The following is a 57,671-nucleotide window of genomic DNA, read 5'->3' on the forward strand; positions in this document are numbered from 1 at the left end:
AATAACTTTACTATTGACATAGAGTTACTATTTAAACTTCGCCTGGTCGTTGCTCGTTTTGGTGAGATGGATCTAGCGAAGTGGTGGAATACCAAGGGCCAGCTTGGACGTCTCGGATCAATGACCCTCCGCCGAGGTTTTCCACGTACCCATCACTTTGCACAGGCTAGATCCGTTTTTGCCGTTGCATCACACCGCTGTAATGAGGTCTTTAATCCTCCCGGTTGTGCTACTCTATGGAACTTACCTGAAGATATTGAGGAAGAGTTTAATACTAGCTGGGAACGGTGGCTTGATAGAGCCAGTGATTGGCAACCGTTCTTTGAGAAAGTTGAGTCCATACAAGGTAATGAGCTGCTCAAAACACTCCAAAACTTTGAACTCGTCACTAACAGCGATGTTCAAAATCTTTCTAGGCTAAAACGGTCTGGTGAAGGACCTTCAGCTCAATTATCAGGATTGTTTTCTGGACAAGATGAGGACATTGTTCAACTTGCTATGGGCTTTGCACTTGGACAAGTTGGTAATCTTGTCGTACCTTATAAGAGGTGTCCATAATGGCTAGAGAAAACAATATATGTCAACGATTGGTACGTAAGGGAGCAATGACAACAGATACCTATGCGTTGTTTTCAAAATGGAATGATGATCTGTCATTTGAAGAAAATTTACTCCATGGTCTTAGCGGGATGTATCAAACTGCTTCCTGGGAAAAAGAAGTACTTACAACGATACGTCGAAGATTTCGTGGTAAGGAAGATGCACAACAACTTATCAAGCTTGCGCAAGCAGGTCTTCCCTTCGAAGAATGGTGCTCATGTCTGCTCTTGTGGATTAGTATTCATGAGGAGTTATATCTTTCATTCGCTGTAGATTGGCTATTTCCTGAGTTCATTGACGGCCGTTTTGTGATTAGAGGAGAAGATGTAAGCCCATTTGTTTTCGAAAACTGGCCACGGTTGAATCCTGGAGTGAAAAGTCTTAGTGACTATGGCGTAAAGAGGACTGCCTTAGACTTAATACGGATGGCAACTGATCTTGGTATTTTGAGTGGAACAAGGTTAAAACGTAACTTTGCTACTTTCCACTTATCTGATCGCTGTTTTATTTATTGGGCTCAGAGAATAGCTGAATATGAAGGAAGCACCTCGAAGGTGATTACGAGCCCCATCTGGAGAACAGCGTTAATGCGCCCAGCTGATGTTGAGCGGGAACTGCTTCGCCTTCACCAGTTCCGTAAACTTGATTATCAGGCAGCTGGGAGCCTAGTTGAATTAACACTGCCATGTTCCAGCGCCAGCCATTATGCAGAGGTGATGATAAAATGAGTGACCTTGAGCAAAGAATTAAGCAAGTTCTCGAGCCAGTTCTTGAAATTCGTGATCCTCGCGAACGTATTAGTGCCTACCATGATATGCCGTATGTAATCTTTCACTATAACCCAGACGAAGAGTTTCAACTGCGAAAACAGGTTACATTGCTTGAGACCCGCCTTACTCAAAAGGGAAAGCGTATTAAAAGGATTTCACTTGCTGAGTGTCTCGACGAAGCAATGTGTTCCCAGCGTCCTATTGAGGACTGGTTTGCTGCAGAACGCGACCAAGGAGTTGAAAGTATAATAGAGACCGTGCACGCCGTATTGTCGGAGTACGAGCCTCTTGTGAATTTAGTAGCTGCACGAATGCCAGAGAATCCAGATCCATTACGGGACATTGTGTTTATAACCCGAACCGGGGCGCTTTTCCCAGTATATCGTACTTTTTCACTTCTAGAGCAGCTAAAAGGGCACGTGTATGTGCCAACCGTCCTTTTTTATCCCGGCAATATGGACGGTGCATCAGGACTTCGTTTTATGGGCGTACTTGATGCGGAGCACAATTATCGTCCGAAAATATTCTAATGGGGGTTAGCCAACGATGACAACCCAACGTATAAAAGGGCTTTATGCTAATAACATTACTCGTCGTATCGAGGAAGTTATCAAGGTTGACCAAAATGACGAAGAAATTATACTCGATGAGATCAAAGAGTATATTGTAACCAAAGCTATCGGAGCCTACTATACCAATATATTTGAAGCATATAGTGAAACTCCAAATAAGCCTCACGAGGGAATTGCAATTTGGGTATCAGGTTTTTTTGGCTCTGGTAAATCTAGTTTCGCTAAGATGCTAGGGCTATCCATTTCTAATCGGTCAATAACTGGCGAATCGGCCGCAGAAAAGTTCGCGTATCAGACCGAAGACGGGAAGCTACAGGTTTTACTCAAGTCGATCAATGAACATATTCCGACTCATGCGGTAATATTTGATGTTTCAACAGACCGTGGTATTCGGAGTGGCAACCAAACCCTGACGGAGATTATGTACGGTCTATTTCTACAAAGTCTTGGTTACGCAAAGGACCTTGACCTAGCTGAGTTGGAGATTGCTCTAGAGGAGAAGGGGGAACTCAGTCGGTTCGAAGAGGAGTATAAAATCCTCTATAAGAAAGACTGGAACGTCGAAAAAGGTAAAGTCGCTTTTGCTCTTAGCGAGGCTAGTCGCGTAATTCATAGAATGGATGAAGATACATACCCAATGGCAGATTCGTGGGTAAAGGCCGTCAAGAACAAAGCCGACATCACACCAGGAAAACTTGCAGAGAGGGCCAATGAACTCATGGGGCGGCGCCGTCCAGGGCACAGTTTGATGTTTGTCATTGATGAAGTTGGACAGTTTGTTGCTCGCGATGTTCAAAAGATGCTTGACCTTCAGGCAGTGGTTCAGAGCCTAGGCGTTAAAGGACGTGGTAAGCTTTGGATTGTGGTTACCTCACAAGAAAAGCTTGGCGAACTGGTTAGTGGACTGGATGATAAGAAGATCGAACTTGCTCGGCTTATGGATAGGTTTCCGCAACAGGTTCATTTAGAACCATCAGACATCTCTGAGGTAACAAGTCGCAGAGTTTTAGCTAAGAATGCTCCTGCGCAGGCGATGCTTGGAAAGCTCTTTGACGAACATCGGGGGCGACTTAGCGAGAGTACACGATTGACTGCCGATATTAGGTTACCTGAGTTAACCCGCGCCAGTTTTATAGATCTTTACCCGCTCCTCCCATATCAAATTGACCTTATTATCCAGGTGGTCTCTGGTCTCCGAACTCAGGGTGGGGTTAGTAGGCATGTAGGTGGTGCAAATAGAACTATTATTAAGCTAGCTCAGCAACTCTTGATTAACCCCGCTGTGAATCTTGCCGAACATAACGTTGGGTCGTTAGCTCGCCTAGATCAGGTGTACGATCTAGTTGAAGGAAATATCAGTTCTGACGTTCGTGCTAAGATCATTGGAATAGGGAAAGAAGTTGACCATCCCCTTGCCCAATCAGTGGCGAAGGTGATTTGCCTTTTACAATATGTTAAAAGTGTCCACAGAACTGCTGAAAATATTGCCTCAGCACTTCATCCAAGTATGACAGCCGATTCCCAACTCGCTTCGGTGAGGGAAGCCCTTCGCCTACTTGAAGCGGCTCATAAAGTTCGACACAGTGATGATGGTTATCGGATTCCAACCCCGGCCGAAGATGATTGGGAGCGTTTGCGAAATGGAAGTAATCCTGAGCATGGTGATACTCACCGTTTGTATTCTGAAGCTCTGACAAGTTTTTGGCAGCCGCAACCTTTTCATACTCTGTTTGAAGCAAAGACCTTTAGGGCTGGGCTGGCAATACAAGGTAAGGGTGCCGTGGATGGAGATATGGTTTTCCATGTCTACATGGGCGAAAGTGGCAAGGAGTATAAGGATTTAACTATAGAGTTGCGTGAGCGGAGTCAGCTCGAGAGAAAGAATGTATATTGGACTGTTCCATTAAATGATACCCTTGATAAGGAGATCGTCGAGGCGTTCCGTTCCAAAGCAATTCTTTCTCATAAGGAACGTGAGGCCAAAACTGCTGATGAGACAGCACTTGTCACTGATGAGAAAATTCGCTTACGTAGGCATCAAGACGAACTGCGTCGTTTACTTAAGGTTGCATGTCTAGCTGGGAATGTTTACTTTCGTGGGAATGATCGAAGCCCAGGAGACAGAGCGGTAGATATAGGTAAAAGCGTGGCCGAGATCCTCGGATACGTGCTACCTGAGGTTTTCGATCGTTTTAAAGAAGCCGCTGTTCGATCAAGCGATGCAAAGAAGAGTGTGGAAACATTATTTTCCGCAGAGAACTTACAAGGGCTACCCATGGTGTTCAGTAACCTCGGACTTCTACGCGATGAAAAGGGGAAAGCTGTTTTCAACATTGAGAGTGGTCCTTTAGCTGAAGTTTATAGTCGTATCGTGGAGCGTACCAATTATGGGGATAATGCGAGTGGACGATATTTAACTGATGAGTTTGTTAATGAACCTTTCGGCTGGGAATTTGAGGTTGTTCGTTTATTCGTAATTAGTCTACTGCGTGCTGGTCAGATTGAAGCGACAAGTAAAGGTCAAGTAATCGATACTGTGACTACTATTGAGGCCAAGGAGACCTTCTCGAATAACAATATGTTCCGTCAATCATCATTCCGTCCTAAGAAGGGAATGGAGTTTCAGGAATTGGTTAAAGCATCTGAGGCATTTAGGGACACTTTCGGTAGTGAGGTCCGAGAACTTAATTCGAGTTCTATTGCTACAGAACTTCGACGCGAAATTGCTCGTCACGAAGATATAATTTCTGGCGCATTGAGTCATTTAGCTACAAATCGATTCCCAGGGGTTTATTTACTTGAAGATGCTTTTGGTCAAATGAAGGCAATCATGCGTGGGACCGACGAGAATGCTATAACCATATTTAATTCGTCCCATCGTTCGATAAAGGAGGCCATCAAGCGAGGTTCAGAACTTGAGCAAGCGTTTACGGAGCAAGGTCTTCGAAATCTTAGTCGTGCTAAAGTAGCTCTCAGAGTAGCGTGGCCGTTTTTGAAAGAAGAAAGTGACGTATCATGTGACCTAAGGACAAAAGCAGAGGTACTCGAAGATATCCTAGCACGCGAAACATTTTTCCGTGAGTTACAGCTAATTGAACAATATACCAAAGCAATCGAATCCGAGTACGATAGGCGTTACGAGGAAGTCATTCTGGCACGTATTAATGTATATTCCAATGGTTTAGATCAGCTCATTAAAACTGAGGGATGGGCACAAGTTAGTGAGGAACAGCAACAACGTATTTCTGCGCCTTTAGCACGAGGGATGTCTAAGGATGATGATAAAAGACTGCCGATTAACCAACTGCGCTCAGAGTATGACGCGTGTGAATCACGTATTAAGGCCGCGATTGCCCAGGTACATCGGATAATAGAAGGCGATCGATTAGTGACCCTCAGTCTGGGAAGTTACTTTTCTGGTGGAATCGAAACTGTCGAGCAACTCGAAGCTGCACTGTCGGGAATCCGCGAGGAATGCGCCCACATAATTGGCGCAGGGAAAAAGGTAATCGTACTATAGGGGGCGCAGAATGGATAAGGAAACCCGTAATTCAATAGAGAGAGCCACACAACGTGCTCGTATACTGTTAGAGGATGACTTTGCCTCTATTCTTGAGGGCACATACGATATTCTGAAGTCCGGTAGTTTCTCCCCTCTTGGGGGAGCACATCTATCTTCTCGTCAGAAATTGCTCCGGAATAAGATGGTTGCTGTCATTGAGCACAAACGAGCCGGAGGTATGAATTCAGCCGATGCCATTCTCCACTATATTCGTGAAACAGCTTTTACGTTTCTTAATAGAATATTTGCTCTTAAGATGCTCGAATCACGTGAACTTGTGCAAGAGTGCATATCCAAGGGAGAGCAATCAATCGGCTATAGAGAGTTCTGTGGTCTTGCGCAAGGAATTGCCCTACTGCCCGACCATACTGGATATCGTCTTTATTTAGAAAACATCTTTGACGAGCTCTCTACTGAGGTAAAGGTGCTATTTGACCGTCGCGACCCAGCATCTGTACTGTGGCCGAAGCGACAGACATTCGAAGATCTGCTTAACATTTTGAATGGTCCCGAGCTTTCCGGTGTATGGAGTGAAGACGAAACACTCGGCTGGATGTACCAGTTTTTCAACTCGGGTGAAGAACGTCGTGCTATGCGTGAAGAGTCTCAGGCACCGCGTAATAGCCGTGAGCTTGCCGTACGCAACCAGTTCTTCACACCTCGCTATGTTGTTCAGTTTCTAACAGATAACACTCTTGGGTGTATCTGGTATGAAATGCGGCAGGGAAAAACACAACTTGTGAAGACGTGTCAGTACCTTGTAAATAATCAAGAGGAATTACGCCCGACACGGGAAAAGAAAGACCCTCGCGACTTGCGCATACTGGACCCCGCATGTGGTTCAGGTCACTTCCTTCTTTATGCCTTCGAATTATTGCTAGTAATTTACGAAGAAGCATGGAATGACATTGAGTCCCCAGCAAGCATTATCACTGGGCACACATTGAGGGAGGACTACCGTGTTCTGGACGATTTGCGTCTTGCAATTCCCTCATTGGTTCTTAGGTGTAATTTGCATGGTGTTGATATCGATCCTCGATGTGCTCAAATAGCCCAGCTTGCACTTTGGATGAGAGCACAGAGTGCTTATCAAGGTTTTGGAATTGTTCGTTCAGTGAGGCCATTGGTTCGCCGTACCAATATCGTAATTGCTGAGCCAATGCCGGGTGAGGTAGAGATGGTGCATGAATTTGCTAAGAGTTTGCGAGATGAAATGCTTCAAGCACTTTTTGTTAAACTCATTGACACTTTGAAACTTGCTGGGGAATTGGGGATGCTGCTACGTCTCGAGTACCTGTTACAGGAGCATAGGCAACTACAATTGTTTATACCATCTGAAGAGAAACTTCGAAATACCCTAGAACGTTTTCTTGAAGAGGCCAATGCAGAAGGGCGAACACGGCGGCGATTGTTCACCGATGATGCTGCCCAAGGTATAGGTCTATTAGAACTATCAGAAAAGAAATATGATGTGGTACTAATGAATCCACCTTTTGGTGCAGGGAGTATAGTTGCTAAGAAGGAGTTCGAGAAAGCATATCCAAAAACAAAAAACGATATATACGCAGCGTTTGTAGAACGAGGAATAGAGCTTTTATACCCAAACGCACGGTTAGGTGCTATTACGTCGCGCACAGGGTTTTTCCTGTCAAGCTTTCAGAAGTGGCGCGAAGAGATCTTGCTTGCCAAGGCACCACCTGTAATATTCGTAGACTTGGGACATGGTGTACTAGATAGTGCAATGGTAGAGACTGCCGCGTATTGTCTGGAGGTGAAAGCATGACCTTATTTATTCGTCTTTTAGAGGTAGAGGATAAAGCGGCGGCACTTCTTAGGAGCATCAAAGAACCGGATCAAGCTCTAAATTTTAAGGTTCAACCTCATAGATTTAATGAAGTACCGGGTAGTCCGTTTGCCTATTGGGTTAGTGATCGAGTACGCGCTACTTTCAAACGGTTAGAACCTTTTGAGGCAGGCGGACGCGCAATAAGGCAGGGACTTGCCACCGCAGACGATTTTCGTTTTGTAAGAACTTGGTGGGAAATATCTGAAACGGATATTGGTAGCAAATGGTTTGATTTTGCTAAAGGTGGTGTGTTTTCGCCATTCTACGCTGATATACACCTAGTAGTGAATTGGGCGGATAACGGTGCAGAAATCTGCAACTTTAAAGATCCTATTACTGGTAAAATATGCTCACGGCCCCAAAATACAGATTTCTACTTTCGCCCAGGACTAACGTGGAGTGATAGAACCACAAAACGCTTTTCAGCACGGATATGGCCTTCTGGAGGGGTATTTTCTGTTAAAGGTTCAGCAGGCTTCTTTGCCGGAGAGGAGTTTTTCGCTTTAGCTCTAATGAATTCAGCGCCATTTAACGGACTTATAAGTCTTCTCGTGGGTGCTGGGGACGCGGCTGCACGCTCATATCAAGTAGGGGTTATTGGAGTCGTCCCATATGCACCTTATTCAAAACAAGTTGCTGAACTTGCTTATCGTGCATGGTCACTAAAACGTCTTCTCGATACGGTCAATGAAACTTCGCATGCTTTTGTCCTACCAACGGTGTTACGGAAGCGTGTTGATACCTTTGACTCGGTGGTTATCAAACAAGAGTTATCGGACATTCAGGATAAGATTGATGAAATAGTTTTTCATTTATACGGATTGGAAGGCGAGGACCGTTCTGTAATCGAAAGCCTCTTGAATCATGAACCGGGAGAGATCTGTAATGATCCAAAGGACGATGATCTAGACGAGGTCCAATCAAATGCTGTTCAAAACGACCGTTCCGGACTTCTTTCTTGGTGTGTCGGCGTTGCTTTTGGTCGTTTTGACCTTCGTCTGGCTACAGGAGAACGCTCTATACCATTTGAGCCAGAGCCGTTTGATCATTTACCAGTTAGGAGTCCCGGAATGGTCCCAAGTGGCACTGAACCGCTTCTTCCTGTTAAGGTAATTCTTGTTGACGATCTTGGTCATGGCAGTGACATTGGAACAATTCTTATGGACATTCTTGAAAGGTGTGCAATTAGTGAAGGGGACTTGTCTGCCGATGATTGTCGTACATGGTTGGCCAAGGAGTTTTTCTCTCTTCACATTAAGACGTATTCCAAAAGCCGTCGCAAGTCACCAATTTACTGGCAACTGGCAACACCGTCAGCTAGTTATTCTGTTTGGATATATGCACATGCGTTTACAAAAGATACATTCTATAAGGTCCAGAACGATTATGTTGCTCCAAAGCTTGCCCACGAAGAGGGTAAACTTGAAGGAATGCGCCAAGAGTTTGGATCTACGCCGGGAGCGAGTGAACGGAAGCAACTGATGGCACAGGAAACTTTTGTGGGGGAGCTCCGTGCATTTTTGCAGGAGGTAAAAGATTTGGCTCCTCTTTGGAATCCCAATATCAACGACGGTGTGATAATCAACTTTGCCCCTCTGTGGCGCTTAGTCCCGCATTGTAAAACATTGCAAAAAGAACTTAAAACAACTTGGGATGCGTTATGTGCCGGAAAGTATGATTGGTCGCATTTGGCCATGAATTTATGGCCCGAGCGAGTTATTCCTAAGTGTTCTATTAGTATTAGCCTCGCTCTAAATCACGGACTAGTAGACTTCTTTTGTGTGCAGGGAAATAACGGTAAGTTGGTACAGCGTAAAATACCCACACGCCCGATAGTTGAGATGGTACGTGAGAGAACCTCACCAGCAACAAAGGCAGCGTTAGAAAGGCTTCTTGGAACTTCTGTTGCCTCGATCAATGGGCGGAGTCGTGGGACTGTCGTCTCCTCAAAAGGAGGTAATAAGTAATGCATCCACTCCACGATTACATAGTAAAGCAACTTGCTAAGAAGGTGAAGGACCGCCAAGTCATTGTCTGGTACGATCCCCAAGAGGAGTATACTTTATTTATTAATGAACTTGTAGGAGAACAGAAAACTCACGGTTCGACGACCTCGCTTATTGTCGATGAAATTCAAGTTCATTTCGTAGAGTACTATGGCTCTTATTTCGAGGTGCGAAAAATTGTTGAGCCCCTAGTTTGCGGTGATGTGCCTGAATTGGTTGTCATCTATGTCCCTGCTAAGGAACGGGACCGCCACGGGTCTGTGTTAATGGAACTTGAAAAAGCTGGTGAATGCTACGAGCCAGAGTTAAAGAGACAGGCCCGTAACGTTCTCAGGCAACGCTATACTGATGGAATCATCGATGAGATGCTTGCTTCAGAACTAATAACTTATTATGACCTGGCAAGAGCATCATCAGAAGATGCATTGGCAGAGCGGCCTTCAATCCTCAAGTCTATCTTTCACGGAGTTTCTGGAAACAGTGATATTTTAGCCGAATGGATTGCCCGAAACAATCGAGATGAAGAAATAGAAAAGAAGGAGGCTACACGCGAACTTGTAAAGCTGGTAGACTCTCAGCTAGGTTTAAAGCTATCTGAGGAGGCGGCGATAGCGAAAATACGCGCTATTACAGTGCGTTACGTTCTAGCAAACGAGTTTCGGGCTGACCTTCAATGTACTGCTCCAAGTAGCCTTGATAGCGTACCATTACCCAAGACTAAAGACCAAGAAGATTATATTAAAACATTTGCATGTAAGCTTCGTTCGGCATACTCAAACGAATATACAGTTCTTGCAGACCAGGTAGAGAGAGAACTGGGGCTTCAAGATGCAAACATTTCCGCCGCTGCACTTGGATCCATCGATACCTTTAGATTTGAAGAGAAAGAAATGTTGGAATATTGTAGTAGCCTTATTGCATCACATCGCTTTGAAGAAGCACTATCTCTTGTGGGTGGGAGAGAAAACAACTTTTGGCTTGACTCAGACGTTGGAAGGAAAGCCCAGTGGGAAGCCTGCCGCCGGATGGCTAATCTAGGAGAAATAGCGATACAGGTTCAAATAGCGATCTCTAGTGCTGATAATAACCCCAACTGGTGGGTTAACGAATATACCACTAAGGAAGGTTGGTATCGCCTTGATCAGGCCCAGCGTAGGCTTGAAACCTTAGTTGGGACACTAGAAGAAGAGCCTGATGAACAACCACTTTTCGTTGTACGGCGCTTATACGAAGATGTATGCCAGGGCATGGCTGAGGGATTTACTCGGGCTATGGTTAAGGCAAATTGGACAGGATTATCTTCGATGGGTCAAACACGGATTTTCCCCGAGACTATCGATAATAAACCAAAGCCAATAGCTTACTTTCTTGTTGACGCTTTGCGATTTGAGATGGGCCTTGAGTTAGCTCAGCGTCTCCCAACAGTAGCTGAAGTTGAAGTGCGCCACGCATTTGGAGCCATACCAACTATAACTCCAATCGGAATGGGGGCACTCTTACCAGGTGCATCAAGTAGTTTCTCGGTGGTCGAGCAGAACGGTAAGCTTGGAGTACGTATTGAGGACGCATTTATGCCTGATCTTCCAGCCCGTAAGAAGTTCATATCATCGCGTGTTCCCGGTCTCGTTGACATAACACTTAATGATCTTTTGGGACTGGGAGCGTCCAAACTAATTAAGAGGCTCGAGGGTGGACAAGTAATAATCATTAGGTCTCAGGAAATTGATCATGCCGGTGAAACAGGCTCAACTTTCCAAGCACGTCAGGTAATGGACACTGTTATCGACAATCTTGCACGAGCTATTAAAAAGCTGTCATTAGTGGGAGTAGAGTATTCGGTGGTAACAGCTGACCACGGCCATCTTTTCTTTGCGACTGACCGGGATGAGTCAATGCGCACTGATTCGCCGGGAGGTAACCAAATCGAATTGCACCGCCGATGTTGGATTGGCCATGGAGGGCAAACACCTATTGGCTGCGTACGTGTTGCCGCTAGTTCTCTTGGCTACGATTCTGACCTCGACTTTGTATTCCCTACTGGAAGTGGTGTCTTTAAGTCGGGTGGAGATCTTGCGTATCATCATGGAGGATTATCACTTCAAGAATTAGTAATTCCAATTCTTTCGGTACGATTAAAAGGCCGTCTCACGACTCAACCATTTGTAAGTCTCGTCCAAGCTACCGGCATACCAGACGCTATCACAAATAGGATCTTCAGTGTCACGCTACAGTTTGGAGGACCTAACTTGTCACTATTCCCAGAAACTATGATTATTCGTCCATTGTTAATGGCGGAGGGAAGGCAAGTTGGGGCGGTTGGTATGGCCATCGACGCTGAACTTGATAGAAATACTGGTTGCGTAAAGCTTCCGTCAGAAAAGCTAGTAACGGTAGCATTTTTACTGAGCGACGAAACTGTATCATCGTTACGCGTCGTAATACAAGATCCAACCACAGATGCCGAACTGTATCGGTCTCCTAAAAATATTCCAGTTAGACTTGGAGTGTAAAATATGAGCTACAATCAAATTCCAACAAGAGATGCATTGGATGATAAAGCCAATCAAGTGTTTGCAGGTAAAGTTGTTCGAAAGGACCTAGTCCGAAAGGTCAAAGTAGGTGCCAATGTGCCTGTATTTGTGTTGGAGTTCCTCCTGGGGAAATACTGTGCATCAGTTGACGAAGTGGCAATTCAAATGGGGCTTCAGGTCGTTAATGATACATTAGCCAACAATTATATACGCCCTGATGAATCAGTAAAGGCTCAGAGTAAGGTCAAAGAAAACCATAAGTATACTTTTATCGACAAGGTCAAGGTGCGACTTGTTGACTCAGATTATTGGGCAGAAGCAAATAACTTCGGACATAAGTTCCTACATGTACCTACACAGTACGTTCGTGATTATGAACGGTTGCTGACCGGTGGTGTATGGGCACAACTGGATATGCGCTTTCAGTATGACGAAGACGGAAAAGGCAAGTATCCGTTCTGGATTGATAAGCTCACACCCATCCAAATTGCAACATTTGATCTTGAGCTGTACCGTGCTGGCCGGCGTAATTTTACGACTGACGAGTGGATTGATTTAATGCTTCGAAGTATGGGATATGAGCCAGCCGAGATGTCTCGTAGGCTAAAGTTGTTATTCCTAATCAGACTTATCCCGCTGGCTGAGCGGAATTATAACCTTGTAGAGCTTGGCCCCCGTGGTACTGGTAAGAGTTATGTTGTGCAAGAGATTTCACCCTACTCAGCGTTGATTACGGGTGGGACTACCGTTGCTAACTTGTTCGGTCACATGAGTGGTAGACAGAAGGGTATGGTACAAATATGGGATGTAGTAGGATTTGACGAGGTTGCTGATCTTCAGAAAATGCCCAAAGAAGTAATAACCACAATGAAGACCTACTGCGAATCTGGTACCTTCCAGCGTGGTCAAGAGGCTACCACCGGTGATGCAAGTATAGCGATGTTTGGAAATACGAACCAGCCTGTGGAAGTAATGGTACAGTCGAGTCATCTGTTTGCACCAATGCCCGATATTATCCGCGACGACATGGCTTTCATTGACCGTCTCCATTTCTACCTCCCTGGCTGGGAAATACCGAAGATGCAAAATGATCTATTTACAAATCACTACGGGTTTGTGGTTGATTATTTGGCTGAGGCGCTCCGTGAAATGCGGAAACATAATTTTACTGAGGCATTCGATCACTATTTCTCACTTGGCTCGCATCTAAATGCCCGTGACAGGAAAGCAGTTCGCAAGACGGTCTCGGGCCTAATGAAAATTATCTATCCGCACGGTGAGGCAACGAATGATGAGCTGGCCGAGATTTTGGAGCTTGCCTTGGAGGGACGTCGTCGGGTTAAGGAACAACTGAAAAAAATGGGCTCCTTTGAGTATTATCAGACTTCCTTCAGTTACACTTTTCAGGAAACCGGGGAGGAGCGCTTTGTTGGAGTACCTGAACAAGGAGGGCGTGATCTTATTTCAGTGGACCCACTTGCCCCAGGTACAGCTTATGGCGGAGGTATAACCGCTGATGGAACTGTTGGGCTTTATCGCATTGAGGTTTCTGTCTCTAGTGGGACAGGAAAGTTAAAGACAGCAGGTGGAGTATCGGGAGTAATAAAGGAATCTATTCAAAGAGCGTTCAGCTTTGTTCAAACTAAGAAGGGTGAGTTGGGAATTGCCCGTGACCTTGATACCTCGGATCTTCATATTGAGGTGATAGACCTTTTAGGAAACCGAGTGGAGTCTGAGATTGGCGTTGCATTCTTTATTGCCTGTTATTCCGCACTAAGGAGGGTGCCTGTTAGTCCCGCCCTTTTATTACTTGGAGACATGAGTGTTCAAGGTAACATTAAGCCGTTACGCTCTCTGGTTGAGCCACTCCAAGTAGCAATGGACAATGGTGCTAAGCGAGCTCTAATTCCGATCGAGAACAAGCGGAGTTTTCTAGATGTCAATGCGGACGTTATTGAGCACGTTGATCCGATTTTCTATGGTGATCCTAAGACTGCAGCATTAAAGGTCCTGGGGTCAATGTAAGACTGAGCTAACTAAGTGAATGAGTACTCGGCGGAACAGGCTTTTAAGCAGTCATTTATTGATGTTCCGCGTCGGCCAGGTACCTATGCGGAACGACAAGTTCCGCATAGTATAAAGCTCTGCTTTCATGAGGGCAAGTCTCTACTTCGTCTGACAAAGTGCTTGGTGGGATGTATCCCATCCCATCTTTTGGAATGACCAAAGGCCAACATCATAATATTTTGAGAGAGGTAAATGCTCATTAATAGGGGGCAAAATGTGACTAATAAAAATGCAAAGTCCAAGAGTAAGAGAAAAGCAGAAAAGAAAAGAAGTAAGCAAATTGGCATCATGAAGAAAGCTAAGCGAAAAATGTGGAAGCGAAGGAAAATGAATAGATTGAATGTTTTTAAAGGAAAATCGAATAAACAAGTTATACAGTATCAATTCTATTCAAAAAGCAGGTCTTTCTCTGCTATTTTCTCAAATGTCACATTTAAGCATGTTAATTTTAAAGGTTCAATAATGACAAGTTGTAGTTTCAAGAATTCAGAGTTTATTGGTGTGGAATTTTGGGGAGCTAATTTTAGGAATTCTAATTTTACAGGAGCTAGGTTTAAACACTGTGTATTTGTAGGTTCGTTATTGAAAGATACAAACTTTAGGAACGCAACATTTGAGAACTGTATTTTCGTGAATACTAACCTAGAGAACATAAAGAATTTTAATCCAGCACGAACGGGCATAGAAATATTAGTAAGTTATCCAGATTTGGATTTGTCAGAAAATCTTATAACTACCGTTGAAAAATTACGTGTCAATGAACATATTTTAAAATACAAAATTTTACACCTAACCACTAAAAAATTGAACAAGCTAAATCTGTATCTGCTGTTAAAAAAATTTAATGAAGAAACATTGATCAAAGGCCTTGAATACACAGTAATAAATCTGAAAAAGGATATGCCGACAATAAGTTGTTTGTTTAACTATTTATTGAAAGAAAGAGATGAATATGTTATTGTTTGATTGTCCCGCCTCATCCAATCGAGAGATTGGAAAACTAATGTTTGTTGGGGATTTAATGTAATAGTTGGCATTCGGGAGGTGGTAAGTATGACGTCAAACATTGCTACGGTTATTGGATTCAGTTCACTAATTTGTATGTGGATTATAGACAAAGTATTTATTCACTCTCGATTGTTTGAGGTTAATATTGCCCCGAACAATTCGACTGTAATTCTGACAATTGAGCATGAGTAGTCTTTCGTATCGCGAAGGGCTTTTTTTATTTTTGATAAAGTTATTAGACAAGTAATTATAACAAAACGAAAGTTTCAATGACATTAGTAATAACAAAAGCACCCGTTTGCCTGTCCGCATTCGAGTGCATTTCTGTAGCCTGCCCAGCTATACTTTAAGCATATAGAACAAAATTTCTGATTATAAGTATTTTGTTTAATTCTTCTTAACCCTTAAAGAAACTTATGATACCCCCAAACTTACTGAAGGTAATCCCAAAAAACTCCGAAGCTTTACTTAAATCCATAACAATCCATTCTCCAGATTTATGAGCTTCCAAATCCTCAGGAAGTTCTTTTAATATTCGGTCGGCTTCCCACGTTTGGCCAGCGTTGAATCTCATCCTTGACAGTGCCTCAGGAACAGCAAGGGTTTGTGGGTGCAAGTTTGCACTACACATTATTTTAGCCCCGCTGATGGCGGAGCAAAATAATGAATGTGAGTATTAATTTTGATACATTGATTAGTCTAAATGAATGATTTTAGCGGGCAATGGAATCCCAACGAAAGAAAGCATTTGCTGGGCCATTGTCGTTGGAGGTGGTACACTGAGAAATTTTTTGTCCAAAAACTCGCCCTTCAAAACATTCCACCGTGATAATTCTTTGACGATGCTTTCCCCAGTGAACCAACGATCCTTTAATTCCAATTGTTTCTTAGTCCGATCGGCTTCTTCCGAAATTTTGAGAGCCTTATCGGATTCAGTTTGCCAATGCCTACGGTACAATACCTGAAGTTCTTGTTCAAACAGATAGGCTAACACACAGATGAAAATATGACCCTCAACTCGTTTGGAATTCCAGTGATACAAGGGTCCGACTTCAAGAAAGTTTTTAATTTCTCGAAACGCACGCTCGACATTCATCAAGGTCTTATAGGAAAGCACAACCTCCGCTGCTGGCAACTTAGTGTTCGTCTTGACGAGAAACTTACCGTCAAGCAAAGCTTCTTTCTCCAAGGCAGGTTCATAGCGACTATAGGTCAAATGTTGACCATCGTAGTCTACCTCAAAGAACGCTTTTACTCCCTTTTTTGTTAGAATTTCCGCAACCTTAACCATGGTGCTTTTCGGATCCGGTTTCCTTCCCCGCTTAGGCTTGGTTAATCGTTGTTGTAGTTCCGAAAGGGCATTTTCAGCTTCGTCCATGGCAGCCATTCGAAATGCCTTGTCATGAACTGCTTTTACCGGGTTGTAGCACAAGATATACCTTGTGTGAGCCTCTTTGTTATCATCCTCTACCTGGACTGTCGGTACCTCTAAGTAAGATAGGTTATCCTTCAACTTTGCGTAGGACTGGACGTCCGTATACGTTTGCAACAAAGTATCACTGACAATCCGGCCCCGTTTATGATACCCCACAATATAGGGATACCCAGCTTGAGCTAACACGAGGATATTTTTGTCCGTCACCATCCCACGATCACCCACAAAGACACATTGCTTTACTGCGAATTCCTCTTTCAAACGTTTCAGGATCATCGGCACGGTATTTTTATCAGGTGTTTCGCCAGAGAACACTTCATGAGTGATCGGAAGACCTTCCGGTGTCACCAACAATCCGAGTTCCACCTGTTCGAGATCGGGGCGATGGGTGCGAGTATGACCATGCTTGGCAATAGGGCAATGATGCCCTGTGACATGGGTACTCGTTAAATCGTAAAGAACCAAAGATAATTGCAGGTTGAATAAATCTGTGAGCCGATGATACAAGAATTTTTCAAGCTGCGGCTTGATATCCATGAGATGATCGAGGGTCCGATAGAAATGTTGGAGTTGCCATTTATGTGAAACATCTGGCAGATAAAGATCCTCGATCGTGTCAAATAAATGCATCTTGCTGGAAGGGTCGATCAGTCGGTTGATAACCATGGCTTGTATGTAACCGGACACATCAAACGTTACCTCACGGTCTTTTAGGGCATCACGAATCGCCTTGGTTAAACCGAATTGATCCCACAAAAATTGCACCACGTAGGGGACCCCAAAATGTAAGGTTGCTTTAGGATCAAGGTCATTGAGCGAACCCAAGACCCTGTTTTGTAGGAGCGAATTCAGTTTAAGAATGATCTGCTCGATTTCCTTTTCAGAATACTCATCAATGTTACCCAAGCTGGCAATACGGCGTTTTTTCACGCTTTTACCGTCCCTGTAGGACTCAACGATATGGAGATACCTGTAGGTCTTACCATCGGCCTTTTTTGTGGATACAATTTGAGGAAACAATAAGCTCACCACCGCTCACTTTATTACCCACAATTATATCAGTAAATCCCTTAGAGATAAAGAATTAATTTGATAAAAATAACTGGAAAGTTTGACCTACAGTTTTAGAGAAACAATCAGCTTTGAGTTGAGAAAACCCGCTATTCATGCGGGTTAAGGTCTTCAAATATTCAAGTTAGAGGCGTTTTGCTGTCAAGGATGAGTTGAATCGAAGCTGATTATGTTTTCTGCTAATATCAAAGGCCTTGCGATTGATTTGCCAGGCGGTCTTGATTTTCTTAATCGCCTGGGAACCGGTTACCTTTTCGGAAAAATAATCATCTAGGGTCAGAATGCGTACATAGTTTGGAACCTCAGTGGAGTGTTCCGAGATAATCTCATATAAGATTTTTGAAGATACTTCCAAAATATCTGGAGCTTCTTGATCTTCATCATTCTTTAGGACATCTAACAACTCGGGAATTTTCGCAATCATTCGCCTTAAATACTCTCTGTAAAAGGCTGTTCCGATATTTCTTTGAACACGTCTCACAGTACTTGTTCTCATGAGCTCGGTATTTTTAAGTCCGGCCTGAACGTGACAAATGACTGTTCTCCGTACAACCTCAGCTGCAACAGCTTTTACATCTTCGTTGGCGCTGATTACCACGGCTGGATATGTAGTTATATTATCGACCACTCCGAAATCATCGTTTTTTATCGTCTCAATTGCGTGTTGTGAGAATCGTGCCTGTGTGAGGTCATCTACAATGATCGGAGCACCCTGAACATTTCTCTTTAACCCATCAATCGTTGATCGTGTAAAATCAGGAGCTGAGATTTTGGTCTTCTGTCCAATCATCATTTTTAATAGTGTTTCTAAAAAAGTTGTTTTCCCAGCTTTACTCTGACCATACACTAAACCAAAAACAGGGTAGGGCAGGAGGTTCTGGTTATATTTCACTGCCATATCCCGCATAATGGCCATAAATGGCGTTGTGAAAAACCAGTTGGCGAAAGCATAGTATTTAGATTGCATCCCTTCGGTATCACCATGAAATTTTTGATAGCCGGCCATATAGTCAAGAAACAAATCCACATCATTTCGGATTTCCTTTGTGGTCGGGCTTAAATCTAATTTAGTATCATTAAGAGTAACCTGCATGAGTGGAATATCTATGAACAGTTGCGGATGTTGGCTCCGTAATTCCTTTTCCTGCACAGCAGCGCCAATCAGTCTACGCCTGGTTTGAACGACAATCTCAGGAGACAAGATCTGTTTTCCTTTTTTATCGGGTTTAGGCATAAATGGAGTGAATTTGTTGGCTAAGTTTTTCACATCAAGAACGAATCTGACATCGTCTTTATACTCTGTGTCAGGTTCGATGACCAAGGCCTTTTTCAATTGGATTGTTTTCATAATCGGAATCTCGTCGACCTTCTCCGAATCATCTGCCACTGTTAGGGCAGGAATTGAGATATTATCAGAACTCATTTCCTTTAATTCATTAAAACTATTTTTATACCAGTCAAAGGCTTTATCTCCATCGATATAGCTAATGTTTTCCCTTTGCTTTCCAGAGAAAGCGGAATAGGACATATTGGCAGAGCCGGTAATGACACGCTTTTTCCCATCAGTAGATTCGAGCAGATAGATTTTTTCGTGGGATAATTTTTTTCGAGCTACAAACATTTTCAAAGAACCGTTATCTATTTTGGCAACCAAATCGATCTTCGATTTGCTCGAAGTTGATCTCAATCGTTCGATTGTTTTCAATTGGTGAGCCATGATTTCCTGTAAACTATAGGTCATAACATCCTCAAACCCAAAGATAACTTCGGCATATTGGAAAGTCTCCAATAAATCACAGATAAACTTCATCCCAGAGGAATAGGTGATGGCATACATTTTATCAAAACCTTTGAATAAATCCTGCCACTGCACACTTTTTGCTTCGACAAACTCCATCTGTACGACATCAATTCGATTACCAGATCGCGAAGGCTCACTAAAAAGGTTTATTTCAGTATTTTGTTCCAAAGGATCGAAAAGGCTTGCGCTCATCATTCATCTTCCTTTCGGTTTTATCGTAAACCAAGAAAATTCTTCGAATTTAGGACAATATGTAAAATTTTTCTAAAAAAGATATCCCTCTCAAGAAAGAGCGCCCCCCAAAAAACTGGTATAAAGGCTTGGGTGAAGTCACGGGGATTTTGTTAACTAACGAAGGGGATTGAATATGATTTATGGTGTTTTGGTTAGATGGCACAATATTCATACTTTATGGACTAATTGTATCACAATGAAAAGACATTAAAATGAGCAATGACCCAGAATTCATGTTCTCTTCAATAATTTGTCAAACTGAGGTGGTATAATCAAGTTAAGGTGGTGGTGGTCGAAATGGCAAATGAGAACTACCAGAAATTATTGTAATACATAAGCTATTTCGAGGATGAGAGACTTGATGATCTATTTTCGTTTATACAATGTAATATGGAAATGATGGGAGGGGTAACTGTGGTCACATTTGATTCTCTGAAGCAAATGAGTTTTGCACCAGAACTTGGCAAAGCCTATTATCGACCGTTTATCTGCAAGGGTGATTTATCAAAGGTAGACATATTCTTTGTCGGTATTAACCCAGCTACTCCAATATTCCCAAAGGACATGGAAATAGATAAGTACGTTGACCTTCTTCTAAACTACCAAGATTTTATGGATTTTTACAAAGCGAGTAGAATTAGCCAGGATAAGGATGAAGTTTCTCGTACCCGAATCGGTATGAATTCATTTTTTTCTTGGCTCTCTAACTATACAGACGCATCGATTCTTGAAACGGATGTTATTCCATACCCGACTGCCAATCTAAAGGCACTTAAAAAGGAACCTAAGTTTGTGATAGAGAAAGGTAAGGATATATTTTGTAGTCTGGTCACGGAATTTAAGCCAAGCTTGATAATTCTACATGGCAAGAAAACGGTGGATCAGGCTATAGATAATTTTGTTAGTCGAGGATTGATTTCTCCTAACACAATTGATATTGAACAGTCAATAGAAGAAATGGAACAACATGCTCCGTTGCTGGAATTCAACTATTCTAACGGTAAAACGGGAGTAATCATGGCTTGTCGCCACTTCATGTACTACGGAAGTAAAGGAGTTTCTTTTGAACCCTTTAGACAAAAGGTATTGGGAATTATTAAAAGCGACCTTTTTCGTTAACTTAAGTAACCAGCAATTCGTGTAGAAAGAGTAGAGAAGAGAAGAAGGAGTGGAAGAATGCAGAACAGGTACGTCGGTGATATTGGGGATTTTGGCAAGTACCATCTACTTAAAGCATTGTGCATGGGAAATAACAACGAATTGGACCTATCCTTGGGAGTCGTCTGGTATCTTTTACCCGATGAGAATCACAACGATGATGGAAAACACATTCGTTATTTGGAACAGACAACGTCGAATCTAGAGCGTTTTAGAAGCGGTGATCCAGCTCTTTATGATTCATTATCTGAGATCATTAAGGCAGGTAAAAGAGATGTTTCGATAATTAAAGAGTTCAATGTGCTACCAACAAAGACTGTTTTTTATGAGACGCCCCTCAGTTATGAGGGCATGCCTAACAATAGTCCTGCTGCACGAAACGAACGGATTACTTACAGGAACAGTTGGTGTAGCAAAGCACTTGAAGCGACGTTGGGCTGCGACGTGATTTTTGTCGATCCTGATAACGGGTTGGAGGTAAAGTCAGTTAAATCCCATCAAAAGACCGGGCCTAAATATACATTCTTTGAAGAATTGGTTCCCTTCGTAAAGCGCGGACAAAGTTTGGTTATCTATCATCATTTATGCCGAAGCGGCCCAGCTGAAGTTCAGGTGAAAGAACGGTTAGATCAATTAAAGGAAAAACTCGGTGTTGATAGCATATACGCGCTGTTTTACAAACGAGGAACCTTGAGGTCGTTCTTCATTGTTCCTTCATCAGAACATATTGGACTATTAAAGTCTAGGGGAATTCGTTTAACTGAGACTTTGCCTTGGAACGAACATTTTTCGTTTTTTTGCTAATGCTTCCCTGATATGAACTTGGTTAAGGCGTTTGGAAATTTTGTTAGGCTGAATAAACGGTAAGGTCTAAACTATCGGGGGAAAATCAGAACGGACAGAAGAAGGTGTGATATTGTCAAGAATAGCGTTAATATCATGTACAAGCCTAAAAGAAGACTACGATTGTTCTGCTGTTGAGCTATATTCCAAAAGCCCGACGTTTCGAATTGACTATGCTTATGCGGAAATTGTTGCAGACGATATTTACATACTTTCTGCAAAATATGGACTTGTATCGAAAGATAAGGTCTTAGCGCCCTACAATGATACACTCTTAGATAAATCTGAGGATGAAAAGAAAGACTGGAGCAAGAACGTTTTAGCACAGCTAAAAGACAAGGTATCTCTAGAAAAGGATGAGTTTGTTATTCTGGCAGGCAATAATTATTGCAAATATTTATTACCCAGTATCACAAACTATTGCCTGCCTCTAGAAGGCAAACGGCAAGGGGAAAGGCAACCTGCACTTCGACGTTTAATAGACTTTGAGCGTGAAACAAATCTGTGCAAAGCGGTACACCTGTTATTTAATAGGATGCCCAGAATGGATTATCAAATGATTGCTAAGATTCCCTTTGAAGATGGAATCTACATAATGTTCGAGACGGGTCAAAAACACGGGGAACTCGATAGGATTGTAAGAGTGGGGACTCACACGGCTGAGGGCCGCTTAAAGGCACGATTAAAAGACCATTTTATCAGTCAAAATAAAGACGGAAGCATTTTCAGGAAAAATGTCGGCAAAGCTTTGCTCAGTAAGAGTAATGATCCATATCTCGATCTTTGGACACTGGATATGTCCAACAAAAAGAACACAGCCACCACCATCGACAAAGCAAAAGAGGCGGAAATTGAAAACGCCGTTAGTGATTACTTGCACAATAATATATCCTTTGTATGCTTTCCCATTAACAATAAAGAAGCTAGACTGCGGATTGAAGAAGCATTGATTTCACTCCTGAACTGTTCAGATAATTTTCATCCGGATGATAACTGGCTCGGCAAATATAGCCCTGTGGATAGAATTAGCCGGAGTGGTTTGTGGTTAACCCAGGGACTCGATGCGGAACCTTTGACAATCGAGGAGTTAGGATTTATTAAGGATAGTCTTAGATTTAGGCAGATGTTGCAATCGAAGCATTTAACGACGATTAAGAAAAAGGCTACTTCAGTTTTGCCCAAAATGGAGAAGCCCTTAGCTTCAAATATGTCAGTCTCGGAAGTAAGGCGCTATATAGACAATCTTTTGCAGCAAAAGAAGGCAGCAGGAGAAAGGACTTATATTTTACGAGCGGGAGATTTACAAAAGGAGTTGGGTCTTGTAAATGCGACTCCAACGGTTTGCGATGCAATGACTAAGAAACTTAACTATGAGTATGATATTATTTTTGCGCCACCCAAAGGGAAATCGACAAGACTGACAGTAAAGTACTATTTATGGTTGTAGATAATAGGGCTATCCAGAAATGAACTACTTTGAGCGTGATATCGTATATTTAAGATTTTTAACAAATTCCCTAAGAGGTATTGAAAGGGAAAGAGGTGGCGTAATGTCAGTACTGGATTTCAAAGCAGCTCAGAAATGGGCAAAGCTACCCCGAACTATACAGGAACTTATAGAAAACAATGTATTCTGTTCAGCTAAATTTTTAACTTAATATTTCAAAGATGTTAGAACATATCACGGCAGGAAACTTGAAGCTGAATTCGAAGCTGTGAGCCTGAGTGTAACAACAATTTGTCTTCGCCTTTTGGTATAGTGGTGATGAGGGAGGGGTTGATTTATGCGACCCAGATATTTGACCAAATCTCGATATAAATTGGGATTGGAATGTCCAACAAAACTTTATTATACGGGGAAATCCGAATACGCTAACCAAAACCTAGAGGATACGTTTCTGCTCGCTTTGGCTGATGGAGGATTTCAAGTCGGAGAACTGGCCAAGTGCTATTTTCCAGGCGGTCATGATATTAAGACCTTGGATTATGACGAGGCACTACGTCAGACAAATGATTTGCTGAAGAAAGATCAGGTTATCATCTATGAAGCGGCTGTTCGCTTTGAAACGCTTTTCATCCGAGTTGATATTCTAATCAAGAATAAGAACCACCTCGAGTTAGTAGAGGTCAAAGCGAAATCGGTTGACACGGATTCGGAAGAAGCCTTTTTGAATAAAAGCAGATCAATTACCTCATCGTGGAAACCCTATCTAGAAGATGTTGCTTTTCAGAAACATGTCATCCGATGTGCCTTTCCGGAGTATACAGTTTCTGCATATCTGATGATGGCCAATAAAAATGCCCTATGTCCAACGGACGGGCTTAATCAGAAATTTAAAATCACCAACGATAGAAACGGGAGAAAAAGTGTCTCTGTATCTCAAACGCTATCGGAGGAAGATCTCACCGAACAGATTCTTGTCAAGGTCAAGGTCGATGCCAGCTGTGACTTAATCTATTCAGAAGAGATCAGTGTTGGTCTGAACCCAATGAGTTTCGCTGAACATGTGAATTTATTGGCAAACTATTATGTCAGAGACGAAAAAATAGTTTCACTGCCTTCTACTGGTTGCTCTCATTGCGAATTCAAAGCGACGGACCAAGAGAGGGAGGTCGGCCTAAAATGCGGTTTTCATGAGTGCTGGAAGGAAAGTCTAAACTGGACAGACGAGGATTTTAAGGATTCGACCATCTTCGAAATCTGGAACTTCCAAAAGAAGAATAAGGTTCAATTAATCAATGAAGGACGTATCAAACTATCGGACATTTGCCAAGAGGATATTTCGCCAAAAGATGATGACAATCTGGGTATATCATCTAGTGCAAGGCAATGGTTGCAAGTAACAAAAGCTCAAAGCCATGACGCGACCCATTGGATCGATTCCGAAAATCTATATCGTGAGATGAGTGCGTGGGTTTATCCGTTGCATTTTATAGATTTTGAAACCTCCATGGTTGCGATTCCCTTCAATAAAGGCAGACGCCCTTATGAAGGCATTGCCTTTCAGTTTTCCCACCATGTCGTGCACAAAGACGGGCAGATTGAACATCGCGGCCAATATCTTAACACGGCACCCGGAGTATTCCCCAACTACGATTTTCTCAGAAATCTGAAAAACGAATTAGACCAGGATCAAGGGAGCATTTTCCGGTATGCTGCGCATGAAAACACTTACTTAAACATGATTTATCGACAACTGAGGGAAGACCAAGAGGATATTCCCGATAGAGAGGAGCTCTGTAGCTTTATTCGCACCATTACAACACCAGTAAAAAAGAGTAAAGAGTGGGTGGCAGGGCCCCGCAATATGATCGATATGTGCGAACTTGTTAAGCACTATTATTATGATCCAGCCACGAAGGGCTCGAATTCCATTAAGCAGGTTTTGCCAGCAATTTTGAATAGTTCACGATTCCTACAAGAAAAATACGCCAACCCTATTTATGGCGCCGATGGCGGTATTCCTAGTTTGAATTATAGGAACTGGAAATGGATTGAGTACGTCGAAGACAGGGTCCTTGATCCCTATAAATTATTGCCTAATATGTTTCAGGATATTTCGGAAAAGGACTTCGCAGTGTTGAGCGATAGTGATGAGTTGCGTGATGGAGGGGCTGCGTTAACAGCGTATGCTCGAATGCAATTCGAAGAGATGTCGGACTATGAACGTACGGAAATAGAGAAAGCATTGTTGAAGTATTGTGAGTTGGATACCTTAGCCATGGTTATGATTTACGAGGGCTGGAAGGATTTAGTTTACCCGAAATGAAGGTCAATAGGGATTTCGGTCTATAGTAATCGATTTACTAAACTAGGGCTTATCTTAACTGAATAAATCCTTTTAGTATAAAGATTCCGTTTCTGATTGTCGGACGGGAAATTCGGGAAGACAGGGGGACAGGGACTTGTCTGGGAGTTGAAGATTTGATATAAATTTACTGAGCTTACATGAAATGTCAAGGAAAGCGCGAGAGAAGACAAATCCTTGTCCTCCTGTCTGTTCTCCCCTTGTCTGCTTTCTGACAGTCTAGCCATGCTCTTATAATTTGGAGTGATGGTTTATAATGAAAAGAAAAGCTATGATACTTTAGAAAACTAAAGGGGAGTTGGTTGAAATGCATTATACAGGTACGATCTATAGACCACCTGCTGAGTCTAAAACCGTACTATTACAAGTTACAGCGGGATGTTCACATGACAGTTGTACATTTTGCAGTATGTATAAGGAAGTACCATTTCGCATCGAGCCAATAGAGCAAATAGAGGTGGATTTGAGAGAGGTTCGTGACCTGCGCCCTGATGCGAATAGGGTCTACCTTGTCGGTGGTGATCCTTTTGTTTTAAGCTTTGTACAACTAAAGAGAATCGCCGAAAAAACCAAAGAATACCTGCCGAACTGTGAAACAATTTCCATGTATGCCCGGATAACCAATATCCAAACAAAGACACCAGAAGAACTCAAGGCACTGCGTTCTTTGGGGATTAATCAATTGTATATCGGGATTGAAACCGGTCATGATGAGACGTTAACTCGAATCCTTAAAGGAAATACCGCCGACGAAGCGGTTTTACAATGTAAACGATTAGAGGAAGCTGGAATCGCCTATCATGCAATTTATTTGAATGGCTTAGCTGGTCATGGTAAAGGAGAAATTAGTGCCCTTGAAACGGCCAAATTTTTTAATCAATTAAAACCAAAAAGTATAGGGATAACTTCCTTAACCCTAATACCTGGTACAGTGTTATATGAACAAAAACTCAAGGGCGAATTTCTCGAAGCCACCGAATTCGAACGAGTTCAAGAATTAACATACTTCATTGAACATCTGGAAACAAACACCAAAGTCTTTGCTAATCATGTATCAATGGCAACTCCCGTGGTCGGTAAAATCCCCGAAGACAGACCTAAGATGCTTAAAGTGCTGAAGGATACTATGGATGATTTTGATGAAGGCGAATTAAGGCAATATCGAGAGCAGTTAAGGCAGTTGTAATAGAGGGGAAAAACGATTATTATGAGCATCGAATCTGTTATTTTTGTTCAATCATATGATCAACTTAAACAGCTCATGGCAGAAGAAAAACTGTTTATTCTTTATTTCAGCTCCCGAGACTGTAATGTTTGCCATGCTGTTTTCCCAAAACTGCTGAATCTAGTTGATGGTCATCCGATCAAGGTTGTAAAAATAGATATCGATGAGCATATGGAAATCGCAGGGCAATTGTTGATTTTTATAGTACCGACGATTCTGATGATACATGAAGGCCGAGAGATATTTAGAGAAAGCAGATTTATAGATTTTCAGAAAGTTGAAAGAACCTTAAACCTTTTTGAGGATGAGTTTAGATAATAAGGCTTTTCAGGTACGATCAAACATAACGAAAATCACTTGGAATGGTATACATGCAAACCAAGTAGCACAGCAGAACGGATTTTGTATTCGACCTAGTAATCCTTGAAAGGAGAACCCCCACTTATGCCAATGGAAATAATCCGAAACGATATAACAAAGATATCCGTTGATGCAATTGTCAACGCCGCAAATACAGCCCTGAAAATGGGCGGTGGGGTATGTGGAGCAATTTTCTCTGCCGCCGGGGCTGAAAAGCTCCAAGCGGAATGCGACAGCATCGGAACGTGCCAAGTTGGCGAGGCAGTTATGACAAGTGGCTATAGCCTGCCTGCCCAGCACATTATCCATACAGTCGGACCGATTTGGCGTGGTGGCAGTTCAGGAGAAGCACAGCTGTTACATAACTGCTATACCAACTCACTAACCCTGGCCTTGCAGCAGGGGTGCGAATCCATCGCCTTTCCCCTGATATCTTCCGGGATCTATGGGTACCCGAAAGACCAGGCGCTACAGATTGCCATTTCTGCAATCAGCGAATTCCTCTTAAACCATGAGATGAACGTTCATTTGGTGGTCTATGATAAGAAAGCCTTTAGGCTGAGCACCAAGCTTTTTTCGGCCATAGAACGATACATTGACGATAACTACGTGGAAGAACACCAGCATCGAGCCAGAGACAGAGTGATCGAGGCTTATGAATATCAGCAACTTGAAGAACTACAAACGATTTGCGAGCCAAGTGTTTATTGCCCCTCCGCCCCAGCCCTGCCGCAAGGGAAAAGGCGTTTAGAGGATGTGCTAGAACAATTGGAGGAGTCGTTTCCTCAAAGGCTGCTGCGGCTCATTGATGAAAAGGGCCTGACCGATGTAGAAACCTATAAGCGAGCCAATATTGACCGTAAGCTGTTTTCCAAAATCCGCAGTGGAAAGGGGTATAATCCCAGCAGGGTTACAGCCATAGCTTTTGCCATTGCTCTCGAGCTGAATTTGGACGAAACCCATGATCTACTGGGAAAGGCCGGCTACACTTTGTCGCGTAGCAACAAGTTTGATCTCATCATCGAGTACTTCATCGACGAAGGCAATTACAACATATTTGAGGTCAACGAAGCCTTGTTTGCTTTTGACCAAGTTTTGATCGGAGGTTAGGCACATTCAAAAAAATAACCAGTCAGTCTGCAAGTCTATTTTACGTAATACTGCGTCGGCATGTTCACCTAATAGCCCGCTATGAGGTAAACACACCTCCTTGTCTGACGCAAAATATCCATTGCATCTTTGACTTGTTATTTTCTTTCATATGCCTTTATTGTCGTTCTTAAAGCGACCTATTAGCCTTCTCACTTTGTTATCCTTTAATCATCAATGAAGAAAAGGGGATAACAAAATGACAACAAACATAACTGAATTGGTCTTTATCCTGGATAAGAGCGGTTCTATGTCAGGGCTAGAGAGCGACACCATCGGTGGCTACAATGCTATGCTTAGTAGACAGCAGAAAGAGCCTGGGGAAGCCATTGTCACGACGGTACTGTTCGATGACAACTACGAACTTCTCCATGATCGAATTAACATTAAGGGCATCCGCCCGATTACAGAGAAAGAATACTATGTTGGCGGTAGCACGGCACTACTCGATGCTATCGGAAAGACCATTCATAAGATTGGCAATGTACAGAAGCATACCAGCGAGGACCAACGAGCGGATAAGGTAATATTGGTGATCACAACCGATGGAATGGAAAATGCCAGTCGTGAGTACACCCCTGGAGCGATCAAGAAAATGGTTGGACGCCAGAAAGAAAAATACGGCTGGGAAGTCATTTTCTTGGGAGCCAATATTGATGCCATCTCTGCAGCTGAAAGGGTTGGGATCAGTGCTGATAGAGCTGCGAACTATCATGCAGATGGTGAGGGTACGAGGCTGAATTACGAGGCAGTTAGCCAGGTTGTCAGTGAAATTCGGGCCAACAGACCCATTGCTGATAGCTGGAAAGCAGGGATTGATGCAGATTATGAACACCGTAACAAAAAAATCAAGAGAGACCATTAGGAGTGCATAGAATGCCATTAGCAGTGTTACATAGGAGGTTTACAGACTCTGAATGATGAGAGGTTGAGCTGCTGGTGAGGAAATTTTAGTTTTGTGCTGAAAGTCAAACGATAATTTGGTATAATATGAGAGCGGGGTTGTTTTCTCGACAGCCACCAAAAGTGAAGCTTAGTAACATAGGTAGTTAAAAAGATAATGTTATTGTATGTAGAAGAAGAAGAGAGGGATAGCAAACTTGGGGACGACTGAAATACCGTATCACCACAAAGATATTATCTTTAAATCTTTGACAGAGATATTTGCGAACCGAGTCTTAGACTTCTATGATATTAATACAGCACCCATTGTCCGGGCGGAGCCAGCCAATCTATCAACCATAACGGTCCAAGAGAAAACGATGGACTTTGTCTTTTATTTGGCTGATGATAGTTATTTGCACTTGGAATTTCAGAGCACCCAGGGACCTGAGGAATTGGGGCGGTTTTTGGAGTACGACGTGGCCCTGTACCGAAAGCGACATAAGATGATTCATACGTATGTCGTGTACGGAGCAGGAATTACGGACGCTCCTGAGGTCTTAAACTGTGGATCTATTGAATATCGAGCTAAGGGTATTTTCATGGATCGGTATGACGGTGATCAGCTTTTTGAGGCATTGGGACTAAAAATTCGCAACGGTACAAGTTTAGATGAATTGGAACGAATGCAATTGGCGTTTCTACCTCTGATGAAGAGTTCACACTCTAAGCAAGAGCGGGCGGTTGAGACAATCGAATTGGCTGGCATGATTCTTGATGAAAATCAAAAGACATTTTTGACAGGTTGTGTAATTGCAATCTCTGATAACTTTATTGATCGAGAATATACACGAAAAATTTTGGAGGTGTTAAGGATGAGCAAAGTTTTACGAGCATTGGAAGAAGAAGCAAAAGACGAGGGTCGAGTGGAAGGCCGCGATGAAGAAAAAAAGGCAACTGCCAAAAAGCTACTACTGAAAGGCATGAGTTTTGATGAAGTAGCTGAAATAACCGGCTTGTCGAAGGATGATATACGGTTGCTTCATTAACATGCTTGAGGCAAGAATACAGAGAAGGTGTTCAAGGGTACGTCCCCCGCACAATACCAAAACAATTCACGAGGACTATGCAAGTGACAATTCGGCGAGAGCCCTTTCGCATTTAACAAGCGAGGGGCTCTTTTGGCATTCGCGATTGTAGACTATTGTGGCAGCTAACATCAGTGTTCCTTCAATAAAATGGCGCCCGTCAGCTTGAAAGAAATTGTCAACCGACTGGATTGTTTCGTGGATGGATGGAACTGTTACCTGAACAAAAAGACAGGTGATATAGTCGAAATCCAAATGAAGTATTTGAATCGTGATGAAAGGGTCTAGGATCATTTTTGGTGTAAAGCTAGATTCGTTGTATTTTACATTATGGGATTGTATTCGGGGATGCTCTGAAGAACAATATCTTAAACAGAAAGGAGTTGATTTCTTCTATTTGCGAAAAGTTAGGGAGAGTCACAGCCGCCTACCAGCTCTGCAGGATGAAATAGCTAAAGCCAGGCTTTAAGCAACTTTGGAAGCCGAGGGAGATAATAAGCAGCAGGTAGGGACGAGCAGATCCACAAGGAGATTCCCGGATGGATACATAGATCAACGTTATTGAGTGGAATCTGCAAGATCTAATGCCGATAGATTATAAGCCCAAGAATCCATGTACAAAGTTTATGAAAAACGCCGGTCGGGTTTAAGGAGACTTCGACCGGCAGTTTTTTTATCAAAGTACTTACTTCAATAAGTACTGATTAAGTTCAAATAAGCTTGACGTTTTCCCGCGGTAAGACAAAATTTATTAAATATTAACCGTGTATTGACACTAATTAAAATATAGGGTAAACTTATCCTGCGTACGTGTATTGACACTATTTTATGAGAGGGGTAGAAAATACTGAAAGAAACAATAACAACATTAGCATTTATGCAGGAAGTATTAAATTCTTATATAAAAACCGCTTCTTTGCAGAAGACAGCTGATGAACTGAAAATTTCATATGCAAAGGTTAGAAAAATTCTTATTACATTAGGGGAATATAAAACGGAGTTTAGTCAGGAGGTTGGAAAAAGAAGGAGTTTAGGTAAGAGTATTTCAGAAATTGCTACTGAATTGAATGCTTCAACAAATAGAGTTACTGCATTTTTGCCATATGAAAAAAATCTATACGCTGGTCCGGAACTAACAATCGATGCTAAGAAGAGTAAAGTATATAGAAAAAGAATTATTATTGCCCGTGAAAAGTTTGTAAAAAGAGCAATACATAAAGATGAGAAAAGAAATTTGTCGATGAGAGAGGAACAATTTATGACAAACAAATGCGATAACAACATAAGGACGTTTGAAACTGTACATCTTCATCTGGAATTAAAAAGCGATCATTTGGATGACGCAGAAAAAGCGATTCTGCGCAAATACGGAGAATCATTAACAGGAGAATCAATCATCAGAAATATTTTAATTCCATCAGATATGCCTCTTCATAATTTGCACTATGCTATACAAAGATTATTTGGATGGCAGAATTCCCATTTGCGCAGATTTGTTCTACCTGGGGAAATCTATGACAGACTAACAGGTGGAACTGTAAAAGGGTGGGCTGATTTAGTGGGTATACTTTTTCAGCCTCCCGGTGAGTGTGAGCATGATATTTTTTGGGATGATGACTACCAAAGTGGGAGCATAAAAACTTGGCTTAAGAAAAAGTATACAGGACCATACTTCTTCCGTGGTATTACGGAAGATTTGGAATGGGCTCAAAATGACATTAAACAATTAATTGAGCGGTTTCCAATGCTTGAGGTTAAGGAGTCTTTTCGTGATTATAGGAATAGGAGCAAGGGAAAGGATGAAGCAAAACCACGAATTATAAAAATAGCACCACTTATTGAATTAACTTTGGAAGAAATGGATAGTTCCATTTCTATGGAGTGTGGAACAGAGAGCTTGCTTGAACGACTTGAAGTAGCAAAGGTTCTAGCTTTCAAGGATGATGATGTTAGTAATCATGGTATCTTTCCAGTAACACATAAACTAATCTACAATTATGATTTTGGAGATGATTGGACGGTAACCATTACTAAGGAAAAGGATTGCAGTGAATTACTTCTAAAGGGTTTTATTTCAAAGGATGAACTATTAGATGCTGAAGCGACAGTATTGACAAAGCATAAGCCTGTATGCCTTCATAAGGACGGAGTAAATGTTTTAGATGATGTAGGAGGACTGGGTGGCTTTATAAGATTCCTGACGGAGATTTATGAAGGTGAAGACAAAGAAGAACGAAGTGATTATAAGGTCTGGGCACAAGGTCTTGGATGGAGCAAGAGAAAAATATCAAATAAATTGATTTTGTAGAGGTAATGTATTGTAAAGGTGCGGTTCCTCGCTTCAGAGATGCGATCATTCAACATGAAATAGAAGAAAATGGGAAGTAGATTAAAAATGAGATGAGACAAAACCTAATGGTATGATTTAATAATGAGCATGGACAAATTACAGTACTGCATGTTATGCTAGGAATACCAATAATTGGAGATATTTTCGTGTGAATGTGTGCATTAAGAAATATCTGCGAAGTGGAGTTATGAAAAATGGATAGAGTTCTTGAAAGTATAAAAGATATTTCCCTGCAATATAAAGTTGAGAAGGTTGTTCTATTCGGTTCACGTGCTAGAGGGGATAATTCACCAGTTAGTGATTATGATATAGCAATTTTTGAAAATCATTTGTCTGCGTTAGATAAAGCCCGTCTTCGGGATGATATTGATGAAATTGAGACTCTCAAAAAAATTGATATCATCTTTGTCCAAGAAAACTTTACAGATGAACTGATGGAAAGTATTAAGAGGGACGGTGTAATCCTTTATGAGTAAGCTGGAAGCTAAACTCAGTAATTTTAATAATGCACTTCAAAGGCTGAAAGAAGCAGATAAAGAGTTTAACACGCAAGGTGTTAGTGATGTGGTCCGTGATGGGTTTATTCAGAGATTTGAGTTTACCTATGAGCTTGCTTGGAAAACTACTAAAGTGTACCTGGAAGATACTGGAATGATAGATATTAATTCTCCAAAAGCAGTGATCAAAGAGGCATATGCTCAAAAACTTATTAGTGATGAAAAAAACTGGCTACTTATGTTGAATGACAGAAATATGACTTCACACATGTATAAGGAAGACATGGCGGCGGAAATTGCCGAAAGAATTTCTGGTCGTTATATTAAAGAATTTGAATTGCTTTTTAAAGAATTGCAAAAGTAGACGCTACCGTCGGCCTGCATTACTTAACTAACAACATTCAACTGCTCCACAGGGTGACAAACAGCTTCTAAAAATTAATGCAACCGTTAATGCAACGAGGGTAATAATAGGTAATAAAGCATAACAAAATAAGAAAAAGCACCGGTATGACCGATGCCTGAAACCCTTGGTATTAAAGGGTTTTAACAGAATAAGCTAAGGTATAACAAGTTGCGCCGTGTCTTTGGGGTGGTAGAGGTCGCACGTTCAAATCGTGTCGCTCCGACCAGTAATATCAAGGCTTTCAGCCTTTTAAGGTAGGCAGGTCAAACTGCAAATGTTGACCAAATGCCGACCAAAAAAATAGACCATGATGAATGGTCTATTTTTGTATCATGCTCTTAGTTATATCTGCTTTCTTCTTGTTGGAGCTCGATGATTTTTCTATTGATCTCATCTTTCTTTTTAACTCCAAGATGCTGATAGATTCCTTTTAAAACTTTAATATCGTGTCCAAGGCGCTCGGCTGCTAAATGATCTAGTACATCATTTTCGTACAGCCATGTCGCATGATAATGCCGAAGAAAGTGCAAACGAGTCTTCGGTATTTTTTTGTCTCTGACGAGCTTCCCTAAATAGCTAGTGTAGCTATCGGGTCTCCAGAGAATTGCCATAGGAGATTGGTGGCAGAGTTCATTAAGAGAGAATTCCCAGATTCAGATATAGAAATTGTCCATTTGTAGGAAAGTTTCTAAGGGGAGTGGGAGAGTGTGGGGAAAGAAATAATTCTACTTGCGGAGTCTAAGAAATATAACAATTTATGTATTGCGGGGATCGATACGAGCACAGGTGAATGGATAAGAATCGTTTCACAAGATAGTGGCGTTTCTCACGCAGTCAAGGTTGAGGATGCAATTTATGAGGATGGAAGCGTTCCAGAATTACTAGATATTGTTGAAATAGAATGTAATGAGTGCCGTAATACTTTCTTTAAATGAAATCGACCAGTAGAGCCAGCTCTTCTTGCTAATCATTTTGGGAGTATCGCACCTAGGAAATACTCTAATTGTTGTTGCATTGTTTTAAAGTTCTTTTCCCACTCCAATAAAAAATTATCATTAGAAATGTTGCAACGAGAGCCATAACCGATCCGTAATAAAACGGGGCCTGATTATTGACATTATCATAAAGTAAACCTGCAATAACACTGGCCGGAAGGAGGGTAATACCTACAATACTATTGTACAGTCCAAGGCCTGTGCCTCTCTTATTTTTGTCAATAAGGTCTGAAACCATTGCCTTCTGAACTCCATCCGTTGCCGCACTGTAAAGACCATAGAAGGCAAATAAGAGAATAAGTACAATTGGACTGCTTGTTCTGCCGAAGCCAAAATAGATCACTGAATAAAGGAGATAGCCAAAGATGATCAATCTTTCGCGGCCTATTTTGTCTGATAACATTCCTGCTGGAATCGCGAAGAGCACAGAAACTGCATTAAAGATAAGATAGATCATGGGAATAAATGAATCGAGAATTCCAATATCACTAGCTTTGATTAGGAGCAAAGCATCTGTCGAGTTACCTAGGGTAAAAATAAAAATAATAACCATAAACGCATAATATCGAGGTGAAAAGTCCTTTAGAGAAATTTTTCCCAGGCGCTCTGTTTTATCTCTTTTTGCCTCTTTCACAAAGAAAATAATAGAAACCAAGCCTAATAAACCCGGTATAGCAGCCAAAAGAAATACTTTACGATAATCTCTGGGAAAAAGAAGTAAAACTCCGGTAGCCAAAAGAGGTCCTAGGATTGCCCCACTATTATCCATCGCTTTATGGAAACCAAAATTTTTCCCTTTTGTATTCTCTTCCGACGAACCTGCAACTAAACTATCTCTGGGAGCCGTTCTAATTCCCTTCCCAATTCTTTCAGTGAATCTAACGATTAGAACTTGCAGCGGAGTCGTCACAAAAGCAAATAAAGGTGAAAGCAAAGCTGTAAACGCATATCCGATAATCATAAAGGGCTTGTTCTTTCCAATTTTGTCACTCCACCAACCCGACAAAGCTTTAAGAACCGAGGCCGTACTTTCTGCTATACCTTCGATTAATGAAAGTTCGGTTTTCGTCGCGCCAAGGGTCATTAAAAACAAAGGCATGATCGCATAGATCATCTTGGTTGCCGTATCCGTTAGAAAGCTGGTCAATCCCACAAAGAAAATATTTCGTTCGATTCCCAGTATTTTTTTACCTTCTTTTTCATCCTTCATGAAGTCCCTCTCCTGTCATTATCAGTTTACGTTTTGGTTTGTTGAAAATCAAGCTCCGCGAAAGTGAACTTTTAAATTATAATTTAAGACTAGCCATTTCCCTTTTTCCATAAGCAATACTCCTTTGTAATATTCGTTACAATATCAAGCTTTTTAAAAAAGTGCTTAGAATATAAGCCTCTTATTTTTTCGCATAATAAACGCCGGTAAGTGAAGTTTACTACCAACACGATCAAGTAGCTTCCAAGCACATCCATTGGATAATGAACGCCGACATAGACTCTTGAGACACCTACGAGTAAAGATAAGCTAATCAATATTGCCCCAAAAACTTTATAGCTGTTATTAATCCCCAACGCTATACTCATCGTTCCTAAAGAATGGTCACTAGGGAAAGAAGCATCTGGAGCATGGGGTGTTAGTAAATTAACATGATCAGTGACAAAAGGTCTTGGTTCATAATAAAATATGCCGATTACAAAGCCTAAAAATAAACTCATCAGAGTTATGGACAATGCATCGACTGCTGCATATCTAAACATTTTATCTTTACGATAAACTCCATAAAGATAGAGTGCTGTAAGTGCAGCCACAAAGAAAAGTGGACTATAGTTTGAAAACATAATCATGATCTCGTCAAGCGTTCCATTCACCTGGGCAACCCCATTAATTGCATTAAATACAGGTACATTCATAAACATTTATCCATCTGCCCCTTTTGATTATTTTCGGTCATGTCTATTACACGTTAAAAAAGGAGTTAGGTTGCAAAACCTAACTCCTTTTTAACCTTTATGAATTTTAACTTACAAATATTAGGGTAAAGGTAATATACTGATTCTGGTAAGTTTTCAGTATAAGGGTACCTGAAACTTATATACTAATACCCCCTTTGCCATCATTCTTATGAGTAGCCCATTGACTCCCAAGCTCAAAGAAGTACAATACAACTTTTGAACAAATAAGTCCTACGATAATCCCTCCGATTATATCTGAAAGATAGTGAACGAAGAGGTACATCCTCGAAAAAGCGATCATCAAAGCCAAGGCGATCACATAGCCTCTGTATTTCTTTAACATCCTCACATGTATTCCTGCCGCTGCAAACGCGGAAGTAGTATGTCCTGATGGGAAGGAATAGGATAGAGGCTTTGTGATAAGAAGCTGAACTGTTGGATCAGCTATAAAAGGCCTTGGCCTTTGTATGAGATGCTTCAATAATCCCTCACCTAAAATCGAGCTTAATATTAATGCACAAATGGTCATGAAGCCAACCTTTCTATATTTGGGAGTAATCAATAAGCCTATAGATATTAGAATCCAAATGAGTCCCATATCGCCCAAGGATGTGAGTCTAATCATTAACTTATCCATAAAAGAATTGTGAAAGAAGTTATTATTAATAAAGTTCAAAAACACCAAATCTAAACTTTGTATAACGGTCATGCTTTGTCTTCTCCGATCTTCAGTTTTTGCTTCATAAGTCCAAAAACTGCTGGCATAATTGAAACCCCTATACCAGCGACAAAGGGAGCAAAGGTACGAATAATAGGGATGAATCGGGCTATGATGATCGTTACAGCTCCGTATTTTTCGTAGAAATCACGAGCTTTTAACAAGTGCTCCTTTTTAATCAATTTAACATTTTCCATCTCATAGATCTTGTGACCTATCGATTTACCAATGGCATAGTTAACGGTATCTCCGAACACTGCAGCTATACTTATGATCAAAAGCAATAGCTTAATATCCAGGGAACCTATCGCCGCAAAGGCACCTGCCGCAAATAAGAGCGAGTCCCCTGGGAGAAACGGAGTGACTACCAACCCTGTTTCGCAAAAGATGATTAAGAATAGGATCAAATAAGTACCATAGCCATAGTTCTGAATAATCACACTCAAATACTTATCAAGATGAAGTAAAACATCAATGCCATAGTTTATAAAATTCACGTTTCATTGCCTCCTAAAAATCGGGCAACCTTGCTCCCGCATCGACTGCAATAGTTATCCTCTTTACTGATCATCGCCTTGCAATTATGACAGGATTCATTAATCTCGCTCCCACAATTGCTGCAGAAAGAATTGAACTTGCTCTGCAAAGCTCCACACTTGTAACAGGTTAGATTATTTTGTTTATAGATCAGATAAACAATAAACCCAACCAAATTTGTAATTAAAATCAGTAATCCCCATAACGAAGCATTCAACTTCTTTCTACCCGCATCTTTGTAGACCCAAAGAGCTAAACCAATCCAGTAGATTGCCATGATCAATCCTAATACCACCCCTGTAATTTCAAGGAGTCTTTCCGCATAAGGAATGGGATTTACCGTCCTTATCATAAGAACTTTGCTTTGAGTGCTTCTGTCCATTAAATAGTTCAGTAAATAGACCTCTTTCGAGGTAAAATCCGCTTCGTAAGACAATTCATCCTCAATAGCCTGCCTTACCTGTTGATCATTTGGAATATAGTCTTTGTTTAGAATCATGTTTTCTTGTTTTACAACCTTATAAAGTTGATCTGGATTGTCTCTGTCCTGGAGGTATCCACTGCCCACTCCATACGGTATCAATTGTAGCTTTGTCTTGTCGCCGATAAGGTTATTATAGGCTTTAAAAACAATCGTTTTATCCTTATCCAAAACAACCACATTATTGATATCCTTTGAGTCAGAGGCTAACTTCTGTAATTGGGTTTTTAACTTATCGGTCACACCCTCTTTGGCAAAGGTATCGGAAACTCTTTGATAATCTATGACCATGAAAATTTTATCCATCGATACATACGCTATGCTCGATAAGCAGAGTAGCAAAAGTACCCCCGAAATGACAATATAGGTTATAGTTGCCTTTTTAAAGTTCAGCTTACGGATGAACTCCTCCAGCCTATTCATCGAGATATACCCCCTCTATTAAAATTAAGCACGAAAGGTATTAAAAAAGATAAGGCCAAAGCCTGATAAATCAAAAAGATCCATAAGAAATTTAAGTTAATGACATTAAACAAGGCTTGTAATAAGAAAGAAGATAAAATAAAGAGACAGCTTAAAAAGAATATCTTTTGTAATTTCGTTTCCTTCTGTTTCTCTTTAAGCTGCATACACTTCAGATCGAGCTCCCTGTCCAATGAAGCTAATAAAACGGCTGTCGCTCTTTGATCAATCTCTTTTATATTCATCTTTCATCACCCTTCTCTAATAATTTTCTTAACCTAACAATACCGTTATGAATCCTGCTTTTTACGGTTTTGGCTTCGAGATTGAGCTGATCAGCAATTTCCTTCAGGGTTAGACCTTCGATATATTTCAACTTGATGGCTATTCTTTGTTCTTCAGGTAAATTTTCCACTTTCGCTAAAATTCCTTGCCCGTATAACTTATCAATAACGATATCCTCAACCTGGATATTGACATTCTCTACATTGAAGTTTTCAGGAAGAGGAACATTCTGCTTGAGCCTTTTTTCTTTTCTTAAATAATCAATATAGGCGTTTTTGGCAATAGCGATAACGTAGGTTGAGAACTTCGCCTGACCCGCCGTGTCAAATTTGTCAATATTCCGGATAACCTTTATAAAAGTTTCCTGGGTTAAATCCTCGGCAGTCTGTTCATTATCGACTGTTTTTACGAGGAATTTATAGACAAAAGGGTGATACTGGCTTATCAATAATTGAAATGCTTCTTTGTCCCCTCGCTGACACTTTTTTATTAAGTTGCTCTCCTCCACAATTCACGATCACCTCAATCTTCGGCCAGCATTAGGGTAATATGTTCTACTTTGGATCACGCGGGATTTTGGGTAAGACACGATAAACTTCCATCAGCACAATATTTAAACTTAACCAGACTCCACCAAAAACATAACCAGCGACAGCATCACTCGGATATTGTATCTGAAAGAAGATGACCGTTAGGCCCGTGACTATACAAACACCTAATGTCATGATGAACAGCAATGTGCCAATCCACCTGTTTTTGGCATGACGCAATACCATAAACGAGGCAAAGCCATAGACAACTACGGCTAATAAGGTTTCTTGACTGGGAAAGGTGGAGATAATTCCACTCGGACCCACGCGATGAAAAATAAGTCTCAATCCCACTTCCAATAGCGCTCCCCCAAAAACGGTAATGAAAAGAAACCCTGTTTCCAGAAGTCGATTCCTGCCTTTGAGGATAATCCACGTCAATATCAGCAACGTCAAGGCAAGCAACACTTCCGGAGCCGTTGAAAGCTTAAACAATCCCATAAAAGAGGACCAGTTTTCTGGAAAGATCAAGCTCACTAAATACGTAACAACTGTATCAAATTGGCTAAATTCATGGGCTAAAAGGTCCTGAATGAGTCCAATCAAGACAATCGATAAGCCAAAAAAAATTGCAGCAACTCCAACGATAGCTACTTTTATCTTCCCAAGAGAATGAAATATTTGGATTCCGTTTTCTAACAATTTCAAGATAAAGTCAATGATGGATATTTTATATTTCCGATAGAAATAGATACATAACAAAACGATCGCAAGAACAATTCCACCTATAATGAGATATTTCTTAATCGCACCGTGGAATTTTTCCCAATTCGATCCTAAAATCTTGCCTAAGGAAATAAAAGTACCTGTCCAAATAAAAGCACCAATATATGCATTTAAAGCAAATTTTACATAAGGGATCTTGGCAATTCCTGAAAAATAGCCTGTAATATGCCTTACCCCAGGTATAAAATAAGCAATAACCAGCAAACCATTGCCGTACCTTTCAAACCATTGTGACGTCTTCTCCAATTTATCTGGCCCAAAATGAATGTAAGAACCGTATTTTTGAAAAAATGGAGTCCCTAAAGTGCGGCCAATAAAGTAAGAAATCGTAATGCCCAATATAACTCCCAGGGTTGCAACAATAATACTGATCCCCAAATTTAACTTTCCTTGAAATACAAGAAACCCACAGTAGGTCATCAAGGCTTCCCCTGGTGTCGGAAAAGCTATAAGTTCCAGCAGGAGTGCAACAAATAATACGATATATCCATATTGATTGAATAGATCCGTTATGAAATTCATTTTAACCTCCTGAATGAGTCAATTTAACTAACTCTCTTTATAGGCTGCCATTTTCTGATGAGCCATATTCTATTTAAGCCTTTAATGATTACACGTTTATAATTAGAAAAAGTTTTAGCTTATTTGTAAATAATATCTCATTTATTCAATCTTTGAAATTATCGAATACATAAGAAGAACAGAAAATGTCCACATTACTTCGCCCTCTATCCCTTTTGGCATTCCCGATGTATCTCAATGTATTAGTTTCTACAGCTCACTACATAAGAAACAGACAAATAATCATGAGTTGCCATGACAATACGCACGCGCGTCAATATAGCGCCGGAAGTTTTGGAAATGGCCGATAGATATAGTCGTACGTAAAGGGAAATAATACTCATGGTAGTGGTGGTGTTACTCGGTGTAATGGTTCACTATTTTGGTGGCCGAGTATAGACCCTTGCAGAGGCTAAAAACTATGGTATTGGAGAGGGAAATGTCAAAGAAAAAACGCAGAAGCGGTCATTACTGTAAGATTTGCCATGAATATAGATCGAATGAGAGCTTTTCGGGTAAGGGACATGCAAATCACATATGCAAAAGATGCAGTAAAAAGTCTCCAGCTGTGCAAGCTGCTGATATGACATTGAACAGAATCAATAATATGCCATTCAGAAAGCTTAGCCAGGTAGAAAAGACCTGGCTTGAAAACAGACTCCATGATCAGCGTGAAGAAGTTAAAACAGCTGCTCAGGAGATATATAAGCAGTTGTATCCACACATGGAGCGAAATAATAGGAAAAAGCAGCTTCATATCAACAAGTTGAGTTTCAGGCTACATGCGAAGGCTTTTGACGAGCGGCGCCATGCACAAAATGCCAATTGTCTGTTCGAAGCAGATAAAATGAGCAATAATATCGTTCAAACGGAGTTTTCTAGTGGTGGCTCTCCTGCAAGTAGACAGGAAAAATTTGTAGTTAGTACAGATATGGCTAAATTCCTGAAATGGATAGTACATTCTCTGGAAATTTCGGAATGGGAGCAAGATTACTGTCAGAATAATGACAGTTTTAATTTTTTAGAGAAAGATCAAATTTATTGTGACGAATTAGTTTAATCTATGGTAGATTTGCTAAAATGATAGTCTAGAACTAGAGAGAGGATGAAGTTGAAAGGGCTGGTAGCAAGAAGGGTAAAACTAAACCAACACCAACGGATGATGGATTTCTAATGTCACCAAAGGTAGACTTCGTCTTCAAGCTAATCTTTGGAGATGAAAAGAATAAGGACCTGCTAATTGCCTTTCTCAGTGCCGTAATAGGTATGCCAGCAGAAGACTTTGAGGGAATAGAAATCATCAATAGTGAGCTCCTAAGGGAATTTGCAGAGGATAAAAAAGGAATTCTAGATGTTCGGGCAAAGACCAAGCAAGGAAAACAAATCGATATTGAAATACAGATATTACCTACGGAATACATGCCCGAAAGAACTATGTTCTACTGGTCAAAGATGTACACAAGTCAAGTAAAGCCAGGCGACACCTATTCTAAGCTAAAGAAATGTATCACCATCAACATCGTCGATTTCAAATGTACCCCACTTCAAAAGTTGTATTCTAGCTATCATTTGACAGAGGATGCAACTGGGTACCGTTTGACGGATATATTAGAAGTGCATTTTCTGGAGATCGTAAAGCTAGCTGATTTGGCTATTCAAAGAGATGAGAATGATGCTGTCGTGGAATGGATGGAGTTCTTGGATGCAAAATCAAAAGGAGTGATTGAGATGTTAGCGGAAAAGAATAAGGACATCAAAAAAGCCTATGATTTATTGCAAGTCATGTGTGGAATCTCAAGCCCTTCAGGAGACTGTGCGCACGATCACTGATTTGGATACGCTCAGTCGGATCATGAATCAGATCTTTATAGTAACTCATTTAGATGAAGCAACGTCTCTCATTCATATCAGCACGGTCTCTCAATAGCATTGGGGTCCAGCGCACAAAAACCTTTTCCTAAGGCTCAAATAGTAGCCTGGGTAACGCAACGCCTGGGCCCACCACTTATAGAAAGTAATGCAACCGTTAATGCAACGAGGGTAATAATAGGTAATAAAGCATAACAAAATAAGAAAAGGCATCGGTGTGACCGATGCCTGAAACCCTTGGTATTAAAGGGTTTTAACAGAATAAGCTAAGTTATAACAAGGTGGGTCTTGTCTTTGGGGTGGGTATAAAAAAATGGTGAATGATTTTTTAATCAAAGCGATGCAGGAGAGAATGGGTGGCTGATAATTCAAAAATGCGTTTTAGGATTTGTCACATTGCAGCCCATCAAAGCATTAATAATTTCCAAAACATCAAAGTTTCCCGCTATATTATTCTTAATGGATCTTCAATTTATTTATGATATAATATATGTAAGTAATTGTAAGTGGAATGGATGTTAAATTTAGGGAGTGATTCGATATGACTTTAGCGCAAAAGATTGAGCAGATTTTAAAAGATGAGTTAAAACCTGAAAATATTAAAACAATTATCGATTTAGCGGAATTTTTAAAGGTTAGAGAAAGCCAAAAAAAATGGGATGAAATTAATGAGTCCGAACATGAATTTATAACTGCGGAAGAACAGTCCCATCTTGATGAAGTAAAAGCAAAAGGTCAATTTATTGACCAAGATGAACTTCTACAAGAATTGGGGATTAACAGAGATGAGATACAAAATTAGGTATGAAAAAGATTGTCTTAAATACTTAAAGAAATTGGATAGAAATACTCAAGTTAGAATCATTAATGCTATAAGCCAACTTCCGTTTGGGGATGTGAAAAAACTGCAAGGAAGTATTGCTGACTACAGATTGAGAGTAGGTAATTACAGAATTCTATTTAGCAAAGATGATGAAAACATATTAATTAGTATCATCAAATTGCTCCTCGTGGAGAAGTTTATAAGAGATTATAAGAGACCTGAAGAGGGTCATATTTCATAGAGATAAGGTCAAATAGAGAACAATCATCACTACACTCAACCAAAAAGTCAATGTCGCTATTAGGGTTTTCTTCCACTCTAAGTACGAACCGAACAGTTTGACATTAAAAAACTTGTATTGGGATGCAATACCGATAATCTGGTCGCGCTTAAGTTTTGGGCAATGTGTTGCAAAAAGACCTAAGCCCCGAGTATCTGAACTCAGGGTTTAGGTCTTTTATAGTTTCTTCTGTCTTAGAACGTTTGGTTATGAGCCATCAAATATATATATGATCTACTTTGTAAATTCCGATACGCCTGGAATGATGAAGCTTTGTCCTGGGTAAATAAGATCTGGGTTATGCAGATTATTCGCAAGAATTATGGCTTGCATCGTTGTACCATAACGTATTGCAATGTGGTAAACTGTATCTCCTTGTTTCACGATATATCTTGCCCCAGACTTAACCTCAGTAGCGGGAGCACCTTTAACCTCAGCAGCGGGGGCAGCCTTAACCTCAACCCACATAGGATTGGAGATTGCCTTGTTACCGTCCGCATCGGTAACTATAATGTTATACCACGTGCTAGCATTCGGTTCAAAGGAGAACGAGAGACTTTCCCGATTCATGCTGGGTGTGGCAAATTCCTTTGACATAGCAATTTTTTTGCCAGAGGTAAAGATTTCAACCTTGGAAATCCCTTTTACAGACATAGCATCAAAGGAAAGGTTAAACTTGTCTCCATTGTTGATACTAGTGCTCTGCCCAAAGAGGTTATTTGAATAGAGAATGGGCCCCATAGTGACATAGGAATTACCCTTTAATAAGGCATCCATATAACTTGCAGAGGTTAGCTCACCGGGAATATTGACATAGGTTCTGGTTTTGCCACTGTAAAGACTGGTCTTCATATTCGGAGTTAATACATCATGGGTGTCGCTGCCACCGGTGAGATAGTAGCGTTTACTGCCGGTGAGGCTCGCTGTCCAGAAATCCATAGCTTTATCTAGAGCCTGTTGATTCTTAGCAGCTTTTACTCCTCCATTGATTTCGATCAAATCAAAATTCGAATCGTAGCCACCTGGCACTGCAGAGGCTGCTTGGGCAGTGAACAAACCATAGGCAATATAAGGATGATTGGCAACTATAATTGTCCCGGAATCATGTGCTTTCTTGACCATCGCCGGGAAATCCATATAGGGATCGATAGAGAATTTATTCGTAATCATGTTAGTTGCAGCCGTAGGCGTCACCGGGAATATTCCGAAGTGAGCCCAACTTGGGGATACTTCTAAAGAAGGAAGGTAGGTCACGTTTCGCTTGCTTGCATAATCGGCTACCTCTCCGTTGCTAGCGATAGAGTCATGATCGCTAGTCACGATCACATCTAATCCATTGGCTAGCTGAGATTTGATCAAGTTAATGGGTAAAGTGCTGCCATCTGACTTATTAGTGTGATGATGCAAATCTGCAGAGTACCAATTCGCAGTAGGAGCAATCAATTTCTTAATCGTTACCTCAGTGGCCTTTTCTGTAGCACTGTTCCCTTGAATCTTGATTGGTAACGACTCAAAATAGCCACCACTGCTTACTTCAAGATTATAGGGACCTGCCGCTACAGGAATATTGGCGAGACCAATATTATCTAAATCTGTAAAGAATACTGTTTGGGCAACGTAGCGAACAGCCGGAGTCGTTACGCCTAATAATTCCACCCTGGCATTAATCGGCTGACCCGCATCGTTTTTAACTGTGACTGTTATCTGTTCTGTTGAAGCCAACTTTAAGGAGCCGGCATCATAAGCTTTGCCAGTAAGAGTGAGCCCAGCTTTTTCGCTAGGAGAATATAGCTCTTTCAGAGCATATACTTTGTAGGTGTTCATGTCTTCGACTTTAGGCAAGTCAAACCCGAAGCTTCCGTTTTCTTTACCAATAACCCAGGTAAAGGTTTTCTCCCCTTTTTCGACAACGATAATTGGAGATTTGACAGGAGTTGACGTGGCTGAATCTAACACCTTGCCGGAAACCGCCACCGTTTCTACTTTAACTTCGTTCATTAATTGATTTAAAGTACCTTCCAGGCTCCCTTGATTATCGATTCTAAAAATGGCCTCAAAATTATAGGTCTTACCCGGTTCATAGGAGGTCTTTCTCTCCGTATCTTTATAACCTGAACTACCCCAAAGATCAGCGGTTTCCGCTTTTAAGTCAATGAGGCTGACACTATACTCTTTGTTGTATGTGTTGACAAATTTGTTATAAGGCGCACCGACACTTTTGTCAGGGGCAAACATATAAGCACCTTTATTACCTAAAGAATATCCAGTGGACAAGCCAGGACCGTCCGTCGATACTGACTTATCATAGGCATCCCCGTTCGCTGGATTGCTAACAATTGTGTTAATACGCAGGTAGTTGTCATCGTTACCCAAGACATAGTAAGTTACAACATCCATTGGGGTCTTGCCTTCTTGAGCAAATTTTCGAGTTGAGACAAGTCCTTTATTGCCGTCGCCAACTCCATCACCGTCAAAGTCAATATTTTCGGAAATCATCATTGTTCTAGGCTTAGAATTTTCCGGGCCCCAGCTGTCCCAGTTGTCCATCAAAAATTCCATGTCCCAGATGGTATCAGTGCCTGCTTTTAGACTGCCATTCTTGGCTGCATCTAGAAGACTTTCGGAACCTGATCTAGAATCAACCATCAAGGATGCATCCAGAATACTATTGGGCGGATACCCCCAAGGATTTGGTGTACCCACGGAAATAGCGACGGCAATATGACTGTTAAACATAATCAAATCGTCTGAGCTTAGGGCCTCACCGTTCTTAATAAAGGTGCCATCCGGTAAAGGTACGCCAGCATCACGCAGTTCCTGGACTGTCATAATCACAACCTGGTTATTGTGTGGTTCAGCAGCGTAGGCTGATGGCACAAAGGAAAAACACAGGATAAAAATCGCGATAAATAAGGACCGAAATGTAAATCTGTTGCTTTTCAAATCATTTCCCCCTCCTAAATAGTACAATCCTTTGGATACCTAATACCCTTGTGAATAAATCCCCCCTTGTTGTTACTTGTTCAGCATGATTTTCCATTTTATCTTAGTATAACAGCGATCATAATTTTAGATAATTCATAATAGTTAACTTAATTTATGAATAATTAACTTCTCTACCCCTAGATTCGTTGTATTACTTGGAAAATGCTGTACAATAAAATCACACTAAAAATTATGATCTCAAGCTGGAACATTCTAAAAAATAACCAGTCAGTATATGCCAATCAATAATGCGTAATACTGCCTAATAGCCCACTATGAGGTGAAACTTACCTCCTTGTCTGACGCATTATATCTAAGGCATCTTTGACTTGTTATTTTCTTTCATATGCCTTAGAGAATCAGGTTGAGAAGGAGCGAGTCAGAGTTGAATTTTTTAAAATTAAACCTAAGATTTTACATAATTTTATGTTTAGTTATTATGTTAGGCTTGCTGAGCGCATGTATTCGTGAGCCCATTGATGGACTAAATCATACCAAAACAGATGTGGTGGAAATTGATTTTTGGTATGGCTTAAGTGGACACCTTGGGGAGACTATGAAGGAGTTTATCGATGAGTATAACCAACAGCAATCTAAGGTTAGAGTAGTTGGGGTGGCTCAAGGGAATTACGAAAAAACGGCCCAAGCCTTAAGAGCAGCGATTGTTAGGCGGAAGCCTCCAGCTGTAGTGTTGCTGGAAGATCAGCGAATGCAGTTTTTTGCCAATGTAGGGGCTTTAAGTCCTCTAGATTCTTTAATTAATCTTAATGCCGATTTTCACAAAGAGGATTTCGTTGATTCATTTTTACAACAAGGCCAGTTTAAGGGGAATACCTATGCTTTACCGGCTTATGGCACAACCCAAGTCTTGTATTACCGCAAAGACCTCTTTACCATAGCGGGAATTAAACCTGACACATTAGACACGTGGGAAGGGTTGGCGAAAGCTGCTAAAAAGCTGACTATGAAAAACGGTCAAGAAGTTTTGGTTTATGGTTGGGAACCTATCCAGGGACCGGAAAATCTTATCGATGCAGCTATCAGTAGGGGAGGAAAATTCCTCAGCGCAGACGGAAAAACGGTAACTATTGATGGAAGGGCATGGATAGAGGCTTGGGAGTATTTTAGAAGGGCAATTCATGAGGAGAAAACCATGAAAGTCAATTATGGGGGAGAAGGATGGGAATATTGGTATGCAACTATTCATGATGTTATACAAGGTCGGGCCGCCGGATATACCGGTTCCAGCGGTGATCAAGGAGAACTGGATTTTAGTATTATAGAGGCTCATATGCAGCCTAGCTGGGAAGGGTATGTAGGCTACCCTCGCGCGGTTGCCCATGCCCGGGCTCTCTGTATTCCCCAAGATGTTCTTCAAGTTCAAAAGGAAGCCGCCTTTGAGTGGATTAAATATATGACCAGTTCTGAAATTACCGCCCAATGGTCTATCAAAACAGGGTACTTGCCTGTCAGAAATTCTGCAATGACCACAGACAGTTACCAGAAGTTTGCCGAGGAAAATCCTCAAATCATGGTTCCTTATAATCAGACCAAGTTAGCTACGAAAGTTTTCTTCGACCCGACAGGGGGCAAAATTTACGATGCCTTGAAGGTTGCCGCAGAGAAAGTGGAAATTCAAAATGTCCCCTCGGAGATCGCTTTGAAAGAAGCAAAGGAGACATCGCAGCGAGAGTTAGATAAGGCGCTGGCTGGGGGGGATTCCCTTTAAAATGCCTCGAGTAAAGCATATTAAAGTAAGAATTGCCCTTTATATTTCAAGTATTATTGTGCTTATTATCCTTGCTATTAGTAGTTCAATAAGCTGGGTATACAACAAAAAACTTGTAGAACAAACTGGTACGATTGCAGCTCAAAAAATGAGAATTATTACCATGGGCCTAGATAAAGAGATTACTGCTGTCCTAGGACTTTGTGACAGTATTAGAGATAATGAAGAATTGCAGGAATTGATGGCCCTCGAGGATAGGTCTCAAGGGAACGACTATGCCCAGATGAAAGCGATCTCGAATATTTTACGGAAGAGTGTTTACTCTCACACTTCTATAACTTCAATATTTGCTATTGGCTTACATAAACGAGTCTATGACCCTTTATATCAAATACATCCTTACAATGAAATCATCGCTAATTATAAAGCGTTCGACGAATTTATTGCCTCAGGGAAGTTTAATGCTTTCTCCGCTCCTACTAACTTTCCCAATAGGTTAGACAGTACAAGTAACAGGGAAAAATCGGAGATTACATTTTTTAGTCAATACATGAGTAATTACGATTTCAGACATTTTGGCTATATTTTGATTAGCATTAAAAAAGAGCAACTTTTCCGTGAGCTAAGTCAAATCCATAAGCAAGTGTTTGATTTTACCTACATAATTGATGAAAAGGGCGAAATCATTAACAAGATTGGCGATCTACCTTTGCAAGATGAGCTTATTCAAGCCTATGCAATGAAGCCTGATAAGGCCAATGAGATTAAAAAAATCAATAGAGATGAATATTATCTTATCAGTCAGTCGCTTAGTGCCTACCCTGATTGGAAAGTCGTGGGGGGAATAGCGTATGGAACGGTTAAAAAGGATTCGAGATTAATATTAAATATTGTCTATTTTATTGGGTTAATCAGTGTATTTATTGCAGTTATTATTTCATATTTCTTAGCAAAAAAAATAACGGATCCTATCTTGGAAATCAATAATGCCATGACTCAATTTGAGGAAAGGAAATGGCCTGATAGGTTGAAAGTTAAGACTGAGGATGAATTAAAAAGCCTAATTAATGGATTTAATCACATGGTTGAACAATTTAGGGCATTATTGGATCAGGTGCATCAAGAGCATGAAGAAAAGGCAAAAGTTGAAGTCAAAACGTTAGAGCTAAAACTTGAATTATTACAAGCTCAAATTAACCCCCATTTTATACATAACACTTTAAATGCAATGCAGTATCTGGCATTGAAAAGAGGCGCTGACGATATACGGGACCTGATCCAGTCTTTTAATCTATTACTGCGAGCTAGTATGTCTGTGACCAGGGACTTTGTAACTGTCAAAGAAGAACTGGAATTGGTAAACAGCTATATAAACATTCAGCAATATCGATACGATAATAACATCAAAGTGATTTTTGACACAGATGAATGCCTTAATGACGTTCAAATTCCCAAGCTTATCTTACAGCCTATTGTGGAAAATGCCCTTTACCATGGAATTATTCCAAAGGATTGTGGAGGAACAATAAAAATTGATATCCATATAGTCCATGATAAACTATCGATCTGCGTGAAAGATGATGGAATTGGAATTGGAGAAGAAGACTTAATTAATTTATTACGTGAAAAAGTAAAACAACATCCCAAAAGTGGATTCAACAATATAGGTCTTAATAATATCAATGCGCGCTTAAGACTGTTTTATGGCGATGAGTACAGCCTTCAAATTCAAAGTGAGTTGGGGAAAGGAACTTGTGTTTGGTTTTATATCCCGAAATCTGAAAAACACAAAGGGGAGTAGCTATGGGCAAGTTAAAAGTGTTGGTGGTCGATGATGAAAAACCAGCTCGGGAGACCTTAACTTATCTGATTGATTGGGATGCCACAGCTTTTGAGATTATAGCTACAGCGAAAAATGGCAGAGATGCTCTAGAAAAATATCATACTTTAGAGCCTGATCTCATCATCACAGACATACAAATGCCGGTAATGGATGGATTAAGCTTAATCAAAGCTATTAAGCAAGTAAACAAAACGTCGAAATTTGTGATTTTGAGCTGTCATGAGCAGTTTTCTTATGCTAGGGCGGCTATCCAAATGGGAGTGACAGATTACCTTATTAAGGATCTGATTACTCCGCAGGATATGTATACTGTACTTGTGAAGGTTCAAAAAGAGCTAGAAGACCAAAAAGTAGTCGTTGATGATCAGTCAATCGTGAAATTAAACGAGTACGATGAATATTATGATGCCTCTAGAACTATGGCAATGAAGGCAATCGTTTTAGAAGAGCGGTCTACAACCAAAAAACAAGCCCTTATAGAACAATTTGAATTAGATATTAAGGGCAGCTACTTAGTTCTTCTCATAGTTTGTCTAGAAAAGAAAGCAGTAAGCGTTGACTATTCTAAATGGGTGAATCTTGAGAAAAACATATTTATTTCAATAAAAAACGCACTGGAAGCCGTGTCGGGAGGAGAATGCTTTTATTATCAAAACGGGGAGTTTATTGTTATTGCTAAGCTGGAGGATAGTGTCAGTGAGTTGAAATATATTTCCAAAAGCTATGAAATAGCACATGGCATATACCGGAATATTCAAGCAGCCCAAGAAATTAGCGTTACCATCGGGATTAGCCGGGGATTTTACGGATTTGATGATATCTCCCAGCGATATAAAGAAGCCCAAGAGGTGACGAGGTATAAAATGTTTTTGGGGAAAGGGAAAATTATCTTCTACAATACGGTTTTTACAAAGGTCCACTCCCTTAACAATACTAAGATTAATCAGAGAGTAAAACAAATTTCACAGGCCTTGGAGGAAAATGACTTCAAACGTCTATCTCAAGAAGTTAGAATGTTTTATCGGGAAGATCTACAAGGATATATGCAATACAATTATCTTCAAGAGATTAATGCGCATCTGTATAGTTTGGTTATGGTTGCTTGTAATATCTATAGTATTAGATATGAAGATTTATTTGGTTGTAATTATATTCCCATTCAGCAGGTAGAGGATTTGGACTCTGCAGAAGATATCGGAGAATGGTTTAACGAGGTGTTTGTTCAAATTATTACAAGGAAAAGTAGGCAGGATAACAAAAAATATAATAGACATATTAAAGCTGCTATTAAGTATATAACCTCTAATTACACTAGAGATATTGGGCTAAGCGAAATAGCGGAGGCAATAAGTCTACATAAAGTCTATCTTAGTAGATTATTTAAACATGAGACAGGTGACAATTTAGTCAATTATATAATGAAGGTAAGGATCGAGGAAGCCAAACGGCTCATACTGACTACCGATAATAAACTTTACAAAATAGCCGAGCTGGTAGGCTACAATAATATTCAACAATTTAGCGCGGCTTTTAAAAAGATTACTGGGGTTACGCCAAGCGAATATCGCGATTCAAATATGCACGACGGATATGTTTCCCTAGAAAGGACTCGTAATTCCATTAAACACTGGTCTTAATCGTTAGACACTATCACTATTCGAAAACGAAGTAGGGAAAAAATATTGCCTAGTTTGCGAATCTATGGCAACGAGCCGAAAAAAGGTATCAATATTTAGCAACTAATTAAGAATAATTGTTATGAGCTGATTAAAAAAGTACTGGAGCAAGGACTAGATCAATGTCCAGGGTATGGATACTATCAGGAATTTACCTTACAGGAAGAAGAGTAATTTTTTATCCGTCTATACGAATGATATTATTAATGCTGCCAGAGAAATTTTAAATCGTAAGCCCTTTGTTACCAAGAGACGTACTTACAAATGATGCAGCACCTGATGGTTGCTTTAGAAAACAAGGTGAGAGTCATCGAATCGTATGGTATGGGAGTATCAATCTTTTGAGTTTTGGTAGTTCTGAAGAAAGTATCATGCGACTTGATAGCCCAAACATTGCAAATGAATTAATTATGAGCATGGGCAAATTTCTTTTGAAGCGACAAAAGGTAGGAGATTTAATCAATCGTTTGGACTACTGGTTAGTTACAAGCCACTATCCCTTTAGGGTAGTTGGCAGTTGACTATAGTCACTTGTCATTAGGTATTCCTATTTCACGTTTGCTCTTCTGTAATTCGCTCAGACGATTCATAAAATAGGTATTGACTTGCTCTACATATTCCGGTTTTAGGGTAAATTTACGGAAGTAACAGCTAAAATCTCTATCCAAGCCATAAGTCCCAGACTCCATCCATTCCTCATCAAGCGTACAAGTTGCTTGAATCTGATCGTACAAATAGCTAGAGCCTGAAAATGTTTCCAATAAATTATGTAACTCGTTATCTATCTGATGATGCGGCAGAACAAGATTAAAAGGCTTTTTATAGTTGCCATATTGATAGGTACCTTCTTCTTCCCAAACAAAAGGTTTGTCACAAGATTCCAAGATGGTTTGACAGGTTTTAATCATCTTTTCTATATCTTCAATCTCTATGGACATTATTAACACCTCAAAATTCATTTTTACGTTTATTATACAACGTATTGTCTAAAAATGAACTTGATGGTTTATTATGAAAGTTTCATTTTCTTAATGCTTCCTAGTCAGTTACCAGGTCCACCATGCCACCCCTCAAAGTCTTCGCCATTTTTCAGGTTTCAATAGTTCCTCGCGGCTTTGTCTAATAACATTTGCTATGGTTCCTAGTAAGGCCTCTTTTTCGAAAGGGAGATGTGCCTTGAGGGGAAGGTAATTCGAGGCGTGATTAGATCGGAAGACACAATCTCGAACATCTAGATGCTGAATCATCAGCTCGAGTTCTTGAAGAATCTCCCAAGGGTTGAGTAGCTTAAAGTTCCCCGTGGCCACTTGTCTGCTCAGGGGGGCTTCGGGTTCAATCATTAGCGTCAGTGTCCCTAAATAGTGGGGATCAATGGCCCTGAGGACCTTGGCCGTTTCCAGAGCATGTTCATTAGAATAGTTCGTTCCACCGAGACCAAGAATGACTGTGCACGATAATTTTATACCACTGGTTACAACCCGTTGTCCCGCGGTGATCATTTCCTGAGGGGTTACGCCTTTTTTCATCTGATAAAGAACTTCGGCGCTTCCGCTTTCTACACCTAAGTAAATGATGTGAAGTCCATGCTGTCTGAGTAAGACTAATTCCTCGAGGGATTTTTCTAAGATATCTTTGGGTGCACCATAGATGCCTACGCGTTTTAGATGTGTAAACCTCTGGTAGAGTTCTTTAAGGATATCGAGTAATAGGTCCATATCTAAGGCTAAAGCATCTCCGTCGGCCAGAAAAATTCGTTCGGCGTAAGGGTCCATCTTGAAACCTTCTGCAATTATTTCAGTAATTTCTGCGCGGCTCTTCGCTCGATAAGATTTTCCTTTAAACGAACTACAAAAGGTACAGTGATTGTGCCGGCAGCCCACAGTCACTTGGAGAATGAGACTTGAAGCCTCACTTGGTGGTCGGTAAATTGCTCCTTCGTAAAACATGGTTAACCCTCCCTCTTCAAATTAGGATTATCTCTCCTTATCTCACTTATACAGTTACTCATACTTATACTCATACACTTACGCATGCCTCAATCAAAAAATTGCTTCTTGAGTATCACTAAAACACTTATCTTGTTTAGTTAGCGACGACGAACTGTTTTTCCTTCTTTTGGGTACAGGGAAACTTAATAAGATATTAGAAAAGCTGTTCCACCAAGCCCTGGGGAACGGTAGGCCTCGTTGATACGTTCAAATCATAAGGTCGCATGTTCAAATCATGTCGCTCAGACCAAGTGGTAATTATTTAATCCGTAGAGTTGCAATTATTGGTGGGTTTACAGTATTTGCATCTTAGCGTTTAACATATTAAGGAAAATTTTCGTGATTGGCAGGATTTATTGTTCTAGAAGAGAAATAGAAATATTGAATAGATTTTAAGGGCAACTATTCAATACCCTTAATAACTTGAAAACTTAAGGAGGGATCACCTTGGAAAAGTTTCTTTTTGTGTTAAGTCGTGGTCTAGAGGATCCTACCCGTGCTACTCGAGCATTTCAGCTGGCGAAGGTGGCCAAAGAAAAAGGTCATGAAGTGAATGTTTTTTTAGTTGATGATGCTGTTGCTTATGCAGTATTAGGCTTAGCAAATAATGTTAAGGCCCCGACTGGGGATGAGGCTAAACCCTATCTCGATTATTTGATTGAGAATAAAGTAGCGTTCTTTATTTGTACTCCATGTGCTAGAACTAGACTTTATAGTGAAGATGAATACATCGCAGGAGCTAAGTTATCGACGGCTGCCCACCTCATTGACTTAGCAACGGAATCCAAAGTATTCACATTTTAGATGGAATGCAATAGTTGTTAAGTATGATCACTAAGATGATGTCAGTTGAAGATGGCCTTGAAAGGAACTCGCTTTAACAAATCGTTTGATCGGGTTCTTTTTACATCTCCTAAAGATTTTAAATTATGTTTTTAATCAAGATTTAACATAATTTAATCTATTTTTAATAAAAGATGATAGAATTTATAGTAGACTTAAGATATGTCTAGTCATAAGATAGTAATGTTTGATCAGAGGAAGGAGAGAAGTACTCTAAAATGTGGGTACGACTTAATGAGGCATTTTAATTACTTATCTAATGAAGGTATGGAAGCTACATTTTTCAAAGTGCCAGAGCCATTTGATAAAGATACGCCCCGAGAAATTCTTTCGTATGCACTAGGGGCTACGCTATATATGCCTGGAACTAGAGAAACCATCGCCACCGATATTATTACTAAGAAAAATATTGGACTCGCTTCTACTGTATTTTGCTTAGAAGATTCGATTGGGGATTCTGAGGTACCTGTAGCTGAGAAAAATATCATAACCCAAGTCAAAAAGATCCATTTGGCCTTAAATCATCAAGAAATCGACTTAGCTGATCTGCCGTTGATCTTCATTCGGGTCAGGGATCCTGAACAAATTCTCAGGCTTACAGAGGAAATGGGAGACACTGCAAAGCTGATTACGGGGTTCATCTTTCCCAAATTCACCTCCCAAAGCTCTAAATATTTTGAAGTTATCAAGCATCTTAATGATCAAACTATTGGGCCGTTTTATGGTATGCCGATTATTGAAAGTCCTGAGGTTATTTATCGTGAATCACGCTTAAAGGAACTGATGGAAATTAAGAGCTTATTGGAAACCTATCATGACTTAGTTTTAAATGTTCGAATTGGGGCAACGGATTTTTCCGGACATTATGGAATCCGCAGGGGACCGGACGTAACTATCTATGATATTACGGTGATCCGCGATTGCATTGCAGATATTATTAACATTTTTGGGCGAGTTGGTAGTGGGTACATAGTCTCTGGACCCGTATGGGAGTACTTCTCAAATGGAGGTAGAGTCCTTAAACCTCAGCTTCGCAAGAGTCCCTTTGAAGAATTCCATGATATTCATGGGAATAATAGAGCAAAAATCAGAAGCATGCTCTTGAATAAGTATGTTGATGGTTTAATTCGAGAAGTAATTTTAGACAGGGAAAATGGGATCATCGGCAAAACCATCATTCATCCGAGCCATATTATCCCCGTCCAATCCTTATATATTGTGGGGTATGAAGAGTATTTAGATGCTCTAAGCATTATTGGAAGTGACACAAAAGGCGTAATGAAAAGCCACTATACCAATAAAATGAATGAAATCAAACCACATTATAATTGGGCGCAGAAAATGCTATTAAGAGCAAAGAATTATGGAGTATTTCATGAACAACACAATTTCATTAGTCTCTTTACCGAAGATATTTACGTATAATCTGCAAGGGCAAAGGGTTAAAGTTAGCCTCTTAAACAATCCCTTTGATATTGAGCCACAAACTTTGTTTTCTCTTGCTGCAAGGAAGAACAAGAAACGGGGTTTTTTGTTTGTTAGCAATGTCTTAGGTAAACATGTACCTGTCGATCCCTCTGTTCCTTTACTTGCCGGAGTTGCTCTTGGCGTTCAGTTTTCAAGTAAAATTTACGGCGTGGACCACACTGATACTCAAGCGATTATTCAGGCTTTAAAAGGTTATCAAGAGGCGAAAAATGTGTATCAGACCGTGATCGGCAGACCTCTAGTTCCACTGCCGAAGAAAACTTTGTTCATCGGCTTTGCTGAAACGGCAACAGGACTAGGGCATGCGGTATTTAGCATCTTCGATAATGCACACTATCTGCACACAACTCGTGAACAGATACCCCTTTTAGAATCTGAGCTTAACTTTAGTGAAGACCATTCTCACGCAGTTAATCATCGTTGCTATCCCTTGAACAGGGAGATATTGAAAACTCCTGAAACCATTGTTCTAGTGGATGATGAGATAACCACAGGTAATACTGCTCTAAATATAATTAGGGCAATCCATAGCAAATATCCGAAAAAGGAATACGTGGTATTGTCGCTTTTGGATTGGAGAACTACCGAAAACCGAGCCGGTTTTAGGGAACTAGAGCAACAACTTGACACGAAAATCCACACGATTGCTCTAATGGAAGGGGAAATAACCGTAACTGGTGACTCCGACCCTGAAAAGACAGATCACGTAAAATCAAGTTTGCGGTCGGATTGTTTAACGGAGATTAAGAGTTTTCCAGAACTAAAATGCCTGAATATTTCAGATCTCGTGGCAGTTTATTCTGAAGACTTAGCAGGGCAAAAAAACCCTTCGCCCTTTTTACAATTAACGGGACGATTTGGTTTATCAAGCAAGGATAATTTAAAGACGCTGCCCTTAGCCAGAAAGCTTGGGGAAGAATTAAGAGCAGACCGGACCAGTAAAAAGACGCTTTGTTTAGGAACGGGTGAATTCATGTATTTTCCGATGCTCGTTTCTGCTTATATGGGAGAGGGAATACGCTATCACTCCACCACAAGGAGTCCTATTTATCCCTTTGCCAAACCAAACTACGCGATTCAAAATGGCTTTGCCTTTGAGAGTCCAGATGAGTCGAGTATTACTAATTACGTGTACAATGTGCCTTATAATTATTATGAAGAAGTCTATTTGTTCCTTGAAAGGGATGTTAGTCAAGAACGATTGATGCCGCTGTTTACGACAGTTCGCGAATTAGGGATCCCGAGATTGGTGTTAGTGATTTGCGCTTCGAGCGAATCAGGATCTGTTCATGGTTAGGGGTATTGCTTTGGAAGAAAGGTGGTTTGAATTGGGTGATTAATCAAAAGATCATGGATCGTATTCCCGATCCGTCGCCCATGGGATGTTATAACCCTCATGATGTCATCTTTCTGCTGAAAAATCTCAATGGTTTATTAACCGAAACCGATTTAGAAACACGTGAGAGGCGAATTCAGTCGGGGGGTCACTACTCAGAGATGCTGCCGATAGAATATGAACCGACCCAGGAATATCTTGAGATTTTTCATCAGACGCTGCACGAGAGCGCTCACAAG

The 57,671-nt window shown here is 40.8% G+C and carries 49 protein-coding genes and 1 pseudogene (1 of these 50 running past the window's edge); 35 read left to right on the plus strand and 15 right to left on the minus strand.

The genetic code is table 11. The annotated features are described in order from the left end of the window. The 10 genes from ACYQ3Q_RS23980 to ACYQ3Q_RS24025 form a co-directional block, all read left to right on the plus strand. Window positions 1–558 (plus strand): BrxE family protein (locus ACYQ3Q_RS23980; RefSeq protein ID WP_459930968.1); only part of this gene is annotated, 558 nt, incomplete at its 5' end. Further along, entirely contained in the window at window positions 558–1,328 is a 771-nt protein-coding gene (locus ACYQ3Q_RS23985) for a BrxA family protein (protein WP_459930969.1), read from the plus strand. The genes ACYQ3Q_RS23980 and ACYQ3Q_RS23985, both read left to right, overlap by 1 nt. Further along, a complete protein-coding gene (locus tag ACYQ3Q_RS23990; protein ID WP_459930970.1) occupies window positions 1,325–1,900 on the plus strand; it encodes a BREX protein BrxB domain-containing protein in 576 nt (191 codons plus the stop codon). Before ACYQ3Q_RS23985 ends, ACYQ3Q_RS23990 begins: the two co-directional genes overlap by 4 nt. 16 nt (window positions 1,901–1,916) lie before the next feature. Then, window positions 1,917–5,462 carry a BREX system P-loop protein BrxC gene (gene brxC, locus ACYQ3Q_RS23995; RefSeq protein ID WP_459930971.1) on the plus strand — a complete coding sequence of 1,182 codons (3,546 nt, stop codon included), beginning with the start codon at window positions 1,917–1,919 and terminating at the stop codon, window positions 5,460–5,462. Between the two features lie 10 nt (window positions 5,463–5,472). Next, window positions 5,473–7,287 carry an Eco57I restriction-modification methylase domain-containing protein gene (locus tag ACYQ3Q_RS24000; RefSeq protein ID WP_459930972.1) on the plus strand — a complete coding sequence of 605 codons (1,815 nt, stop codon included), beginning with the start codon at window positions 5,473–5,475 and terminating at the stop codon, window positions 7,285–7,287. Next, window positions 7,284–9,317 (plus strand): BREX-1 system adenine-specific DNA-methyltransferase PglX, encoded by a 2,034-nt coding sequence (locus tag ACYQ3Q_RS24005; protein ID WP_459930973.1) that lies wholly within the window; start codon window positions 7,284–7,286, stop codon window positions 9,315–9,317. Before ACYQ3Q_RS24000 ends, ACYQ3Q_RS24005 begins: the two co-directional genes overlap by 4 nt. Then, entirely contained in the window at window positions 9,317–11,866 is a 2,550-nt protein-coding gene (locus tag ACYQ3Q_RS24010; RefSeq protein ID WP_459930974.1) for a PglZ domain-containing protein, read from the plus strand. Before ACYQ3Q_RS24005 ends, ACYQ3Q_RS24010 begins: the two co-directional genes overlap by 1 nt. Window positions 11,867–11,869: 3 nt before the next feature. After that, window positions 11,870–13,912: a protease Lon-related BREX system protein BrxL gene (gene brxL, locus ACYQ3Q_RS24015; RefSeq protein ID WP_459930975.1), complete on the plus strand. Its 2,043-nt coding sequence runs from the start codon at window positions 11,870–11,872 to the stop codon at window positions 13,910–13,912. 258 nt (window positions 13,913–14,170) lie between these two features. Beyond that, on the plus strand, window positions 14,171–14,920 hold the full coding sequence (locus ACYQ3Q_RS24020) for a pentapeptide repeat-containing protein (protein WP_459930976.1): 750 nt from the start codon (window positions 14,171–14,173) through the stop codon (window positions 14,918–14,920). Between the two features lie 87 nt (window positions 14,921–15,007). Further along, window positions 15,008–15,154 carry a hypothetical protein gene (locus tag ACYQ3Q_RS24025; protein ID WP_459930977.1) on the plus strand — a complete coding sequence of 49 codons (147 nt, stop codon included), beginning with the start codon at window positions 15,008–15,010 and terminating at the stop codon, window positions 15,152–15,154. Between the two features lie 205 nt (window positions 15,155–15,359). Here ACYQ3Q_RS24025 and ACYQ3Q_RS24030 read toward each other — a convergent pair whose 3' ends face one another. The 3 genes from ACYQ3Q_RS24030 to ACYQ3Q_RS24040 form a co-directional block, all read right to left on the minus strand. Then, on the minus strand, window positions 15,360–15,593 hold the full coding sequence (locus ACYQ3Q_RS24030; RefSeq protein WP_459930978.1) for a hypothetical protein: 234 nt from the start codon (window positions 15,591–15,593) through the stop codon (window positions 15,360–15,362). A gap of 63 nt (window positions 15,594–15,656) precedes the next feature. Then, entirely contained in the window at window positions 15,657–17,417 is a 1,761-nt protein-coding gene (locus tag ACYQ3Q_RS24035; protein ID WP_459930979.1) for an IS1634 family transposase, read from the minus strand. Window positions 17,418–17,592: 175 nt separating this feature from the next. Beyond that, window positions 17,593–19,461 (minus strand): restriction endonuclease PLD domain-containing protein, encoded by a 1,869-nt coding sequence (locus ACYQ3Q_RS24040; RefSeq protein ID WP_459930980.1) that lies wholly within the window; start codon window positions 19,459–19,461, stop codon window positions 17,593–17,595. Window positions 19,462–19,917: 456 nt separating this feature from the next. Between ACYQ3Q_RS24040 and ACYQ3Q_RS24045 the strand changes: the two genes are divergently transcribed. From ACYQ3Q_RS24045 to ACYQ3Q_RS24100, 12 genes are all read left to right on the plus strand, one after another. Then, entirely contained in the window at window positions 19,918–20,622 is a 705-nt protein-coding gene (locus ACYQ3Q_RS24045; protein ID WP_459930981.1) for a hypothetical protein, read from the plus strand. A 57-nt stretch (window positions 20,623–20,679) separates the two neighbouring features. Further along, window positions 20,680–21,465 carry a hypothetical protein gene (locus ACYQ3Q_RS24050; protein WP_459930982.1) on the plus strand — a complete coding sequence of 262 codons (786 nt, stop codon included), beginning with the start codon at window positions 20,680–20,682 and terminating at the stop codon, window positions 21,463–21,465. A 112-nt stretch (window positions 21,466–21,577) separates the two neighbouring features. Continuing rightward, entirely contained in the window at window positions 21,578–22,951 is a 1,374-nt protein-coding gene (locus tag ACYQ3Q_RS24055) for a DUF6884 domain-containing protein (protein ID WP_459930983.1), read from the plus strand. A gap of 337 nt (window positions 22,952–23,288) precedes the next feature. Continuing rightward, entirely contained in the window at window positions 23,289–25,274 is a 1,986-nt protein-coding gene (locus ACYQ3Q_RS24060; protein ID WP_459930984.1) for a DUF2779 domain-containing protein, read from the plus strand. Between the two features lie 346 nt (window positions 25,275–25,620). Further along, window positions 25,621–26,499, plus strand: a complete 879-nt coding sequence (locus ACYQ3Q_RS24065; protein WP_459930985.1) for a radical SAM protein — start codon at window positions 25,621–25,623, stop codon at window positions 26,497–26,499. Between the two features lie 21 nt (window positions 26,500–26,520). Continuing rightward, window positions 26,521–26,856 carry a thioredoxin family protein gene (locus ACYQ3Q_RS24070; protein ID WP_459930986.1) on the plus strand — a complete coding sequence of 112 codons (336 nt, stop codon included), beginning with the start codon at window positions 26,521–26,523 and terminating at the stop codon, window positions 26,854–26,856. A gap of 126 nt (window positions 26,857–26,982) precedes the next feature. After that, a complete protein-coding gene (locus ACYQ3Q_RS24075; protein WP_459930987.1) occupies window positions 26,983–28,008 on the plus strand; it encodes a macro domain-containing protein in 1,026 nt (341 codons plus the stop codon). Between the two features lie 238 nt (window positions 28,009–28,246). After that, window positions 28,247–28,912, plus strand: coding sequence for a vWA domain-containing protein (locus tag ACYQ3Q_RS24080; RefSeq protein WP_459930988.1), 666 nt, complete (start codon window positions 28,247–28,249; stop codon window positions 28,910–28,912). A 235-nt stretch (window positions 28,913–29,147) separates the two neighbouring features. Beyond that, a complete protein-coding gene (locus ACYQ3Q_RS24085) occupies window positions 29,148–29,978 on the plus strand; it encodes an RpnC/YadD family protein (protein ID WP_459930989.1) in 831 nt (276 codons plus the stop codon). 916 nt (window positions 29,979–30,894) lie between these two features. Next, complete coding sequence (locus ACYQ3Q_RS24090) at window positions 30,895–32,325, plus strand: IS1096 element passenger TnpR family protein (RefSeq protein WP_459930990.1); 1,431 nt, start codon at window positions 30,895–30,897, stop codon at window positions 32,323–32,325. Window positions 32,326–32,561: 236 nt separating this feature from the next. After that, the gene (locus ACYQ3Q_RS24095) at window positions 32,562–32,843 is read left to right on the plus strand and encodes a nucleotidyltransferase domain-containing protein (protein WP_459930991.1); all 282 of its coding nucleotides are present in this window, start codon (window positions 32,562–32,564) and stop codon (window positions 32,841–32,843) included. Next, window positions 32,836–33,228, plus strand: a complete 393-nt coding sequence (locus tag ACYQ3Q_RS24100; RefSeq protein WP_459930992.1) for a nucleotidyltransferase substrate binding protein — start codon at window positions 32,836–32,838, stop codon at window positions 33,226–33,228. Before ACYQ3Q_RS24095 ends, ACYQ3Q_RS24100 begins: the two co-directional genes overlap by 8 nt. 380 nt (window positions 33,229–33,608) lie before the next feature. On the opposite strand, the gene ACYQ3Q_RS24105 is transcribed toward ACYQ3Q_RS24100, so the two are convergent. Next, window positions 33,609–33,881 carry a site-specific integrase gene (locus ACYQ3Q_RS24105; RefSeq protein ID WP_459930993.1) on the minus strand — a complete coding sequence of 91 codons (273 nt, stop codon included), beginning with the start codon at window positions 33,879–33,881 and terminating at the stop codon, window positions 33,609–33,611. A 96-nt stretch (window positions 33,882–33,977) separates the two neighbouring features. Here ACYQ3Q_RS24105 and ACYQ3Q_RS24110 point away from each other — a divergent pair, with 96 nt between their 5' ends. Further along, a complete protein-coding gene (locus ACYQ3Q_RS24110; RefSeq protein WP_459930994.1) occupies window positions 33,978–34,205 on the plus strand; it encodes a dual OB domain-containing protein in 228 nt (75 codons plus the stop codon). A gap of 64 nt (window positions 34,206–34,269) precedes the next feature. Here ACYQ3Q_RS24110 and ACYQ3Q_RS24115 read toward each other — a convergent pair whose 3' ends face one another. From ACYQ3Q_RS24115 to ACYQ3Q_RS24150, 8 genes and pseudogenes are all read right to left on the minus strand, one after another. Continuing rightward, on the minus strand, window positions 34,270–35,475 hold the full coding sequence (locus ACYQ3Q_RS24115) for an MFS transporter (protein WP_459930995.1): 1,206 nt from the start codon (window positions 35,473–35,475) through the stop codon (window positions 34,270–34,272). 89 nt (window positions 35,476–35,564) lie between these two features. Next, entirely contained in the window at window positions 35,565–36,176 is a 612-nt protein-coding gene (locus tag ACYQ3Q_RS24120; RefSeq protein ID WP_459930996.1) for an undecaprenyl-diphosphatase, read from the minus strand. A gap of 172 nt (window positions 36,177–36,348) precedes the next feature. Then, window positions 36,349–36,921: a phosphatase PAP2 family protein gene (locus ACYQ3Q_RS24125; protein WP_459930997.1), complete on the minus strand. Its 573-nt coding sequence runs from the start codon at window positions 36,919–36,921 to the stop codon at window positions 36,349–36,351. A 65-nt stretch (window positions 36,922–36,986) separates the two neighbouring features. Next, window positions 36,987–37,427: pseudogene (locus tag ACYQ3Q_RS24130) on the minus strand (VTT domain-containing protein); the annotation flags it as partial. Further along, entirely contained in the window at window positions 37,424–38,371 is a 948-nt protein-coding gene (locus tag ACYQ3Q_RS24135; RefSeq protein WP_459930998.1) for a zinc ribbon domain-containing protein, read from the minus strand. The pseudogene ACYQ3Q_RS24130 and the gene ACYQ3Q_RS24135, both read right to left, overlap by 4 nt. Beyond that, the gene (locus ACYQ3Q_RS24140) at window positions 38,368–38,655 is read right to left on the minus strand and encodes a hypothetical protein (protein WP_459930999.1); all 288 of its coding nucleotides are present in this window, start codon (window positions 38,653–38,655) and stop codon (window positions 38,368–38,370) included. Before ACYQ3Q_RS24140 ends, ACYQ3Q_RS24135 begins: the two co-directional genes overlap by 4 nt. Continuing rightward, a complete protein-coding gene (locus ACYQ3Q_RS24145) occupies window positions 38,652–39,203 on the minus strand; it encodes an RNA polymerase sigma factor (protein WP_459931000.1) in 552 nt (183 codons plus the stop codon). The genes ACYQ3Q_RS24140 and ACYQ3Q_RS24145 overlap by 4 nt, the downstream gene beginning before the upstream one ends. Before the next feature lie 46 nt (window positions 39,204–39,249). After that, the gene (locus ACYQ3Q_RS24150; RefSeq protein ID WP_459931001.1) at window positions 39,250–40,533 is read right to left on the minus strand and encodes a VTT domain-containing protein; all 1,284 of its coding nucleotides are present in this window, start codon (window positions 40,531–40,533) and stop codon (window positions 39,250–39,252) included. Between the two features lie 478 nt (window positions 40,534–41,011). Between ACYQ3Q_RS24150 and ACYQ3Q_RS24155 the strand changes: the two genes are divergently transcribed. From ACYQ3Q_RS24155 to ACYQ3Q_RS24170, 4 genes are all read left to right on the plus strand, one after another. Further along, window positions 41,012–41,632 carry a hypothetical protein gene (locus tag ACYQ3Q_RS24155; protein WP_459931002.1) on the plus strand — a complete coding sequence of 207 codons (621 nt, stop codon included), beginning with the start codon at window positions 41,012–41,014 and terminating at the stop codon, window positions 41,630–41,632. Window positions 41,633–41,745: 113 nt separating this feature from the next. Then, window positions 41,746–42,402 carry an Rpn family recombination-promoting nuclease/putative transposase gene (locus ACYQ3Q_RS24160; RefSeq protein ID WP_459931003.1) on the plus strand — a complete coding sequence of 219 codons (657 nt, stop codon included), beginning with the start codon at window positions 41,746–41,748 and terminating at the stop codon, window positions 42,400–42,402. Between the two features lie 580 nt (window positions 42,403–42,982). Further along, complete coding sequence (locus ACYQ3Q_RS24165; protein WP_459931004.1) at window positions 42,983–43,243, plus strand: hypothetical protein; 261 nt, start codon at window positions 42,983–42,985, stop codon at window positions 43,241–43,243. Next, complete coding sequence (locus ACYQ3Q_RS24170; RefSeq protein ID WP_459931005.1) at window positions 43,227–43,505, plus strand: type II toxin-antitoxin system RelE family toxin; 279 nt, start codon at window positions 43,227–43,229, stop codon at window positions 43,503–43,505. The genes ACYQ3Q_RS24165 and ACYQ3Q_RS24170 overlap by 17 nt, the downstream gene beginning before the upstream one ends. Before the next feature lie 273 nt (window positions 43,506–43,778). On the opposite strand, the gene ACYQ3Q_RS24175 is transcribed toward ACYQ3Q_RS24170, so the two are convergent. Then, the gene (locus ACYQ3Q_RS24175; RefSeq protein ID WP_459931006.1) at window positions 43,779–46,487 is read right to left on the minus strand and encodes a CehA/McbA family metallohydrolase; all 2,709 of its coding nucleotides are present in this window, start codon (window positions 46,485–46,487) and stop codon (window positions 43,779–43,781) included. Between the two features lie 427 nt (window positions 46,488–46,914). Between ACYQ3Q_RS24175 and ACYQ3Q_RS24180 the strand changes: the two genes are divergently transcribed. From ACYQ3Q_RS24180 to ACYQ3Q_RS24195, 4 genes are all read left to right on the plus strand, one after another. Continuing rightward, window positions 46,915–48,258, plus strand: coding sequence for an ABC transporter substrate-binding protein (locus ACYQ3Q_RS24180; RefSeq protein WP_459931007.1), 1,344 nt, complete (start codon window positions 46,915–46,917; stop codon window positions 48,256–48,258). A gap of 1 nt (window position 48,259) precedes the next feature. After that, window positions 48,260–50,059: a sensor histidine kinase gene (locus ACYQ3Q_RS24185; protein ID WP_459931008.1), complete on the plus strand. Its 1,800-nt coding sequence runs from the start codon at window positions 48,260–48,262 to the stop codon at window positions 50,057–50,059. 2 nt (window positions 50,060–50,061) lie between these two features. Continuing rightward, on the plus strand, window positions 50,062–51,738 hold the full coding sequence (locus tag ACYQ3Q_RS24190) for a response regulator (protein WP_459931009.1): 1,677 nt from the start codon (window positions 50,062–50,064) through the stop codon (window positions 51,736–51,738). 380 nt (window positions 51,739–52,118) lie between these two features. After that, window positions 52,119–52,298 (plus strand): hypothetical protein, encoded by a 180-nt coding sequence (locus ACYQ3Q_RS24195; RefSeq protein WP_459931010.1) that lies wholly within the window; start codon window positions 52,119–52,121, stop codon window positions 52,296–52,298. Between the two features lie 6 nt (window positions 52,299–52,304). Here ACYQ3Q_RS24195 and ACYQ3Q_RS24200 read toward each other — a convergent pair whose 3' ends face one another. Next, complete coding sequence (locus ACYQ3Q_RS24200; protein ID WP_459931011.1) at window positions 52,305–52,715, minus strand: nitrite reductase; 411 nt, start codon at window positions 52,713–52,715, stop codon at window positions 52,305–52,307. Between the two features lie 132 nt (window positions 52,716–52,847). Further along, window positions 52,848–53,723, minus strand: coding sequence for a radical SAM protein (locus tag ACYQ3Q_RS24205; RefSeq protein ID WP_459931012.1), 876 nt, complete (start codon window positions 53,721–53,723; stop codon window positions 52,848–52,850). 489 nt (window positions 53,724–54,212) lie between these two features. On the opposite strand from ACYQ3Q_RS24205, the gene ACYQ3Q_RS24210 reads away from it, so the two are divergent. From ACYQ3Q_RS24210 to ACYQ3Q_RS24225, 4 genes are all read left to right on the plus strand, one after another. Further along, the gene (locus tag ACYQ3Q_RS24210) at window positions 54,213–54,569 is read left to right on the plus strand and encodes a DsrE family protein (protein WP_459931013.1); all 357 of its coding nucleotides are present in this window, start codon (window positions 54,213–54,215) and stop codon (window positions 54,567–54,569) included. Window positions 54,570–54,842: 273 nt separating this feature from the next. Then, window positions 54,843–56,033 (plus strand): HpcH/HpaI aldolase/citrate lyase family protein, encoded by a 1,191-nt coding sequence (locus tag ACYQ3Q_RS24215; protein WP_459931014.1) that lies wholly within the window; start codon window positions 54,843–54,845, stop codon window positions 56,031–56,033. Further along, entirely contained in the window at window positions 55,984–57,393 is a 1,410-nt protein-coding gene (locus tag ACYQ3Q_RS24220; RefSeq protein ID WP_459931015.1) for a phosphoribosyltransferase family protein, read from the plus strand. The genes ACYQ3Q_RS24215 and ACYQ3Q_RS24220 overlap by 50 nt, the downstream gene beginning before the upstream one ends. A 35-nt stretch (window positions 57,394–57,428) precedes the next feature. Then, on the plus strand, window positions 57,429–57,671 hold the 5' end (the start) of the coding sequence (locus tag ACYQ3Q_RS24225; protein WP_459931016.1) for a cysteine protease StiP family protein. The gene runs 873 nt beyond the window's last position; only the first 243 of its 1,116 coding nucleotides appear in the window; the start codon lies at window positions 57,429–57,431; its stop codon lies off the right edge, out of view.

Source organism: Desulfosporosinus burensis (genome assembly GCF_054657535.1).

What these genes read in the sequence shown, in the direction of transcription:
- ACYQ3Q_RS24155 (WP_459931002.1), top strand. Translation starts at nt 41,012, where the DNA reads ATGTCAAAGAAAAAACGCAGAAGCGGTCATTACTGTAAGATTTGCCAT.
- ACYQ3Q_RS24125 (WP_459930997.1), bottom strand. Translation starts at nt 36,921, where the DNA reads ATGACCGTTATACAAAGTTTAGATTTGGTGTTTTTGAACTTTATTAAT.
- ACYQ3Q_RS24220 (WP_459931015.1), top strand. Translation starts at nt 55,984, where the DNA reads ATGAACAACACAATTTCATTAGTCTCTTTACCGAAGATATTTACGTAT.
- ACYQ3Q_RS24215 (WP_459931014.1), top strand. Translation starts at nt 54,843, where the DNA reads ATGAGGCATTTTAATTACTTATCTAATGAAGGTATGGAAGCTACATTT.
- ACYQ3Q_RS24120 (WP_459930996.1), bottom strand. Translation starts at nt 36,176, where the DNA reads ATGTTTATGAATGTACCTGTATTTAATGCAATTAATGGGGTTGCCCAG.
- ACYQ3Q_RS24065 (WP_459930985.1), top strand. Translation starts at nt 25,621, where the DNA reads ATGCATTATACAGGTACGATCTATAGACCACCTGCTGAGTCTAAAACC.
- ACYQ3Q_RS23985 (WP_459930969.1), top strand. Translation starts at nt 558, where the DNA reads ATGGCTAGAGAAAACAATATATGTCAACGATTGGTACGTAAGGGAGCA.
- ACYQ3Q_RS24030 (WP_459930978.1), bottom strand. Translation starts at nt 15,593, where the DNA reads ATGTGTAGTGCAAACTTGCACCCACAAACCCTTGCTGTTCCTGAGGCA.
- ACYQ3Q_RS24140 (WP_459930999.1), bottom strand. Translation starts at nt 38,655, where the DNA reads ATGAATATAAAAGAGATTGATCAAAGAGCGACAGCCGTTTTATTAGCT.
- ACYQ3Q_RS24100 (WP_459930992.1), top strand. Translation starts at nt 32,836, where the DNA reads ATGAGTAAGCTGGAAGCTAAACTCAGTAATTTTAATAATGCACTTCAA.
- ACYQ3Q_RS24010 (WP_459930974.1), top strand. Translation starts at nt 9,317, where the DNA reads ATGCATCCACTCCACGATTACATAGTAAAGCAACTTGCTAAGAAGGTG.
- ACYQ3Q_RS24200 (WP_459931011.1), bottom strand. Translation starts at nt 52,715, where the DNA reads ATGTCCATAGAGATTGAAGATATAGAAAAGATGATTAAAACCTGTCAA.
- ACYQ3Q_RS24025 (WP_459930977.1), top strand. Translation starts at nt 15,008, where the DNA reads ATGACGTCAAACATTGCTACGGTTATTGGATTCAGTTCACTAATTTGT.
- ACYQ3Q_RS24105 (WP_459930993.1), bottom strand. Translation starts at nt 33,881, where the DNA reads ATGGCAATTCTCTGGAGACCCGATAGCTACACTAGCTATTTAGGGAAG.
- ACYQ3Q_RS24150 (WP_459931001.1), bottom strand. Translation starts at nt 40,533, where the DNA reads ATGAATTTCATAACGGATCTATTCAATCAATATGGATATATCGTATTA.
- ACYQ3Q_RS24095 (WP_459930991.1), top strand. Translation starts at nt 32,562, where the DNA reads ATGGATAGAGTTCTTGAAAGTATAAAAGATATTTCCCTGCAATATAAA.
- ACYQ3Q_RS24165 (WP_459931004.1), top strand. Translation starts at nt 42,983, where the DNA reads ATGACTTTAGCGCAAAAGATTGAGCAGATTTTAAAAGATGAGTTAAAA.
- brxC (WP_459930971.1), top strand. Translation starts at nt 1,917, where the DNA reads ATGACAACCCAACGTATAAAAGGGCTTTATGCTAATAACATTACTCGT.
- ACYQ3Q_RS24050 (WP_459930982.1), top strand. Translation starts at nt 20,680, where the DNA reads ATGCAGAACAGGTACGTCGGTGATATTGGGGATTTTGGCAAGTACCAT.
- ACYQ3Q_RS24185 (WP_459931008.1), top strand. Translation starts at nt 48,260, where the DNA reads ATGCCTCGAGTAAAGCATATTAAAGTAAGAATTGCCCTTTATATTTCA.
- ACYQ3Q_RS24170 (WP_459931005.1), top strand. Translation starts at nt 43,227, where the DNA reads ATGAGATACAAAATTAGGTATGAAAAAGATTGTCTTAAATACTTAAAG.
- ACYQ3Q_RS24070 (WP_459930986.1), top strand. Translation starts at nt 26,521, where the DNA reads ATGAGCATCGAATCTGTTATTTTTGTTCAATCATATGATCAACTTAAA.
- ACYQ3Q_RS24115 (WP_459930995.1), bottom strand. Translation starts at nt 35,475, where the DNA reads ATGAAGGATGAAAAAGAAGGTAAAAAAATACTGGGAATCGAACGAAAT.
- ACYQ3Q_RS24060 (WP_459930984.1), top strand. Translation starts at nt 23,289, where the DNA reads ATGCGACCCAGATATTTGACCAAATCTCGATATAAATTGGGATTGGAA.
- ACYQ3Q_RS24135 (WP_459930998.1), bottom strand. Translation starts at nt 38,371, where the DNA reads ATGAATAGGCTGGAGGAGTTCATCCGTAAGCTGAACTTTAAAAAGGCA.
- ACYQ3Q_RS24040 (WP_459930980.1), bottom strand. Translation starts at nt 19,461, where the DNA reads ATGAGCGCAAGCCTTTTCGATCCTTTGGAACAAAATACTGAAATAAAC.
- ACYQ3Q_RS24005 (WP_459930973.1), top strand. Translation starts at nt 7,284, where the DNA reads ATGACCTTATTTATTCGTCTTTTAGAGGTAGAGGATAAAGCGGCGGCA.
- ACYQ3Q_RS24000 (WP_459930972.1), top strand. Translation starts at nt 5,473, where the DNA reads ATGGATAAGGAAACCCGTAATTCAATAGAGAGAGCCACACAACGTGCT.
- ACYQ3Q_RS23990 (WP_459930970.1), top strand. Translation starts at nt 1,325, where the DNA reads ATGAGTGACCTTGAGCAAAGAATTAAGCAAGTTCTCGAGCCAGTTCTT.
- ACYQ3Q_RS24190 (WP_459931009.1), top strand. Translation starts at nt 50,062, where the DNA reads ATGGGCAAGTTAAAAGTGTTGGTGGTCGATGATGAAAAACCAGCTCGG.
- ACYQ3Q_RS24205 (WP_459931012.1), bottom strand. Translation starts at nt 53,723, where the DNA reads ATGTTTTACGAAGGAGCAATTTACCGACCACCAAGTGAGGCTTCAAGT.
- ACYQ3Q_RS24090 (WP_459930990.1), top strand. Translation starts at nt 30,895, where the DNA reads ATGCAGGAAGTATTAAATTCTTATATAAAAACCGCTTCTTTGCAGAAG.
- ACYQ3Q_RS24075 (WP_459930987.1), top strand. Translation starts at nt 26,983, where the DNA reads ATGCCAATGGAAATAATCCGAAACGATATAACAAAGATATCCGTTGAT.
- ACYQ3Q_RS24160 (WP_459931003.1), top strand. Translation starts at nt 41,746, where the DNA reads ATGTCACCAAAGGTAGACTTCGTCTTCAAGCTAATCTTTGGAGATGAA.
- brxL (WP_459930975.1), top strand. Translation starts at nt 11,870, where the DNA reads ATGAGCTACAATCAAATTCCAACAAGAGATGCATTGGATGATAAAGCC.
- ACYQ3Q_RS24080 (WP_459930988.1), top strand. Translation starts at nt 28,247, where the DNA reads ATGACAACAAACATAACTGAATTGGTCTTTATCCTGGATAAGAGCGGT.